Genomic DNA, 57671 nt, shown 5'->3' with positions numbered 1-57671 from the left:
GGGCAAGTCATGTTCAATGACATTGTGCCCAAGTACGAAGCTCGCTCCCTCGGACAGCGCATCCAACTGCTGCAAAGCAGAGAGAGGGTTTCCAGATACCTTTAGCTCCAACTCCGCCCCGGAATCTGGCCGCAAGGCACCGACCATCACGATAGAGGCAGGTTGCCGAGCCTTGGCCGGTACTACCTCCAGATCGAATACCAACCCCTTAGGTTGAGGAAGAGACGACATCAAACGAGCATTCCCTGCTTAAGATATTGCAGCAATCATCATTCAACGAATGAGCGTTGAAAAGTGACTGACATCATCATGCCATCAAATCTAGGTTAAGAGATCTACGCTACGACCACAAATAGGAGCTGCGATTACCCGCTGGCCGCTGGGCGGATATCAACATCGAGAAGAGGATTTGGGCAGATTCCTGCAGAACGCATGCAGCAACAGCGCGCGCATATCGTCTCCCTCGCGCTTCTGGAAGAGATCAAACCCTATAGTGGACATCGTGAATACGTGTTCCCAGCAGGCCGGAGCCCTCGCACCCACTGCAACAGCCAAACCGCCAACATAGCACTGAAGCAAATAGGTTTCGAAGGACACCTGGTCAGCCATGGCATGCGTCCAATGACCAGCACCATCCTCAACGAACACGACTGAGATCCTGAACTGATTGAGGTAGCGCTTGCCACGTCGACAAGGACGAGGTTCGCAGTACCTACAATCGGGCGGACTACATCGAACGCAGGCGCCCGATGATGGTAAGCGTCCGGCCAACACACCTCCCCGGTTCTTCCAGCTAGCGGCATGGTGTCCACCTGTTTTTGGTCAGTCGATCCACGGGAGCTGGGTGGGTTCATACGCATCGATTATGGGCCTCACCACTCTCCGGAGATTATCAACCGCCTTCTTCTGGCTGTAGATCTTTTCCCCTTCGTTACCTACCAGATCCGCTGCAGCTTGCCTGCAGGCTTGAGCGTCGGTCAGGCCTGTCGAGACAAGATCCCAGCTGTATAGCCCAAGGATGAAAGTAGCGGGGCTCGTGAGACCCACCATGAGTTTGTGCTCCTCAGGTGGCGTGGTGTGGAGACGAGCAAAGTCCTGGAGGTTTTTCTCCATGCTCTCTTTCGTGTGCTTCCGATTGTCGAGCCTGGCGAGCATTTCGTCAGTGATTATTCCTGACTCTAGGTTCTGCCAATATCGCCGGGACTCGACAGCAGCGTGCTCTCTCTTCAATGTACGTTCAATTTCCCGCATCGGTGGCAAAGGCCTGCTGAGGTCTATGGCAAGGAAAAGCTTGTCTTCGAGTTCCTGGCCATCAACCGTAACCTGGTGATCTTCAGTGGTGACCGCAATGACAGGTCTATTGGGAACCTTACGTGGAATGCGAACTGGAATGCCGTAGGAAGAAATGAGTCTGACTTTTCGAACTACAGGCGGTGTACCCTCTTCGCCCGCTGCCCACAGATCCTCCACCTCTACTTCCCGCTCCTCACCCATGCTTGAATACAAGCCTTGAGCGTTCAGAGCATCCCGCCCCTTCTTGGAGCTTATGAAGGTCCACCAACCATGCAATAACTGAAGGTCGGTTTCGACGGCCATGTCCGCCATCCGGAACCCACGTAGATACTTCATGTTCTCCTGGATGAGCCAGGCGCGATGCCCGAATAGATCCATTGCTTGGGCCAAGAAAGCTGAATGTTCCGGTGCTAGTGAGTTGGCAGCGAGCTCGTAGTCGAACTGCACGGCGTCAAACAGGACGTCAGCCTCGTAGTCGAGAGGCTCATCAAGATCTGCCCCCTCCTCCGCAAAGAACCGTTCAATCTCCCCGCGTAGGCTTACCAGTTCACGGTACACATCGCCTTCCACGTGTCGCAACTTCCGTTTGGCGAGCTCGATCCAGAAGAGCCGGTCGAGCTCGTCTTTTACCCAGAGCTCCGAGGAGGTGTAGGGAACTAATCGCATGCGTCAATCCGAATTTGGGGGGCACCCCTTTTGGAATAGCCCCATCAACCCAGCCCCAATAGGCTTGTGTGTGCCAGCCAGTCTAGCGAATGGGCCCCGGCATACCACAAACCTACATGGAGCAAGAAGCAATGCCTTTACTATCCCCCGCTTTCCGGGAAATTAACTACTCGCGAATCCGCGAGTTGATCAACGCCGAGTGCAGTTGCGAGACCATCGCCAGTGTTTTGACTGACGAGAATCCTGCTGGCGTGAAGTTCACAGCTAGCGACGTCCGCGGATATTTGAAGGTGCAAGGGGAAGCATCAGTCCGGATGCTGGTAAGCCAGAAGAAGATGAGGGCCCTCCGCAGGACGTCAACCGTGCCGGAACCTGTGTGATGGCCACTGGGGAGGTACCTGGGATCGGTCTCCAGGTACCTCCCACGTCCCTTCCTCGACCTTGAAATCCGAAAGGGGATTTCGGTTTGTAGCGTCGCCAAGGCTCCCTTCGCGTTTCCGGATCACTCTGGAGGCGCGCTCACATGCTGATTCAGATCACTCCCCAGTTGCTCTGCCAACCCATGGAGCGGTTCTCCGACTGCGTCCTGGTCGACGTGCAGGTTCCTGAGATCGGCCTTCACCTACAAAATGGCAAGGACCTGGTCACCCGAACGCCTTACCCGAACAAAACGCTCCTCGTTGGATCTCGAAACATTGGCCGCAAAGCAATAGCAGGCCTTCTGATCAGGTGCCCAGACGGATACAGGAGTACACCGCAGTTAGTCGCTGGGCCATCAATGCTGAAATTGTCGTGACCCATCGTGTTTCCTATACGGTGCTAGACGACGAATTCGACCTGGTCTCGGACAACATGCTGCTGTGGAGTAGCCAGCCGCAACGCCATGGCGGTTGGAAGGAAAACAACACGCTTTACATTGCTGCCGACCATCTGATGCTGGACGGTCGCATAGCCCCGCGCCCGGGCTTCGGCCTGTTCAAGACGGGCTTTCGACTGACCGAAAGTCATGCGCCGCGTCCGTCCATTTGGTCGGTACCTGACTGGTTGAATCCAACGCGCGGCGGAGTCGGCCTGACCTATCACCCATCGCAGCGCTGGTCGTCGTCCAGGACTCTGGAGGCCGCGGCACGTGGTCAGGAATTCGTCGCAGACATCACGAATCGTGCCGATGCGCTCGCGTGGCTCGATCAGCTCTTTGCGCAGGAGGCATGACTATGCGAGTCCACACGTATGTGATCGCCACGGACGCAGGCTCCGCGCCAAACTACGGTCCGCCGGCCGTTACGCTGGCTGTCTGTAAGCCGCGCATCCGCAAGAAGGCGAAGGTCGGCGAGCTCGTGCTCGCATTTGCAGGTTCGACAGTGAATCCCATCTCAGGCCACAGCGTCGTCTGGGCCGGCATCGTCTCTGAGGTACTGACCTTCACCGAATACTGGAACGACTGCCGTTTCGCCTCGAAGAAGCCTGACCGTACCGTCGTACCGGACAACTTCTATAAGCCTACCGACAACGGCGTCTTCGCCTGGCAACCCAATCCCGTTCACGGGCCTGAGGCCCAAGATCGCGACACCGGCGGGCTGAACGTCCTCGTATTCGATCACGCTTGGCGTTTCGGCGCCTTCGGTCCCCCTCTACCAGAGGACTTTGGTCTGCGCATGAACGTCGGTCGGCGCGGGGAAAGGGTTGCCGATCTCACCGATTCCGTGTGGCAGCGCCTCGAAACCTGGCTGAATGCCCAGCCGCAAGTCACCATTGAGGCTGCCAGTGACCACAAGTCGAGCCGCAATTGCACGCCCCGCACGCTGCCGGGATCATCGCAGCCAGCCTCCCCAACACGACGGCGATGCTGACAGTCGGGAGCATCTACAGGGCGTTCTCATTTGAGCTAAACCGAATCGCTCGATACCCCTGAACCATTTGGGGGCGGGATGAGGCTCTACTGGCTGCGCGAAGACCATTTGGATCGCACAAAGATCTGCTAAGCATCTGGCCTTGCCGCCGCAGTTTCCGCTACCTGCGGTGCACAGTTGCAGCCGTTGGTCGATGCTGGCGCAGCGAGCGAGATTGCCGAGCTGTTGCCGCATAACTGGAAGCCGTTACGCAACCTGTGATGCCCATTCGCTTACCGATGATGGCTTGGTGGAGTGAGCACATCCAAGAAGCAGCCACTGGCAACCTGTCTATGGCTGCTATCCAGGAAAATCGGGATAGGAAAGTCGTTTCAATACGGTAACCAACAAAGCGTCACCCGACCGCACACTACGACAGCCATAGATGCCAGATTGCAATTGAGCCAGGATGATGGGCGGGTGAGGCCTGATGACTGTAGACGAAGCTTCTCGCGTGTCGTGACCACGCAAGATCACTTGTACCGCTTGAGCAGGAGGTAGGCAGCGCTTCTACCGCATAACGGGGAGGCGCCTGAGTCATGGCGTCTGCCAGAAATGGGAGCAGCCTATCGCTGATCGACGATCCGTCGCGTACATAAGCGACCATAAAGGCTTCCTGGTTCGCCCAGGCATACTCTCCAGCAAGAAATCGATGCAGGCCTTTGTCGCAGTACAAGGCCTCTGTCTTGGATGCACCGGTGTCGATGATCTTCGCTTCGGCGATCAGAGGGAAGTTCCGTGCTCGACTAGACAGATAGATTGAGAGATCCGGCCGCTTCTCGATATGCGAACCGTCGAAGCTCACGCTTTCCTTGCCTCGCACGACACACGTCACCAACTGGCCCCAGAAGGGATCCTGGCCAATCAGTGCGTTCAGGCGCGCTTCCATTAGGCTGGTCACTTCTGCCTCGCTACCCGAGCTCACCGCCAGCGGGTGATGCGCGCGAATATCAGTGAATGCGCGGGATAGCCCTTCGGCGATGATCTCCAGATGCAAGGCGTCCACCGCCGGGAGCGGCAGGTGCAGGCCGCGCGTCAGTTCGCCGATCTGGTCAGGGCGGGGCCGGATAGCTGGAGCGCTCATGCCTCGATGCATCCTTTCAATATGTCCAGGTGTGACCAGATGATGCGTTGTGCAAGCAGCCGCGCCTGTGTCTCGCTCCAGTAACGCTGCTGGGCCAGCCGCCCGATCAGTAGTCCATTGCCATCGGTGCGGATCAGAATTTCCGAACTCATAACTTCATCGGCGGCGCGCAGCAGCCCTTCCCAGTCGCTTTCCGAGGTAGCTTGGGTGGCACCTACCCGCAATTCGATACCATGCCAGGGCGAGGCGGAAGGCTGAGACATCGGTCTTACTACGAGAGAGGAACCGAAACGCTCGCACCAAGGCAACAATTCTCTGGCAAGCACCTCACAGAATCTCGCCCTATCTTCCAACCTCGGAAGGGACTGGGCTCTGTGCTTGTTCTCGGAAAAAGGCAGGTTGTATGCAAGCGTGTCGGAAATGACCTGCAGATCGCGCGCTCCCAGACCATAAAGACGCGCCACCCATTCGTCGACGTCCTGCCAGGAGACCTCGTTCGTGCGCAACCTCTCGAACAACTGGAAGATTTCCTCGCGCGTGGTAGGTGCAAGGGCATCGAAGTCGGGGATGGGAATGCGATCAAGGGTAGATTTCTCGATGACCTCGCGCTCAAAACCGAACTTTCCACTGGTAACCAGCGCCAACCACACCGCCAGCTTGCTGCCGAGAATCAGCGCTAGGTAGCGAACCAGCGCTGCTGCATCGGGATGGGCTTTCGGGCTATAGCCGTAGAAGGTTTCGTTGAATACAACGTCCTTCTCTGATACTGCGATACCGATGCGCCCCGTCGCCGCAGGGGGGGATTGGTGGACAATGATCAGGGGCCCGGCGAACAGAGAGGGGGACCTGGGGTCATGGATGCGTGCTTGCGAAAAAGGCTCCAGGCCATCGCCATCGATGAATAGGTCGGTGAAGGTTTCGGCGTTGATTTCCAGACGGCCATGGAGATAGCTCGCATCCACCCCCGGTAGGCCATCACCTTGCCGGCGAACTCGGCTGCTTGGCCGGAGCCGCTGATAGCCGTTCCCGCTGCCCAGCAAGAGGCTCCGCTCTGTCACGCCAATGCGGCTACGCCAGTAAGCATCGAGCGTCGGATGCCCTTGGGCGCGAATGCGCTCCACTATGCCCAGATCCGCCTTTGTCCCACGGAACAGGATCTTCAGGATATCGGGTGTTTCGAAAAGTTGCGAGGACGGCACGAGCTCGGCGTTCAGCGCATCTATCCGCATGCTGCCTGCATCGTTCAATGCCTGCTCTAGCCTGGGGCTGATGAGGCGAAAACCAGCTCCTACTCCTGGCCGCCGATTGGTTGCGAGCAGGAGGCAAAATGGCGCCGAAATCTCGGGCCACACCTTGGTCTGCCGCAGTTCGACGCCATTGATGATCGAGGTGACGTCAAGCGCCTCGAACAATGCTTGGCGCGCCTCCGCCATGCCATCTCCCTGCTGGAAAAGCATACGTGCGTGCAATGCGAAAGCAATTTGGCCATTGGCTTTCGCCCACTCCATGGCGCGCCAAACGAACGGAAGGTCGAGCCCCTCGTTCGGCAATGGCGGGGTGGGATTGGAAATCTGCCTATTACTGGCAATACGGGCAACCGCTTTGCGCACCAGATGCCAATCGCGCAGTTTGGTGCCGCTCGACCAAGGTGGATTGCCGATCACCAGGTCATATCTGCCTATATGCCGCTCATCGATCAGTGGGCCAAGGCTGCCCAGTTCTGCTCCGTCCTCCGGAGCCTCCACTTCGAGTCGGTGCAGCACTTTGCCACGCAAATTCTCGAATCGGAGCTTGTCCACTGGTTTTGGGTTGGGATCCAGCTCGATCGATATGAGGTACAGGCCAAGCGCCGCAAAGCGCAACGCTGCCTCGTTGATGTCGAAACCGGTGATCTGCTGGTAGAGAATCGACCTGAGAGTTCGTGTGCTGGGGCGCTCTCCATCGGCGCGCCAGCGCCCAGCCACCAGTTCGCGGAATGCCGTCAGCAGAAATACGCCGGCTCCCGCCGATGGATCAAGCACCTTGGCATCCCTGCTGGTTCCATTGCGCTCCAGAGCGCGGAACGAGGCACGCACCATAAGATCCGCAATTGGGCGAGGTGTGTAAAAGCCGCCCTCGCGCTTTTGCCGATCAGGAGCATGATTTCGCAGATAAAGCTCATAGGCCTGGCTCAAGACGCCTACGGGGATATGGGCAAAGTCGAGATTGTCCCACTTCTCTTGCCAGCCGAGAAAAAGCTGGCTGTCTGGTGCTCGTCTGAGAACGTCTCCCAGCACCAAGAATGCCTGCTGGGCGAGCACATCGAAAATGCCGTCCGACAAGGGCAACAAATCGCCATTAAAGGTGGCGTCGAGCCATTTCGAGGTGTTTTTTGCTGCTGCTCGATTGTCGAACAGCATGGCGGCCGTGCCGGGTGTGGACATGCTGCCTGGCAATAGGTTGCGATCGGCAAGGAAACGCGTGAACAACGCTCGGCCGACAAGAGAGATGGCATCTTCGTCCGACACGCCGCCCAATTCGATAAGCCGTGTAATCGAGCCAGTAAGCAAATTCAGCACGACGTTCGAAATCCAACCGCGCTGGCTGATCGCGGCACGCGGGCGCAAATTGCCCAACCGTGCCAGCGTTACGTACTTTTCATCGTCGTTACCACCCACCTCGACATGCGCCTGCCGCAGGGAGCACTTGTCGAGTTCGATGCGATACACATTGAGCCGTCCCGGCGCAACCACCCCCATATAGGGTGCGTCTCCACGCATGGCAAGCAGGCGGCGTATGCGATGTAACTGGTCGTCGTCCGCGAGCGAGTCGGCATCCACTAGGAATATAAGCGGCGCGCCTTGCCATTCGTAGACAGCTCGCACGGCGCCAAGGACCCCATTATCCCCACGACGCGCAGCCAAGAGCGTCGCGTAAGGCAACAGATCGGGGGTATCGGTATCGAAGAGGCGAACCGCGCTCGGATCGGCGCCGAAGTCGACAAGCGAGGCGATGAGATCAGCCATCGGCTTGTCCTACCGTTATGGCTCGGGGCCGATGCGCCGCCTTGGCGAGCCAAGGCTGTAGGTTGGGACGATGATTCGTCATGATTCAGAAATCCATGTCCTGCTGTGGGTCGCCTCCGAAGCGCCCCTGTCGAGCACCGCCCCGCGGCCTCTTCGGCGTGAGGGCGACCCTTGACATGATTTGACGATAGTCACCTCCCATCTCGCTGATTCCGGCAACAAGAACCGCAATCAGTGCAATATGGGTAGGCAGTTCGCCGCACCGTGCATAATTGGAAAGTGAGTTCGGATTCATGCCGATCAGTTCGGCAAACGCACGAACACTCAGGCCTGCCTTCTGAAGCTCTGCAAGGAAATCCGAATACGGCATCTCAAAGCCAAAATCAGGTCATATGTTCTAATGTAGGATACTACATAAATTTATGTGGCAGAACCTAATGTCTCCCAAGTGATCGCTCTGGTCGGTTACTCGTGCTCAACCTCCATTTTTACGGTCTCTTCAGATCTGTAAATCTGGGCGCTGTAGACGTACGGAAGTGAGTCTTAATAAGACCTGGTGGATCTCATAAGCGTCCGCTTTTAGCCGGTTTTTGCCTGATGCGACTGACCAAGCGGGTCGACTGAAGCTCTTTGCCCCCAAATGAGCTGCTCAAAGCACAACCATTCGATTCAAAAAAATCTCAGCCCTACATCACAGCCATGACATACCCACCATGGAGGCTCTCCAGCCATGTCATTGCAGTGCCCTCGCTGTAACTCCCCCAAGATCGCATCCCTGCATCCCGCCATGAAGATCGGCGCCCTGGTCGGCACAGTCGGTGGCGCAGCGCGTGGTGCATCCGCCGCTCTTGCTGGCGGGCAAGCCGGTGCAGCAGTAGGCGCCATCGCCGGCCCGTTGGGCATTACCCTCGGCTCACTGTCCGGAGCCATTCTCGGCGGCCTGGCCGGCGGCGTCGGCGGTTGTGCGCTCGGCGCCCAGCTCGGCGACCAGTTGGATCGTCACGTGCTCGCCAACAACCTCTGCCTGATCTGCGGACATCGCTTCAACCTGCCGACCTGATCGGCTTCGTTCTTCGCTCCCCTTCCCTTTCATCCCTTCCGCCGGTGCTGCGCGTGGCGCAGCGCTTTATGCCGGCTATTGCTCACAGGAAACTCATCATGGCTCATCTCATCGAACGTATGGCCTATGTCGGCGAAGCGCCCTGGCATGGCCTGGGCAGCCGCCTCTCCCCGAAACAACCGCTGGAAGTCTGGCAACGCGAAGCCGGTATGGACTGGCAGATCCAGGAAAGTCCGGTGCACTTCAAAGCGGACGCGGTCGGCCACCTGGGCAGCATCCATTCCTTCCCCGAGCAGAAGGTGCTCTACCGCTCCGACACCAAGGCGCCGCTCTCGGTGGTCTCCCAGCGCTACCAAGTGGTGCAGCCGCGGGAGGTGCTGGAGTTCTACCGCGACCTCACCCAGGTCTCCGGTTACGAACTGGAAACCGCCGGCGTGCTCAAGGGCGGTCGCAAGTTCTGGGCACTGGCGCGCACAGGCCAAAACACCTCACTGAAGGGCAACGACCTGGTCAACGGTTACCTGCTGTTGGCCACCTCCTGCGACGGTACCTTGGCCACCACGGCAACACCGACCACGGTGCGGGTGGTGTGTAACAACACCCTGACCATCGCCGTCGATGGCGCTACCCGGGCAATCAAGGTGCCGCACAGCACCCGCTTCGATGCTCAGGCCGTGAAGAAGCAACTGGGTATCGCCGTCTCGCAATGGGACGAGTTCATGTACCGCATGCGCCACCTGGCCGAGCGCAAGGTGCAGTGGCATGAGGCGATGGGCTATTTCATGCAGGTACTCTGCGATGCCCAGCCCAATAATCCGTTACCGGATGCCCTGCCAAACGAACGTGCGCTGCGTCGGGTGCAAAGCCTGTACGAAGGCCGTGGTCGTGGTTCGCAACTGGAAGCCGCCAACGGCACCGCCTGGGGCCTGCTCAATGCCGTCACCGAGTACGTCGACCACGAGCGCCGCGCCCGCAGCAACGAGTACCGCATGGACTCGGCCTGGTTCGGCCAGGGGGCGGTGATCAAGCAACGTGCCCTGGATGCGGCCCTGCAGTTGGTGGCCTGACGGCAGTTCCCTCCTCTCGTTATCCCTATTCGCCCAAAAGATTCTGCGGCTGCTGCAGTAGTTCTTTAGCAGCCGCAGCTTTGGGCGTTCTCTTCCACCCGCCGGGGTTCCGCTCCTGTGGAGTGGGCTCCGGTGTTTCATTGGAGGCCTCTCTCATGGGCTGGCTGTTCTCATCCCGTACCCGGGCAGAGCTGATCCGGGACCTGACTCAACCTGAAGACCAAACTCGCGCCCGCATTCACGTCATCGCCCACACCTTGCGGGGCAATGTGTTGTGGTCGGTCACCGAAGTGACGGCGAAAACCGAAGGCGTTCACCCAGACCTCGCTCCCGGCGAGTCCATGCGTTACATCCGCTGTGATCTGTTGCAATGCAGTGGCGGCGAGTGGGGCTACAAAACCATGGATGAGTCCATGGCGCCGTACTACTACAGTTGCCCGCTGCGCTATCTCGGCATGGCCAAGGAACTCTCGCCCGGCTGGCGCGAGAAGGTTCGCGCCCATCACGCACGGCGATGTTAGTCGGCGCCCGCCATGGCCGGTGGTGCAGCCCGGTAAGTGGGAGGGATCGCAGCGCCGCCTGGATGCGCTCCTCCCATCGATGGCCTGACGGCCGCCCATTCCCCGATGCCCGACCGGCTCTGCCGGCCGGGCATTTTTATGTCCGGAGAAAAACCCTCATGACTCATGCCCATTCCACGTCCAACAGGGCACGGCAGCGCCCTGCCCTGCGCCTGGTCGGTACCAAGGACCTGTCCCGCGATGACTGGCTGGCCGTGCGCAAGCACGGTATCGGCAGCTCGGATGCCGCGGCTGCGGTCGGCCTCAACCCCTACAAGTCGCAGTTGGAGCTGTGGCTGGAGAAGACCGGCCGCGATGCCGGGCTGCCCAAGAGCGATCCCAACGACGAGGAAAGCCCGGCTTACTGGGGCAACATCCTCGAGCCCATCGTCGCCAACCACTACGCCCGGCGTACCAGCAACCGGGTGCGGCGGATCAATGCCGTGCTGCAGCATCCGGATCCGAAACTGGACTGGATGCTGGCCAACATCGACCGCGAGGTGATCGGCGCCAACGACGTCCAGATCCTCGAATGCAAGACCGCCGGTATCAACGGCGCCCGTCTCTGGAAGGAAGGCGTGCCGGTGTACGTGCAATTGCAGGTGATGCACCAGTTGGCAGTCACTGGCAAGCAGGCGGCCGACGTAGCCGTACTGCTCGGTGGCCAGCACCTGGAGATCCATCGCATCGAGCGCGACGAGGACCTCATTGGCCGATTGATCGAGCTGGAGCGCGACTTCTGGAGCTACGTGCAACGCGATACGCCCCCACCGGCAGATGGCTCCGAGTCGGCGGAGCAGGCCCTGCGCTGCCTATATCCAGAGGACCAGGGGCACACCCTGGACTTCACCCAGGATCCGCTGCTGTCGGCCGCCTTCGATGAACTGCAGGTCGTACGCGCCAGCCTGGAGGTCCAGGGCAAGCGCGAGGCCGAGCTGAAGCAGCAACTGCAGCAGGCCATGGGCGAGGCCAGCCGGGCGCTGTTCGCCAACGGCGCGGTGTCCTGGCGTAAGGCCAAGGACAGCGTGGTGCTCGATGTGCCCCTACTGCTCAAGGAAAAGCCCTACCTGCTGGCGCGCTACCCCACCACCAAGGTCGGCAGCCGGCGCTTCCTGATCACCTGATTTCGCTTCCCCCCTTGACCATTCCGGCGTCTCCCCTGCGCCGGGGTGGTCTTTTTTATTCATCCACTGGAGAACCACCATGCTCAAAGGCTTGGCCATTACCCCGCCGGTGCTCGGGCGGATTTCCATCGGCAAGGTCGTCGAGAAGAACGGCAAGCGTCTGCCGGAGAAGGACGATCAATTCACCCTCACCTCGCAGGTCCAACTGCGGGATGGCTGGTTGCCCCATCCCCTGGACGAGGAGTTGCGTAAGGCCCAGGGCGGCAAGATCCGCAGCATTCCGATCCGCCTGTTGTTCAACGCGCCGGAGCTGAACTTCCGTGCCGAGTACTGCCTGTTCGATCGGCAGTCCGGGCGACCGCTGTGTGTCGGCAACGGCGAAACCTGCAAGCGTCGTAGCCAGGACGGCATCGCCTCGCTGCCCTGCCCTTCGCCGGACGGCTGTCCGTTGGCCAAGGGCGGTGCGTGCAAGCCCTACGGGCGCCTCAACGTCGCCATCGGCGATGAGGATCCACTGGGCAGCTTCGTGTTTCGCACCACCGGCTTCAACAGCATTCGCACCCTAGCAGCGCGGCTGCAGTACCTGCAGGCGATCTCGGGCAACCGCCTGGCATGCTTGCCGCTGGAGCTACGTCTGCGCGGCAAGTCCACCCGGCAAAGCCATGGCTCGCCGATCTTCTACGTCGATATCACGGTGCGCAGTGGCCTTTCGATGGAGGAAGCCTTGCTGCAAGCCCGGGAACTCGATGAAGCGCGCCAGGCCTCCGGCTTCGACCAGGTGGCGCTGGATGCCACCGCGCGGCTGGGCTTTGCCAATGGCGCTTTCGAAGACAGTGACGAGGAAACGGGGGCCATCGCCGAGGAGTTCTTCCCGGAGCCGACTCCTGAATCGCCCCCTTCCACTACTCCTGCAGCAGAGCCACAAGCGGCACCGAAACCCACCTTGTCGACGCTGCTGAAAGCCCGCGCCGAAGCCCAGGCCCAATACGCCGCGGAGTGACATCCGCGGCATCCCCCACCACTCAACCTACGAGGAGGATCGCGCCATGAACCTGGTGCGCTTCATTGGTTTGCTGTTCGTGTTTATCGGCGTGCTGGCCGGTTGCGCAGTGGCCATTGCGCTGCTGGTGCTTATGCTGCGCTTCTGGCCGTTGACACTGGCCATCGTACTAGCGCTGATCTTGTTCCACCGACTCCTCCAGCGGGTCGGGCTCCACATTTCCCTCTAGTCCCCTGGCGGCATAAGCAGGAGCCATCAGGGCTCCTACTCGCCGATTCTTATCTCAACTTTCCACCTAACAGGAGCACTCACCATGATCACACGGTGTCTGATCTGTAACTCATCCGTGGTGCTGTCCAAGGATGCCGCCAAAGCACTGGCTCGGCTGATGGGCACGCTGGACGGTTTCTTGCGCGGCATCCAGCAGTCACCTGCCCAGCAGCAGCCGATTACCTCGGACCTGCATTGCGAAAGCCCGCTGGAGCGCGCGTTCAACCTGATGCTCGATGGCGTCTGCGGCGCGGCAGCAAACTGGAACAGCACCGGCGATTTCATTCGCGATGTGCGCCGCTTCCAGTTCATGGAATACGACTGCCTCTGTCTTCGCTGCGGAGCGAAGTACAACGAAGAACCCATACCACGCCGCTAACTCAATTCTGCTGGCTGATGTGGCACCCCTCACCCGCGACTAAGTCGCTCACTTAACCGTTCGACCATCTCTACGACCAACTGACGGTCGCTCTCCTCCAGGGCATTCAGCAATCCGCTGATCCGCGTGGCCTGGTCATCCGGGCGCAAGCTGGCCTCGCTCAGCAGCTCCATCGCGTTGCAATTGAAGATCGTCGCGAACTCGAACAGCCGAGCAATGTTGGGCATGACAATTCCTCGCTCAATGCGAGATACCGCCTCATTCCCCACACCCAGGACTTCCGCCACTTCATCCTGCGTCATCCCACAGCGCATGCGCTGCTTGGCAATCGCCCGCCCTACCGCTTCAGCCAGTGCTTTCTGATCCGTACCAGACATGATGCCTCTCCCATTCAACCTGAATGGTTGGGCACCACCTCATTGACATGAAGAACACCACAGGTCGAAAATCACCTCAAAAGGTTGATTTTCGACTTTATTGGTGATCTTTCTTCACTCGATACAGGGATCGTCCCCATGCACAAGCAACTGCTTATGGCTTCTCTCCTCAGCTGGCTGGCTACCAGCACCGCTTTTGCCGGCACCGCTGAATGGACCGCTAGCTACACCCAAGGCGTCGAGGAACACCTGGTCGACGACGGCAACGGCAACCAGTTGGACATCGCCTGCCCAGACGATGACGAGAGCTCCGTCTCCGCCTACGCCACCATCGCCGGTAAGCGCTACTCCTCCGAACATGACGGCTTCGACGTCATCGTCGACGGCACCACCTTCAGCAACCCCTTCTACACCGACTGCGAAGCCTGCAGCTCCAGCTTTCCAGGTTTCTGGGCGGCGCTGCGCAAGGCCAGCACCCTGCAGCTCAGCGCCGGCGGCCAGACGGTGAAACTCCCAACCCAGAACCTTCCCCAGGTTCTCCAACCCCTGACCAGCAAGAAGAACCTCTGCCGCTCCGGCTGGTAACCCTTCCCACACGACATAGAGACAACACCATGGAACAAGAACACGAAACGGCAGACGCGCCGAATGATCTGCCCGCCAGTCCGGAGGTGATCGGCTGGGGCGCCGCCTCGCTCGTCCTCACCATCATTTTCCTGACCGTCAACACCTCAGCAATGGTGTTGGGCGCCAGCTTCATGCTGAAGCTGCTGGCCGGCCTCGTTGGTTTGATAACAGGCTGGATCGGCGCCCTGGTGGGCAACGCCATCCGCAAGTTTGCTCAACCCGATGCGATCTACACCAACGGCGGCGCGCTTCACCTGATCTGGTTGAAAGTGTTCTGGCTGATCGGCCCGCAAGTCATTGGCCTGGTAGTTGGCATCGGCCTCGGCTGCTCCCTGGTATTGCGATAAGGAAGACCGATGAAGAGCAAGTTCTATCTGGTGCTGGGCCTGTTGGTCCTGGCGGGCTGTTCGGATGACAAGTCCAAGCTACGCGGAGAGTTTCTCTCAGGCTGCGTGCAAGGCGGCTCTCCCAAGCCAGTTTGCACATGCGTCTACGACAAGCTGGAAAAGACCTACTCGACCGAGCAGTTGAAGCAGATTCAGGCAGGGCGAAGCCCGCTGGTATCGAACTTCATGCAGGACAGCATCACGTATGCAAAGGCCTGTATAGCGGAGCAGTGACAGCAACCGTGCCGCTCCCGATCACCTCGGAACCGTGAGCACCAACTAACAAGCATCACGCCCCGAACATAACCAACCCCGCACACGGCCATAACTGGCCGTGTGCGGGGCAGGGGTTCTTTTGTTTTTTGAAAACCCAGGAGCTGCCCGTCGAGACACATCCCAGAAGAGCAAAGCACCACAGCCACACACACTCAAGGACCTGAACCCATGACTCCGACGTATCGCAAGACCCTGCTCGCCCTGGCGATTTCCGCCAGTGCCCTGCCCCTCGCCGCACACGCCCTGACGCTGACCAACAGCGGCTTGGATAGCGAAGGCAACACCTACACCGACAGCACCGAAGTCACCGGCACCTTCACTGGCAGCAACCAGCCCATTCGCTTCTACAGCGACACCTTCAATCACGACCTGGTGCTCAACGCCCAGGTGCAGGCCACGGGCGATGACCTCAATGGCGTCGACCTGTCCTACGCCGGCGACGAGGACACTCCCTCGCCCATTGGCGCGCCGACCGAGGTATTCGGCAACCTGCAGAACAAAGGCAGCATCACGGTGAACGGCGCTGGCGTCACCGGCCTGCTGATCGACCCGGCCATCATCCACGGCAACCTGGTCAACGAAGGTACCCTGCAGGTGGCCGGTGGCGTGCTCGAGGGCGACGGTATCCGTGGCCTCAAGTTCGCCGGCCAGTCGGTGTTGGAGGGCGACCTGGTCAACGCCGCCAGCGGCAAGATCCTCGCCGATGGCGAAGAGGCCACCGGCATCCAGCTCAAGGGCGGCACCATCGCTGGCAAGCTGATCAACGATGGTCTGATCCAGGTCAGCGGCGCCGGCTCGACGGGTGTTCTCGCCACCTATGATGATGACAACGGTGGTCCGGATCGGGTGGACCTCGGCGGGATCGAGAACCATGGCAGCATCGTGGCCCACGGCGACGATGCAACCGCGTTGCGTCTCGACGGCGTGAGCTTTACCAGTGCGCCGGTACAGGTGCTCAACACCGGCACCATCCAGGCTGACGATGCCGCCATCGAGGTGGGGGCCTTCGACATCGACGGTGCGAATGCCGGCAACACGTTGGTCATCCAGAACAGCGGCAACCTGATTTCCCAGGACGAAGCCATCGATGCCTCCCAGGCCAGTGGTGGCGTGCACCTGGTCTGGAACGCCGGCAGCATTACCGGCAACCTGATCGACCTATCCAATATCGAAGTGAACGGCGACGTGACCTTCAGCGGTACCGACGCCAGCACCGATGGCGCGAACATCCGCTTGAAGGACGCCGGTTGGCTGGATGTCGGCAGCGATACCGGCAACACGCCGGCACACTTGGAATTCGCTCAGCCGCACACCACGATTCAGGGCAACCTGGATGTGGCGGGCAACTCCTCGCTGGGGCTCAACCTGAGCACGGCCACGGATCCGAGCAAGGCCGTGGTCGCCGTCTCCGGCACGGCGGAATTCGCCAAGGGCTCGCAGATCCAGCTGGCAGCCCAGGGCAGCGACTTCAAGGCCCAGGGCACGACCTATACCCTGGTCCAAGCCGGCACCCTGCTGAATGACGGCGTCAGCGTAACCAGCCGCTCGGCCCTGCTGAACGTCGACACCGTCAGCAGTGGCGACAACCAGATCCTGGCCAAGGTCAGCACCAAGGGCCAGGACGAAGTCGGAGAGGTGATCGGTCAGATTGGCGGTTCAGCCAACGCCCAACGTGCAGGCGCGGCCTTCAGCCAGGTGATTACTGGACTGGCGCAGAGCAATCCCAACGATCCGGTGTTCCAGGCTTACGTGAATGCCTCGCAGGATCCGGCAGCGCTGAAGAAGCTGACGGAGCAGCTCGCTCCTGAGGTGAACGGTGGTGCGACCCAGGCGGCCACCAGTGGGCAGACGCTGATGAGCAACGTCACCGGCAATCGCACCAGTAGCCTGCGCGGTGAGTCCTCGGGCGATGTGCTGCAGAACACCGGCATCTGGGCCCAGGCGCTGTACAGCGACGCCAACCAGGATCTGCGTGATGGCGTCGCCGGCTTCAACGCCTACAGCCGTGGCATCGCCATCGGCGCCGACGGCAGGCTCACCGACCGGTTGACCCTGGGCGTGGCCTACAGCTTCCTGCACACCAGTGTGAACAGCGACAACGGCAACACCACCGACGTCGATGGCAATGCGCTGACCCTCTACAGCGGTTTCGAACAGGGCAACTACTTCGTCGATGCCAACCTGAGCTATGGCCTCAACGACAACGAGAGCAAGCGCCGTATCGCCGGCACCACAGCCAAGGGTGACTACGACAGCCAGGTCCTGGGGGCCAACGTCGTCGGTGGCTACACCTACCACCTGAACGAGCAGGTCCTGATCGAGCCGCGGCTGGCCGCTCGCTATGCGCGCGTCGACATCGACGGCTACCACGAGAAAGGGTCGGCGGCGGCGCTCAAGGTAGATAGCCAACGCTACGAAGTGGCGGAGCTGGGTGCTGGTGTTCGTGTGGCGGGCGACTTCCTGGTCGGCAATGGCAACCTGCAGCCGCAAGCCAAGCTGATGGCCTACCATGACTTCGCCGCGGACGAAGCCCAGAGCACCTCGACCTTCACACTGGGTGGCACGCCCTTCGTGAGCCAAGGTGCCAAGGCAGTCCGCAACAGCTACGAAGCCGGTGTCGGTGCGGATTACCATCTAGGCGCAATCACTGTTGGGGTCAGCTACGACTACACCGGCAAGACCGACTTCAATGCCGACACCTTCACCGCTAAGGTCCGTTACGACTTCTGATGAACCACTACCTTTCCGGCCCACATGCGTGGGCCGGTTTTCTTCGAGTTCTCCCAGCGCTGCTGCTCGGCGCCCTCCTCGCCGGCTGCCAGTCGCCACGCGAGGCGCTGCAGCAGTTGGCGGATGCGCATAGGCGGCAACTGGAAATACTACCGGGGCAGCCGTTCCCGTTGGTCATGCTGGCTCCGCAGAGCACAACGAAAGCCACTCGCCTACGCGTCTACCTGGAAGGCGATGGCCATGCCTGGGCCACGGCGACACAACCCAGTCTGGATCCGAGTCCGCACAACCTGCTGGTGGCGCACTTGGCCGTGGACGATCCGACACCGAATGCCTACTTGGCGCGGCCCTGCCAGTTCGTGATGGCACCGAGTTGCGAGCCTGCGCTCTGGACCAATCGGCGGTTTTCCCAGGAAGTCGTCACCAGCCTTAGCCAGGCCCTGGACCAGATGAAGCAGCGCTACGGCTGTCGGGAGTTCGAACTGGTGGGATATTCAGGAGGCGCGGCACTAGCCCTGCTGCTGGCGGCGCAGCGGGATGACGTCACCTTTGTCCAAACCCTGGCCGGCAATCTCAGCCCGCGGCTTTGGACACAAATGAAAGGGCTCTCGTCTCTCAGCGGCTCGCTGGATCCGCTGGACTATCAGGGTCGGCTGGCATCGATACCACAGCGACATCTGGTGGGTGACGCAGATAACGTTGTCCCTGCCTCTCTGGCCAAGGCCTGCCTGGAACAGCTAGGCCCATACGCCTGCAGTCAGGTTGTAGTATCCCCGGCTACCGATCACCAGCAAGGCTGGGAGACCTCTTGGAGAAAATGGCGGGGTCAACCGCTAAATTGCAAGAACAATTGAGTCCACAGCCGCAAGCCGCCAGTGACCAGGGTTCGTTCTTAGCAAACGAACCACGATCCGTTATCGGCCCAGGCTGTGTAAAAATATGGCCAGTGCTCTTGCTATTCTGCCGTCGGCGGTCATAGCGGGGGTAGTCCATGAAGCGTTTCATCCAAGGTGAGCATCGAAGTCAATGCACTCTGCTGCTCGAGAGCCTGGATAATTACGTCGCGGACACCAACCCTGTTCGAGTAGCCGATGTGTTCGTCGATGAACTCGATCTCGGCCGCTTGGGCTTTGACGGTGTGGTTCCCGCCGAAACAGGCCGCCCTGCGTACCACCCTGCCGTCCTGCTGAAGATATACATCTACGGCTATCTCAATCGCATCCAATCCAGTCGCCGGCTGGAGCGTGAGGCGCAACGCAGCATCGATCTGATGCAGCTGGCCGGACGCCTGACACCGGACTTCAAGACCATCGCCAACTTCCGCAAGAACAACGGCAAAGCCATTCGTGGTGTCTGCCGGCAATTCGTGGTGCTGTGCCAGCAGCTCGGTTTGTTCTCCGAAGCACTGGTGGCCATCGACGGTAGCAAGTTCAAGGCGGTCAACAATCACGACCGCAACTTCACCAGTACCAAGCTGCAACGGCGAATGGAGGAGATCGAATCCAGCATCAGCCGCTACCTCACTGCGCTGGACACTGCCAACCGGCAAAAGCCTGTCGTGGCGCGGGCCAAATCCGAGCGTTTGCACAGCAAGATTGCCGCCCTGAAAGCCAAGATGCAGGAGCTCAGGGATGTTGAGGCTCAGTTGGAGACCACCCCGGACAAACAGATTTCTCTTACTGATCCCGACGCACGTTCAATGATGAGTCGCGGCACTGGCATGGTCGGTTACAACGTCCAGGCAGCGGTTGAGACGAAGCCTCACCTGATCGTGACGCACGAGGTCACCAACAATGGCATCGACCGCGATCAGTTGAGTGCGATGGCCAAGCAAGCGCGGGCGGCAATGGGGACGCAATCGCTGTCGGTGGTTGCCGAGCGCGGCTACTTCAAAAGCGAGGAAATGCTCGCCTGCCACGAGGCTGGCAGCCCCATCAATCCTCGCCGGCAAGCTTCAGCCAATCCTTTCAACTCTCTGTAACGCGCACCGACCACGATGGTCCTCCCTCAACGAACCGTGACTAGGTACTTCCTCAAGATCCGGCCTTCAATGACGTAGCCGTCGCGCTAGTCCTACAGCGCCTTGCGGCGTGTCAGCGCAAAGCTGGCAACGATCCAACGGCGACCAGCATTTCATCAAATACCGCTCGAACCCTTCCAGGAATGGGGCCACGCTGGGGCCGATAGACGTACAAGCCCCATGCCGGAGGCTCTTCGTCCTGCAACACCTGCACGAGTTGCCCGCTGGCAATATAGGGAGCCGCCATGTAGTCCGCTAGTTGGGCGAATGCGATCCCGGCCAGTGCGGCTCCTATTTCCATTTCGGCATTGTCGGCGATGAGGGTGGGGGCCGCGGGTGTCCACTGCTGTCCCGATTTGAAGTGCCAAGGCCATGGACGGCCGGTATTGATGTCCAGGGCTACGGCGATCGGTAGCCCGGCCAACGCATCGATATCGTCAGGGGTGCCCACTTTCTCGATAAGACGTGGAGCGGCAACGATTGGCAGCCTCATGTCGGCTGCCTTGCGCGCGACGAAGCGGCTATCACGCATGAATCCGACCCTGATGCCAACGTCGATCCCATCGTCAACCGTATTACTGATGCGATCGGACAGACGCACATCCAGGGTGATCCCAGGATGACGCGCGGCAACGCGCTCCAATGCAGGTAGAACTGCTCTGGTACCCAGGCTGTACGGTGCGGTGATGCGGACCGTGCCCGAGAGTGCAGCCTGCTGGTCGGCAGCAGGCGTTCGCCACAGATCGTCGACCCGCTCCAGTACAGGGCGGACCTGTTCCAGCAGACCTTCGGCAAAGGCGGTGATGCGAACCTGGCGCGTGCTGCGATGAAACAACACCTCGCCGTAGTGTCTCTCCAGTTGCTGAATGGCACGCGTGACACCTTGAGGGGAAGTCCCCAAGCGGACAGCTGCGTCGCGAAAACTGCTGCTTTCAGCCGCCACCCGGAATATGCGCAGCAGTTCGATGTCCTTGTTCATTCTCCATGCTCCTAGGCCATCTTCGTTGTGCGCTGATTATTCCATATTTTGGAATTCCAAAATCGCAACAATTCCATATACAGCAACTTAGCCGTTTCCCAAACTGACAACTCAGCGGAATGCTCCGCTCCGAACCACCAGATTAGGAAACGACATCATGAAATCACGTGCAGCAGTTGCCTTCGGGCCTGGAAAGCCGCTGGAAATCGTCGAGATCGACGTCGAGCCGCCGCGCAAGGGCGAAGTACTCGTCAGGATCACCAATACCGGCGTTTGCCATACCGACGCCTTCACCCTGTCGGGCGACGACCCCGAAGGTCTCTTCCCGGTCGTGCTGGGTCACGAGGGGGCGGGTATCGTCGTGGAGGTGGGTGAAGGCGTGACCAGCGTGAAGCCCGGCGATCACGTCATTCCGCTCTACACCGCCGAATGCGGCGAGTGCCTGTTCTGCAAGTCCGGCAAGACCAACCTGTGTGTCGCGGTTCGCGCAACCCAGGGCAAGGGGCTGATGCCCGATGGTACGACTCGCTTCTCGTACAACGGTCAGCCGCTTTACCACTACATGGGCTGCTCGACCTTCAGCGAATACACAGTGGTCGCCGAAGTCTCGCTGGCCAAGATCAACCCGGACGCCAATCCCGAGCACGTCTGCCTGCTGGGTTGCGGTGTGACCACCGGCATCGGCGCCGTTCACAACACGGCCAAAGTGCAGCCGGGCGACTCGGTGGCCATCTTCGGCCTCGGCGGCATCGGTCTCGCTGCTATTCAGGGTGCACGCCAGGCCAAGGCGGGTCGCATCATCGCCATCGACACCAATCCGGCGAAGTTCGAGCTGGCTCGTACCTTCGGCGCGACCGAATGCCTCAACCCGAAGGACTTCGATAAGCCGATTCACGAGGTTCTCATCGAGATGACCGGCTGGGGTGTCGATCACACCTTCGAGTGCATCGGTAACGTCAACGTGATGCGGTCGGCCCTGGAAGCTGCCCACCGTGGTTGGGGCCAATCGATCATCATCGGCGTCGCCGGTGCCGGCAAGGAAATCTCGACCCGTCCGTTCCAGTTGGTCACCGGCCGGACCTGGAAGGGCTCTGCTTTCGGTGGGGTCAAGGGGCGTACCCAACTCCCGGGCATGGTGGAAGACGCAATGAAAGGCGAGATCGATCTCGCCCCGTTCGTCACCCATACCATGGGCCTCGACGACATCAACAAGGCCTTCGACCTGATGCACGAAGGCAAGTCGATTCGCACGGTGATCCACTACTGATCACCCACTCTCCATTCAACACCAACCACCAAGGAAATTAACCATGTCCAATCCTGTCATTTCCGGCGACGGCATCTTCTCGCACGTCTTTATCGGCGCCGCCGACGTTCAGAAGTCGGCCGCGTTCTATGACGCCGCTCTGGGTGCTCTCGGCATCAAGAACCTCGGGCCTTTCGGCAACGGGTGGGTGCTTTTCGGTCGCGAAAAGCCGGCTTTCATCATCGCCCGCCCGGGCAATGGTGAAGCGCCCTCCAGCAACGGCGTGACGATCGGCTTTGCGGCCGCCACTCCCGCCGAAGTGGATGCCTTCCATGCCGCCGGCCTTGCCGCGGGCGGCACCGACGAGGGCCAGCCTGGCCCGCGTGGTCACCTGCCGGGTGCCTATGCGGCCTATCTGCGTGATCCGGCGGGCAACAAGGTCTGCTCGTACACCTTCGTTTGAAAGCAAAGAAGCTGAGGATGCTCTGAAAGGGTCAGCACAAGCCCCTATCCGGCGAGCCTATTAGACAGACCGTGTAGGACGGTGCCTGCTTATGAAGGTCGGCCCGCAGCCATGTGCGAAACGCATGGCTGCGGGCATTTACCTTGAAGCGTGTTTTTCCAACCAATGAGAAATAAGGTCGTTATGAAAGAGCCGGCCAACATCAATACGACGACCGTACAACCCGCCTCGACCGCCACCGTGTACGGCATGCCGGCCTATGCCGATCGTGCTGCCGCAGCGGGTGAAGTGCACGCGCGCCCGCATCTGTTGATTCAAGCCCCACACGGCATATTGCAGATCGCTTGCATGACCGAAGGCGACCTTGCCAAGGACCAGATGGCGATGAGCGAGTTGTCTCATCGCTTCGGTGTTGCCGAGCCCGACCATGCCACGCCGCTTCACGGCGTGACATGGGATGAGGGAGACCTGCACTGTGAAAAGCACACCGAGTTCTCGACGTATCTCTGGTGCGCTTCGCTGGATTCCGAGACAGGAGAGCCGTGCGGCGAAAACCCGTTCAAGCATGGATTTGTCCCGCCGGGCCAAGTTGTATCCGGCATCCGTTTGAGACTTCTTCCATGGACGCCGGAAACAGAAAAGGAGGCCGATCGCTTCGATCCCGCCAGTCTGTGTTACTCGCTGGTGGAGAAAGGTTCTGCCGCCATCCTAACCGACTTCTAGCAGAATGAGGACGGCCTGACGCAGATCCTCGTCCTTGCCCGCGATTTGACCCCGGCACGGGGGGATGCCGTCGGATGTGTTCTGCTTCTATCGCGTCAGCAAAGCGGTCAGTCATCGAGAGGACGACTCTTCGCCAGTACTTCCAATAAAAGCACAATGATCTACATCAATAACACCAACATCAAAGCATGCAAAAGTTTGTTTCAAAAACCGCAACAAAAACACCTTGTCGATTCCAGGAATCACTTCTAGCTTCTTTTTGCCACCCATGAAATGGCGCCCCCTGATCTATTTGCAAAAAGGAATTAGCAGAACATGAAACTTGTACTGAACTTCGACGGCTCCGCCCTCACTGCCAACAACCTCCAGCAAGCAATGACTGCAGCAGGAGCAAATACCACAATCAACATCGACACGGCGCAGGCCGTCAATATTACCACGCTACTGCAAGTGATCGGCATCGCGGGGAATACCAAGCACCTGAACGCAACATTCAATGGGGCGCAGTTGACCTCGAACAACTTGCAACAGGCTGTAAATGCATCCGGCAGCAACACCAGCATCGCCGTCAACACTGCGCAGGCGGTCAACATAAACACCTTGCTGTCGATAATCGCCTCAGCAGGCACCATCAAACACTTTAACGCTGACTTCAATGGTTCTCAGCTCACTGCGAACAACCTCCAGCAGGCAGTAACCGCCGCTCAGTCGGGCACCAGTATCAGCGTAAACACCGCTCAAGCGGCGAACATCACCGCCCTCCTCGAAGCGATTAATGACGCGGGCAATAGCAAGGTCTTTAGCGCCAATTTCAACGGTGCACAACTCTCCGGGACAAACTTGCAACAGGCACTGACCGCTGCCGGCACCAACACGTCCATTGGCGTGAATACCGCCCAAGCTGTCAACATCACTACCTTACTGCAATTGCTGAGCATCGCAGGTAACACTAAGAAGTTCAGCGCTGATTTCAATGGCGCACAGCTGACCTCGAACAACCTTCAGCAGGCTATCAGCGCAGCAGGCACCAATGTCAGCATCAGCGTCAACACCGCCCAGGCAGCGAACATCTCGGCCCTGCTTCAGGCGATCCAAAACGCTGGCAACACGAAGAATTTCAGCGCCGATTTCAACGGTGCACAGTTGACAGCTGACAACTTGCAACAAGCGTTAACTGCCGCAGGAAGTAAAACCAAGATCAGTGTCAACACTGCCCAAGCGGTAAACATTAGCACCATGACACAACTGCTTTCTATTGCCGGAGCTAGCAAGCTCTTCAGCGCCACCTTTAACGGTGCACAACTAACGGCCAACAACTTGCAGCAAGCAGCTAGCAATGCGGGGGCGAATACCACGATCATTGTCGCAAGCGCACAAAGCGCTCCCATAGCGACCATACTGGATATCATCGGCACGGCCGGCTAACGGATATACGCAGGTACTCACTGAGCACCTGCGTTCATCGCTCAATTCATTCGAGTACGGATTTCTACCAATCTTCCATCGACAAATCGAAGATATTGATACGCACCATTACTAGGTCCATAAACCCAATTCTCAATAGTCGCGGCACCTTTTGCAACGTAACCATTGGCATCAACAGCCGGCCCAACAACTTGACGCTGCGACGGATCACCACACTTTCTAATAACATCGACTATCAGCTCGCCTTCACTTACCAGATTACTTCCGCAACGCATTGTGGCAGCCTGAGCAGACGATGCCGCAAGCGCGAGCACGCCAAAAATTGAAACGGCGCAAACTCCCCTAAACTTCATAATGGACTCCTTGAGACCAAATTCATCAGATATCCGGCCATAACACTATCATACCCCTGTGCCGGACAGTCATCTTAAGCCCGTCAAATTTAGCGCACATTCTCAGTTAGAGCAGCTTAGGAATCGCACTTAAAATGCGTGGCTGTGGATCCCCCACATGGAAGGTCTTCCTGGAGGGGTTTTTCTGGTCATGCGATACGCGGAAAGAGGCCGAGAAATGGGCTACACAAGCAGAGGCGCTGAGCTGGCTTATTCAGCTTATCACTTGCCGTCGCCGTACCCCTGGCCAGCCCCAGAAACAACGCGACCGTCGTCAACGGGTTGGCCAACGGCAGGATCATGAGCAGGCCCAGGCCGACCACCTGTGATGAGTTCAATCATTTATGGCCCTATTAGAAAGAGCTCCCGCCGCTCGATGCAGGTATACTGCGCGACGGTGACGTGACACGTTCATTGGTTCTTCTCCTGGTTGAAAGTTGCAACTTGCAGAGCTGAAAGAAGATCAGTGAAGTCCGTTGGCTGCGCGTGTTATGCAGAAATTTCCTAGACATGCTCTTTGATGTTTTCGTCACCATCCGCCGCAATACCTCGTTGCCTGACATACTCGCCGGGTGCATCATGGATCGCTCGTAACCCTTTAGCAGCGTTCCCCATTCGCGGTGGCTTGACGCGTTCGGACGAGCGCGTCCGCAGCCATTCGAACCAAGCGCTCCACCAGGAACCCTCTTGCTGTGGGGTCGTTGCTTGCCACTCGTCAGCGCTGATGTAGCTGTCGCTCGCGACGACTGTGCGCAGTTGGTAACGCCGTCGGGGTCGGCCAGGCTCACTTACAATCCCGGCATTGTGACCGCCATTAGTCAGCACGAAGGTGATCTCGGCCGACGAAAACAAGTGCAGCTTGAACACGGACCTCCAGGGCGCGACGTGGTCCGTCGTGGTGCCGACACAGAAGATGGGCAGCGTGAGATTTCCCAGCGAAATGGGTCGCCCTCCGACCGGATAGCGACCGGAACTCAGGTCGTTGTTCAGGTACAGCCGTCGCAAGTACTGCGAATGCATCGTCGCGGGCATCCGGGTGCCGTCTGCGTTCCATGCCATCAGGTCATTCATCGGCTGGCGGTCGCCTAGTAGATATTCGTTGAGCAGGCGCGCCCAGACCATGTCGTAGGAGCGGAGCATCTTGAAGGCGCCGCTCATCTGCTCGGATTCCAGGTATCCCTTCTCGGCCATATGTGCTTCGAGCAGCGATACCTGGCTCTCGTCGATGAACAGCCCCAGTTCGCCTGGTTCGCTGAAGTCTGTCTGCGCTGCCAGCAGCGTCAGCGAAGCCAGGCGGTCGTCGCCATCGCGCGCCATGGCCGAGGCACCAATCGCCAACAGCGTACCTCCCAGACAATATCCGGTCGCGTGAATCTTGCGCCCTGGAACGATCGCATTGACGGCATCGAGCGCGGCGTGCAGGCCCAGCTCCAGATACTCGTCCATGCCCAGATCGCGGTCCTCCGCGTCCGGGTTCTTCCACGATATGCAGAAGACGGTGTGGCCCTGATCGACCAGATGCCGGATCAGCGAGTTGTGTGGCGAAAGATCGAGGATGTAGTACTTCATGATCCAGGCGGGCACGATCAGTATCGGTTCGGGATGAACCTTTTCTGTCGTGGGAGCGTATTGGATCAGTTCGATCAGGTCGTTCTTGAGCACCACCTTGCCCGGTGTCGTGGCCAGATTACGCCCGACCTCGAAGGACTCGGCGCCCGCAGGGGGCAGGTTGTACAACTGGCGCCGTACGTCGTCGAGGAAATTCTCCAGGCCGCGTGCAAGGTTGGCACCGTCTTCGTCCCGCGTCCTCTGCAGCACCACGGGGTTGAGCAAGGGCAGATTCGCCGGCGACAGCATCTCCAGCCATTGTCGGGTGCCGAATGCCACCAGACGTTGGTGCTGCGGGGAAACGCCCCACACGCCTTGGGTGGCTTGTTCCCACCAGCGCGACTGCAATTGATAGCCATGGCGCAGTAAGCTGTAGGGCCAATCATTCCAGGACGGATCATCAAAACGTCGATCGTCAGTGGGTGGCAAGGCAGGCGGCTCTCGGCCTTCTTTCATTGCCTCCAGTCCTTCGCGAAGATAGGCCATGCACTGTTCGAACTGTACGAGGGCCTGATCGGACAGGGCTTCTTGCTTGCCGGGGCTGGTGGCGAGGTGGATGGCCCAGTCCAGCCAGGCCAGCATCGGCGATTCGGGCGAAAGCGACGACCATGCTCGCGCCCATGCGGCGTGCATTCTGATGTCGAGTGCTTCGTTCGAAGCGTCGGACGTTTTCTCTTTTTCTGTGTTCATAGGGTAAAGCAACTCCTGTCTCCAGCAATGCTGTGCTCATTACGTCTTTGGGGTACCACACGTGTGGCGATGCCAACTTGGTCCGGGTGCCGACCTTGTCCTCCCCCGGACGGATCATGTAGCGATGGCCGTCTGGTAGAGGGTCAATGCGTCACGCGCCACGATCCACTCCTCGTTGGTAGGCTCGACGCCGACCATCACTGCGCAGCTCCCGGCCGAGACGATCGGTGCGTTGGCCTCGTTTGCCTGCGGATCCAGATGCAGCAACAGAAAACCCAGTGCGTCACATACGCGGTGTCGGATTTCGGGACTGTGCTCGCCGACGCCAGCCGTGAACACCAGCAGATCCAGACCGCCCAGGACAGCAACCAATGCACCGATCTCGCGCACGATGCGGCGCACGTACAGCGACAGCGCATCACGTGTACGGGCCGCGGGCTCGCCCTCACCGCCTTCCAGCTGTAGCAGCACCCGAGGTTCGGACGAGATGCCGGATACGCCGAGCAGACCCGACTCGTGATAGAGGATGTGCCCCACCTGCTCCAGGCTCAGTTTCTCGATCTCCATCAGATAGATCACAGCGCCGGGATCGAGCGCGCCGGTGCGGGTGCCCATCATCAGTCCATCCAGGGCGGAGAACCCCATCGTTGTCGCCACGCTTTGCAGGCCGCGCATCGCGCACAGGCTGGCGCCGCTGCCGAGGTGGGCGACAATGACCCGGCCATGGGCGAGTTCTCCATGGCGCTCGGGCAGCGCCGTCGCCATGTAGGCGTAGGACAATCAGTGGAAGCCGTAGCGGCGCAGTCCGCGCTCCCAGGCTGCGTGGGGCAGTGGCAGTTGCTGCTCGACCTTGGGCAGCGTGTGGTGAAATGCCGTATCGAAGCAGGCGACCTGGACAATGTCCGGACGTTCGCGCAGCAGGATGTCTATCGCCTCCAGGGCGAACGGCTGGTGCAGTGGAGCCAGGGGGATGTAACTGCGCAGGTCGGCCAGCACCTGTGAATCGGCGCGGATCGGCGCGGCATACTTGCTGCCGCCGTGTACCACGCGGTGGGCAACGGCAACCACCCGTCGACTCCCAAGGCGGGCGCCAATGCGCTCGCGGATCAGTTCCAGTGCGGCATGGTGTGGCTGCCCGGGGTCAAGCGTGACCGCGTGAGCGGGTGTGCCGGTCTCGCCGAAGTCCGGCGTCGGTCCGCCGATGCCCTGTACCTTGCCATTCCAAAGCGGTTGCCGCGCCAGTGGCGATAGGGTGGCGTCGAACACGGCGAACTTGATGCTGGATGAACCACAGTTCAGCACCAGCAGCAGGTCGCCGGAGGTCGGTGTGATGTCGTTTGTCATGGTCATCATCGCGCCGTGTATCCGCCATCGACGACGAACTGTGAGCCGGTCACGAAGCCGGCACCGTCGGAAAAAAGGAAGGCGACGACATGGGCAACCTCCTCGGCGGTGCCGAGCCGGCCTACTGGATGAGCGGACACGAGCTCTGCGCGGGTGGATGCGTCCATGTGCTTGAGCAGCGGCGTGTCGATATAGCCGGGGTGGATCGAGTTGATGCGCAGGCCCTGCTGGGCATCAGCAAGCGCGGCGACAAGAACCTACGGCGGCTGCTGGTGCAGTGCGCCAGGTCCTACCTGCAGCGAGTGGATCGACATCAGGGGGCCTTGGCTGACTGGGTTCGCTCGTTACGCGAACGCCGCCACTCGAATGTGGTGGCTTGCGCCTTGGCGAACAAGCTGGCCCGTATTGTCTGGGCCATAGCGGCCAATCACTCGGAGTTTGAGGCGAGGCCAAGCGTCTGCAGCGCCTGACCTTGCATTTACCGCCGTACCAAGGAGCACCTTTTCAGGTTTTGCGATCACTGGACAACCGATGACGTGAACGGCACACCGGCCTGGTGGACACCCTGAAGCAAAGACTGGCCTTCGAGGCCGCGCTTTTTCTTAGGACCACTGGGCGCGACTCTCATCGTGGCGCGGGGCATGCCCCATGCAGACGCCGGATAGATTCAAGCGAGCCCAACACTCGTCGTTGAACAGTATTGCAGAAACGGGGGTGACCATAGAGTCTTTGCTGGTAGTCATAAACACAGTCGTTTGCCTATCCCTTATGGTAAGGGGGAAACGGTGTCCTGTGTTTCAAGGGGCTCGTTCACAGGTTAGCTGTACCTTTTTTGGATACGACGGCCTTGTACCTATAAAAGGTACAGGTGACCAAAAGCATAAATACCCCGGGAATGTTGGCCTTAACCTGCTGGCTGCGCGATATGCGCAAGAAGCAGGGCTTGACGATGCGCGACCTCGGAAAACGGTTGGGCGTCACACACTCTTACATTCAGAAAGTCGAGACTGGAGAACGTAGGTTGGACGTTGTTGAGTATATCTGGTACTGCAAGGCTCTTGATGTGCAGCCGCATGAAGGATTGAACATTGTGATGGCATTTGGACAAGGCGAGCACACGCAGCAAAAGAAATCATGACCAGAGGACACGTCGATGAACCATGATGTTGAGAATCAACCTCATTGCTCATCACCTCAAACAGCACCTGCCCCTATCGCCTCTCTATAGCCCCCACCAAGCGTTAGCCGGCCTGCGCTCCAACCTGTCGGCATCTGGCTTTCAGGAAATAAGCCATTTCTGAAGGCCAAGATGCCGATTCAGAGGAGCCTGCCTAATGAGCTCGGCAGGAGGCTGGGATTCTGTCCATGACTCCCCACTCCGGCGATTCCTCGCACCACCTTTTCCTGCGCACGCCTGTCTGCACACCAAGAAACATGGCATGCATCTGCCCTCGGCCAGCTCCAAGGCTAGCCCCCACCCACTGCACTATGCCACCGCATGGCAATGAGCCATTGGTCTTCCTGCTGCTTGTGGTACGCTGTACCTGAATTAGGTACATTGCAGATGTATCTTGGACGAATATGGCGATCTAGTTAATGGATACTATGGACTGGGCGATCGAAGAAGCATGATTTAATGCTTCTTGGCATCTCAGAGTAGGAGCACCCAGTTGGTTCAACTAGCTATCCATAATAGAGAGAATATCCATAAGCCTAGCCAAGCATGTCGGGATGACGAGGGGGAAACCCATGGCGTTTTCGAAGGAATCACTCCTTTGTTCCTTACGGGATACGGTACTTGATGCACTACCTTTTGCTGTCTCATGGGCTACCCTGCCAGAAGCACACATTCAGCACTGTAACTCATATTTTCATAATCTTTTCAGGTACCCACCAGGTCACTTCAAGACAGTGAGTCAGCTAATAGAGGAAACCCATATCCATGAATGGCAGCGCGAGCAAGCCTGCAAGCACTGGAATAAATCAAAATCGCGACCTGGATCTACAAAGGTATCCGTCACCCCCGATATCGAGCTTGAAATTCTAGATGGCGACGGAAATATCCACAACGTCCTATACTGCTGTCTAATCCTACATGAGCAGCAGTTGGCGATAAATCTTTACAAGGATATTTCCAATCTCAAGCAGGATGTAAAATTATTAAAGGAGTATGCTTATCTTGACCCTTTGACTGGCATTGCCAACCGTAGAGGACTGCGAGAGCATTGGCATAAAGAGACCTCTGGGAGGAACCAAACACGCCTAGCTCTACTGATGGTGGATCTAGACAACTTCAAACCGGTGAATGACACCTATGGTCATTTGATTGGGGACAAAGTACTACGCACTCTTGCACACCGATTTAAAAGCGCCATAAGAGATTCAGACTTCATATGCCGCTTTGGTGGCGATGAGTTTTGCATACTACTCACCGTGCCCGAGAGGTTTGAGTTACTGGAAGATATCTGCCAGCGAATTATCACTACGGCAAGCGAGCCTATAGCCATCCTCAATAGGAAGATAAAAATATCTGTAAGCATTGGCGGCTGTATCTATCCTGATCACGCAGCAGACAAGCGCAAACTGTTGGAACACGCAGACTCGGCACTATACCAAGTCAAGAAATCAGGAAAAGCGCGATGGAAATGGTTTTCACCCAACACTATTTGATTGGCCAGACACCTTATAAACAGAGCACGCATAAACAACTTAAAAATTATTCCACCTTAGATAGCCCACTAAAATCCAGCACGTTACGGAAAGATTAGAGAAGGCTAGAGCAGACGCTAGAAACTCTAGCATGTAGATTTCTCGCTACGGCAGTAGCGTATTGCGAATAGAAAAATCAGGAGCACGCTTTCTCGCTGGCGACAAAACTCTCTATAGCGCTCAGCGGGTCACTGACTGACAAGGTACTTAGGAAGCTCTATTGATAAAATATGCGGCTAGCAATATAATTGCTAAACACATAAAGGCATGGCCAAAGGAAATCCATGAGCACTCCCCATTCGAAAGTCTTCGCGTTTGGCGGTGGCGACAATAGTGCACTCCGTAAGGAGCCCCTTACCAACGTCATTCAGACACGGGACAAAGCTGTCGTGGCAGAAGCATCCATGGCCAGCCCCCCCAGCAGCACCAACGCCATAGCCCTCTTGATCAAGGAGGGCTGAAGCTACTATGGCCATTCCGGAAGACGATCCATTGCTGCTTGACCGACAGCTTTGCTTTCCCCTCTATGCAGCCTCCAACCTACTGACGCGAGCCTATCGGCCGGTACTGGCGCCACTCGGGCTCACCTATTCGCAATACCTCGTGATGTTGGTGCTCTGGGAACATGATGTGGTCAGCGTTGGTGATCTGGGAGAACGCTTGCATCTAGACAGCGGCACGTTAACACCACTGCTCAAACGTATGGAGCGTGACGGTTTCGTGACTCGCCGCCGCGACCCTGAAGATGAACGACGCGTATTGATCATGTTGACACCCCATGGACACGAACTCCGCGCTGCGGCACTGAACGTGCCACAAACCCTGGCGGGCCAGCTTGGAGTCGATCCGGCTTCCGTCGAGGACCTACGCGACGCGGTGCAGGCCATGGTTCGCATACTCGCTCGTCGCTACACCTAACCGTTATCTCCCTCGACAGGAGGCTAGTCATGGCTACCGCTACTTGTACTGGCTACGCAGTCCAAGATGCCAATTCCCCATTGATTCCATTTTCGTTCTCACGCCGGTCACCTCGCCCTTTGGATGTTGTGATCGACATTCTTTATTGCGGCGTCTGCCATTCAGACTTGCATACAGCTCGCAACGAATGGGGCAACACCCTATATCCCTGCGTACCTGGCCATGAGATTGTCGGGCGGGTGACAGGGGTTGGCTCCGGCGTCACCCGCCACCAAATCGGGGACTTGGTGGCTGTGGGCTGTATGGTCGATGCCTGCCGTGAGTGCCCGAGCTGCCGCGAAGGGCTCGAGCAGTATTGCCAAAAGGGCATGGTTGGTACCTACAACGGAGATGACAACGTTCTCGGCGGTCATACCTTCGGAGGTTATTCTAGCCACATCGTCGTGCCCGAGGACTTCGTACTGCAGGTTCCAGACAGCCTCGATCCAGCTGGTGCAGCACCGCTGCTGTGCGCTGGAATCACCACGTGGTCGCCCCTGCGCCGCTGGGGGGCAGGTCCGGGCAAGAAAGTCGGGGTCGTCGGGCTAGGGGGGCTGGGGCACATGGCAGTCAAGCTGGCCCATGCACTGGGCGCCCATGTAGTGCTGTTTACTACCTCCGTATCCAAGGTTGCCGATGGTAGGCGGCTCGGTGCAGATGCGGTTGTGCTATCGAGCGACTCGCAGGCAATGCTCACCTACCAATCCAGCCTGGACCTGATCATTGATGCGGTATCCGCACCACATGACATTGACCTTTATTTGGACTTGCTTGGCCGCGACGGCACATTGGTGCAGATTGGCGCACCAGACGAACCGCTACCAGTCAGTGCCTTCAGCCTCATCACGGGACGACGCTCTATCGCCGGCTCGGCGATCGGAGGCATTGCCGAGACCCAGGAAATGCTCGATTTCTGTGGTGAGTACGGCATCACTGCCGACATCGAGATTATTCCCATCCAGCAGATCGAACAGGCCTATGCGCGAATGTTGCGCAGTGACATCAAATACCGCTTCGTCATCGACATGGCTTCGTTGAAGACCGCCTAGGAGATAGAGCCATGTATGAACTGTTGAGCCAGACCCACAAAGGGTTAGCCATGCTCTCAGTGCTACTGACGCTGGGTTGGGTCAGCATAGTACTGACAGCGCCGCGGATCGCTGGCGAGCTGGGAAGACCACGAAAGCTTGTTTATACGGGAGCGATGGCCATGACCGGCTTAACTGGCCTGTCCGGCCTGGTATTGGTCGTCGTCGCACAAGGCACCTGGCTAAAGCTGATATTTCCCTGGCTTGGTCTGATCGCGGTCGCAGGCCATGGTTTTTCCGGGACATCCAGCCGGCGCGCCCTGGTAGCGGGCAGCAAAATGCCAGCGTTGGTGGCAGCCTCGCTCCAACTCCTGTTTCTCATTACAGCTTACGGCCTGATGACGCTTAAACCATTCTAACATGTAGCGATCGAGATCTATCCCCTGGAGCCCGAAAGTAACGGAGTCGAGGATTTTTAAAGTCTGAAGGTTTTTTCGATGCAACGTATGCGCCCGGCGAACACACACCTTCAGAGTCCCGACATGAAGAGCAATGGTGTCAACCTAAAATACGTGGACACCATCGTCCATAATGCAAGGATCACCATGCACCAGTGCAACTCTTATCCCAAGCCCTTCAAGGCAAAAGCCGTTCAGGAATGCCTGCAACCTGACGTGAGCGTTAGGGCAGAAACACCAGTCTGATTCGCAAGTAGATAGCCCTCTTCCGTGACCGCCTCTCCGGGCTGCTGGGTTTCCCCTTTTCCCAGGCGACCACTTTGGGCACCTTTCAGCAAAACCATAACCTACAGTCAAAAAGATACCTACGGATAGGTATCATCCGCTAAATTCCAACCAACGACAGAGAAGTCTTTAAGGCCGCACCAAAATGAGGGTTTCTCGTTACTGAAAGCGGCTTAAAGTTACCTTCAGACTAGCCAGCAACCAGAGCACGCCAACGCTTCGCCGCCAACCATTGGCTATAGGAAAAGAAGAGCCCTCATTGCCAAGGGCTCTTAAAGTGATACTCAGCGCTCGATCAACTGCTTAACGCTGCTCTGTGGAATTTGCTGTTTCTTGCCTTGGCTATCTTCGAACTCAAGCATACCCGTCTTACTATCCAGCCGAGGTTTATCTGTGGTAGTAAGCACCTGACCATCCCTTGTCATGATCAGGTACTCAGAAGAACAACCGACCAATACAAATGCACAAATCGCAGCGACAAAAATGCTTTTCATCTTACTCCCCATAGAGATTCTGGTCTGAAGGAGGCCTATCCTTAAGAGGGCCCGTACGGATTTTAACTCGTATAGTCTCTCTCTATAACCCCAGGATAGAGGCTTTTCTCTACAAAATCGTGATAGCCTAAGCCAGTCAACAGAATCCCCGCGAAGGAATCTCTTGACTGGCCGCCCAACTGGGCGGCCTTCTTATTACAATCAAACACTTAGCAACTGCTTGGGCTTGCCCCATCCCGCTAGACAGATTGGTTGACCTAACAAGCCACCGCCTCACACTGCATGGAATTTAGATATTTCAGTGCCAAGTGCCGGCGCCGTGCGTTTTAGAACCGCTCGATGTAGTCGAACACCTCGGCCCGGCGCTCATCAAGGGACCGGTAAATCCGCTGGCTCAGTCGTTCGGTTTTCAGCGTGGAGAAGAAACTTTAAGGCACCTATGCCAACTGAAACTCGAGGTGTTCGCCAGATCAACCAGGACCTGGGCATATAGCACCCTGACGAGATAGCGCTGCAGGCGGCTATGGATCTTCTTGATGATAACGCCCCTTTCCCGTGCGCGTGCTCCACGTAGGCCCTAGTACGCAGATCGCTGCGCATCCGTACTAGGGCGATCTCTCACAAGGCGTTGCTGGCAGCGCAATCAACACCTCGATTCAGTCGGTGGTTGAATCATTTACCAGATGAGGCTGGCAACAAACTTGTCCCGCACAGGATCGCCAGTACGGCCTCACCTCGCAACCGCTCGGGATTATCGCCGGACACTACCGGGAGGGTTGCGGTAGTTTGCGGACCAATCAATACCTAATCCGCTCAACAGGCACTTGGCATGCTACTATGTCAGACGCTCAAATATGGCATCGAGTACACAACCTACGATTTAGTAACAGCCAACGCCTGACCAATAGGCGCAGCGTTGCCACCGGATTCTGCAGTGAGAAAATCACCGTTCTCGTACGCCGGGCAGCAGTAGTAGCACCTGTTTTTTTGCTCATAGGAAGAAAACAGAAGCATCGCCATACTTGCTCTCCTTTCCCTTGGGCGACGAGAACCAGGGTAAGCATTCAGGCCTGACACAGCTCAACTCCATCAGAGTGCTATGGTTTAAGTGCTTGCCGCTCATATGCCGCCCATAGATAGATCGCACCTACCAATACAGACATGCAACTCGTACAGTAGGTGCGAAGTAGCTCTCAGCGAGTTGTAATTGAGAGGGAAACGTCGATATTGCCACGAGTTGCATTAGAATACGGACAGACTCTGTGAGCTTCTGCCACAACCTCTTCGGCCAGTGCCTGATCGACGCCGGCAAGTATCACTTCGAGCGCGACGCTCAGAGCGAAACCACCACTGCCGTTGGGAACGAGGCTTACTCTAGCACTGACCTCCACATCATCATCCTTGATTTTTTGTTCCTTATTGCGCGTCACATGGATGACCGCATTACCGAAGCAAGCTGCATAGCCCGCGGCAAACAGTTGTTCGGGGTTGGTCGCGTTACCCTTGCCGCCCAAGGCGTTGGGCAGCGCCAGTTGCAGGTCAAGCAAGCCATCATCGCTATGGATCGTGCCGTTGCGACCGCCAACAGCAGTGACTTTCGTGGAATACAGGGTGGTGCTCATGGTGCCTTCTCCTTAGATGGTTTTTAAAAACTATATTTCTAGGGAATAAATTGCTATCAATCTATTTACGCCTCCGTGTCCTGCACTATTCAAATTTTCCAGCTCTTACTGTAGTTATACCTCCTCAATGGTTTTGTCAGGACCGCACTCCCTTGCTGCAGATAAAACCCTACGGTAGTTTCTGCTATTCATGCCTGCACTCCCGTACTGGAAACGGATGTCTTGTACCGGTCGAACAACGAAACGATCAGTACGAAGAACAGCGGCACGAAGAACACGACAAGAATGGTTGCGCTGATCATGCCACCAACCAGACCGGTCGCAATTGAGTGCTGACTTCCAGAGCCCGCCCCAGATGCAATAGCCATTGGCAATACGCCGAAAGTGAATGCGAGGGATGTCATCAAGATAGGACGTAGACGTAATTTCGATGCCTCGACGGCTGCCTGAACGACAGACCTCCCCTCCTGCTCATACAAGCTCTTGGCGAACTCGATGATCAGGATCGCATTCTTTGCAGTCAATCCGACAGTAGTCATCAGACCAACCTGAAAGTAAACGTCTGCCGTCAAATCTCTCCAAAGGGTCGCCACGACAGCCCCCAAGATACCTAGAGGTACTACAAGAACAACGGCAATAGGCACCGACCAACTTTCATACAATGCCGCTAGGCAAAGAAACACTATCAGCACTGTCAAGGTATAGAGCATAGGTGCTTGGTTGCCTGTCTTGATTTCCTCATAGGACAATCCGCTATAACTCAGCGAAATTCCATTTGGCAGTGCTTTCATGATCTCGGAAATGGCGACCATTGCTTCCCCAGTGCTGTATCCAGATGCGGGCTGCCCTAGTATCTGTACAGCCGATATCCCGCTAAAGCGCTCTAGCTTTGGAGAGCCGGAAACCCATTCTCCCGAGGCAAATGCCGAGAAGGGGACCATCTGCCCCAGGGCATTGCGCACATACCACTTATCGAAGTCTTCAGGGCCGATACGCGAACTGTCATTTCCTTGCAGATAGACACGCTTCACGCGTCCCCGATCAATGAAATCATTGACGTACAACGAGCCCCAGGCAGCGGACATGGTGTCATTGATCGACTGAATGCTGACCTGCAATGTCCGCGCCTTTTCATCGTCGATGTCCACCCGATACTGCGGCTCATCATCCTTGCCATTAGGGCGAACCGCTTGTAATACAGGGCTCTCTTGAGCGAGTTCCAGGAATCTATCACGGGCAGCCATCAAGGCTTCGTGGCCGAGGCCCGCCCTGTCCTGAAGGTAAAGATCGAACCCCATTGCATTGCCCATTTCAAGAATCGCAGGCGGAACGATAGCCAATACGGTTGCATCCTTGATTTTTGAAAAATGAACATTGGCTCTTTCCACCAAACTGAAAATGTCCTGTCCTTTTCTTGTTCTTTCCTTCCAGTCCTTCAGCATTACGAACCCTATCCCTGCGTTCTGCCCCCGGCCAGCAAAATTGAAACCATTGACCGTCAGGATGGAACTGGCGACGTCACCTTCCTCCTCCAGCAAATAGCGTCTTATTTCATCGAGCACTGCCGAAGTTCTCTCCGCGGAAGAGTTGGCTGGCATACGCACCTCCACGAAAACTACCTTCTGGTCTTCTCCCGGCAAGAAAGCACTGGGAATTCCGCTGAACAGATACCCGGTGCCAATAGTGATCAACAGAAATATCAACAAATAGCGACCGCGATGTATAAGCATCCCAGCGACGCCGCGCTCAAAGCGTTGGGTATTACGGTCGAAACAGCGGTTGAACCAGCCGAAGACCCCTTTCTTCTCAACGTGCCCCCCCACTTTCGGTGATTTGAGAATAGTGGCACAGAGAGCCGGCGTGAAAATCAGCGCAACCAGTACGGAAAGCCCCATGCACACGACGATGGTCACGGCGAACTGCTTGTAGATGATCCCAGCTGAACCACCGAAGAAAGCCATGGGAACGAACACTGCCGACAGAACCATGCCGATGCCAACCAGCGCCCCTGAAATTTGGCCCATGGACTTTCGGGTAGCTTCCAGTGGCGAGAGCCCTTCTTCATGCATCAGGCGCTCGACGTTTTCCACTACTACGATGGCATCGTCCACCAGCAACCCGATCGCCAGAACCATGGCATACATGGCCAGGGTGTTGATGCCAACCCCGAACAGCGGCAGAACCGCGAATGCCGCCAGTAGCACGACTGGTATCGCCAGGGTGGGAATCAGTGTTGCACGCAAGCTCTGCAAGAACAGATACATCACAATGAACACCAACACGACGGCTTCGAAGATGGTGTGTATCACCGACTCGATCGACGCCTCGACAACAGGCGTAGTGTCATACGGGTAGATAACTTCTACACCGTCCGGCAGGCTTGCCTTTTGCTGCTCTATCACCCCCCTGATGGCATTGGCCGTCTCCAGCAGGTTTCCACCTGGAGCCAGTCGTAACGCCAAGCCGGCCGAAGCCTTGCCATTGTATTGGGTACTGAAAGAAAAATTGTCCGCCCCCAGTTCCACGGTAGCAACATTTTTGAGCCGCACCTGTGAGCCATCGGCATTCACCTTGACCAGTATTTCCTCGAACTCTTCTGGAGTGGTCATACGTGTCTTGCCAATTACCGTCGCATTCAACTGGACACCGCTGCGGGTGGGTAGCCCACCCAATTGGCCAGACGACACCTGGACATTCTGCTCGCGAATCGCGGTAGCTACATCAGAGGGCATCAGTTGGTAGCTATTCAGTTTGTTCGGATCAAGCCATATGCGCATCGCATAGGGGGAGCCGAAGAGCAGGACATCACCAACCCCATCGACACGCGAGATTGGGTCTTGCAGGTCGGAGGCGATGACGTTGCTCAAGTCAGAACTGTTCATCTTGCCGGTGGTATCCACCAGTCCAACGAACAGAAAGAAGTTCTGCTGGTATTTGACAACACGCAAGCCCTGACGCTGGACCTCTTCCGGTAGGCGAGGAGTGGCCAGTTGCAGTTTGTTCTGCACCTGCACCTGAGCGATGTCAGGGTCGGTGCCCTGCTCGAAGGTGACGATAATGCTCATGCTACCGTCGGAGTTGCTTTCCGCCGACATGTAGCGATAGCCATTCAGACCGCTAAGTTGCTGCTCAATGACCTGCACGACCGTATCCTGAACCGTTTTGGCCGAGGCGCCAGGGTAGGTCACCTGGATAGATACCGCAGGCGCTGCGATGTTCGGATACTGGCTGATCGGAATGTTCAGCAACGACAGCGTCCCGGCAAGCATCGCGACAATGGCCAACACCCAGGCGAAAATAGGCCGTTCGATGAAAAAACGTGACATGCCCGGAGTTCCTCAGTGCACGGTAACTGTTTGCTGACCGAAGCTGAGGGCCAACTTGACATTCGATGCGTCTACAGGCTGGACCCGGATACCTTTACGGGCACGCTGCACCCCCTCTACTACGATCCGGTCACCCTCCTGCAATCCCTGTTCGATCAACCAGGCATTACCAACGGTGCGAAGAGTCTGTACTTCGCGTCGCTCTACGGTGTTGTCCTTCCTGACCAGCCAAACGTAGGGCGCTCCTCTGGCATCCCTGAGCAAAGCCTGCTGAGGCACCAACAATGCTGAGTTGCGAGTCCCCTCTTCCAGTTGAGCGCGCACAAACATGCCAGGTAGCAGCTTGCGCTGGGGATTGGGAAACTCGGCGCGAAGAGTGACTGCACCAGTACTTGGGTCCACATGCACTTCGGAAAACTTCAGCGTACCGGGCAGCGGATAACGACTACCATCGTCAAGGATCAGGCCAACCCGAGCCAGAGCCTCACTATCGCTGCCCTGCAATTGTCCTGACTCCAGTGCTTGTTGCAGGCCGAGCAGTTTGGTAACAGGTTGAGTAACGTCGACATAGATAGGGTCCAGTTGAGTCACAGTGGCGAGCGCCTGCGTCTGGCTATCGGTGACCAACGCACCTTCGGTCACGGTAGACCGACCTATACGCCCAGAGATCGGAGCAAGCACCTTGGTGTATTGGACATTAATACGAGCCACCCGCGCTTCAGCCTGTGCCTGTTTCCAGTTCGCCACAGCATCATCATGCTGCTGCAGGCTCACGGCATTAGCTTGCAATAGCCGCCCATAACGGCGAGCCAGGTTCTCCGTCGTGATCAAATTGGCTTCGGCCCTGGCCAATTGCGCCTCATAGGTCCGCGGATCGACCTGATACAACTGCTGTCCCTGTCTAACTTCGTTGCCCTCGATGAACAGACGCTTCTCGACAATTCCCGAGACTTGGGGGCGTACCTCTGCAACCCGGTAGGCCACTGTTCTACCTGGTAGATCACGCGTGAGGGTCAGAGTCTGGGCTTGCACCTTGTATACCCCTACCTCTAGGTCTGAACCGGCCGTTGCCTGCCCCTCCCCTCCACAACCAGCAATGCTTGTAGCGACAGCCAGAGAGAGCAGCCCTTGCAGGATGCGTCGTGAATTTCTCATAGCCACAGGTCTCACCTCCCAATGCTCCTCTTGCTGTGGACCCAGGGAAAACACTTGCCTACGATCCGCCTGCCCCGCTGACTCAAGTGCGGAGCCCATCGAGAATCGGTAGACAGAACAGGCCCAACGGTTGGAGGGCGTCCATCCATGTGCCGCCCCTCTTTTCGGAAACCGCTGCCGACGATGCCTGAGGACTGCTGGCAGTCCCTTCGGGATGGCCTCGGAGAGGTTACGGTTCTTGAGCAGCGAATCAGTTTTTAGCAATTATATTGCTAACAATTGAATTTGAGAACCTGAATTTTCCTTACCCCCACCAAGTGCAAGTTATTCCCTTGCCACCCTCCCAGGTGAACTCACTACCACCGGAGCACTCTGGACTGCCCTTGGCAGTACTGACTGTGTCTGACCTCTACTAGATCCTGAAACGCCGAGCCAATGCCTGCAAGTCACGCCCCAGGCACACGAGTCTCCGGGTAGCACCATTGATCTGGCGAGTGTTTTCCACTGTCGACGGTGCCATTTCCTGTACCCGTACGGCACTATCGTTTACCTGCGCAGCAACCACAGCTCTGCTGTCCCGTTGCCGTAGCTATCTGACTGACGCGCACCTCGATGGCAGCATTGAGCGCCAGCAGGTTGGTCTGCTCGGCCAGAGTTTTCACCTCGACAGCAACCGTGGATTCCTGAGCGCGAGATTGGCGTGGGTCAGCACAAGCAAACTGGTACAGACCGTGCCAAAATCGCGTTCACCAGCACGGATGGCTCTCGCCAGGCTGTGCTCGTCCAGCACAGCCGCGGCAGGTGTGCAAGCACCTGCCAGAACACCAGATCGGTGGCGCCGATGGCCCCTCGCAGCGTGGTGCAGTGAGGCGCCAGCAGCACGCACTGAACCAGCCCAGGTCCTCGCGCAGGTCGCCGACACTGGTGCACTCCCTGTCGAAGGTACCGCTCAGCCGGCCCTGGTGGACGAGGTGGTTGCCTGTATGGAAATAACGACGCATCCCCGAATGCGGGCGCGCCCCTACACGTCGACCTGTCCGGCCAACTCACCCTGGTCACCGGCGCCGACGCCGACGCCGGCAGCGGCCTCAGCCAAGGCTTCGCCCTGGTGCTGGCTGCGGCCGGCGTCGCGAACGCCCGTCGGACAACGATCACCACCGCCGGCAGTCAGCCCCGATCAAGATCCTCGACCTACGTGATGCCGCCTCTCTACCGGTACGCATTCCGCGAGCTGCCCCAGCCCCACGGGACCATCGGCTTCTTGGTCAACAATGCAAGAGCGGTAGCGCCCTGGACTGAAACCGGAGGCCATGGACGAGCTGCTCACCACCGATGATCCGGCACACAACTTCTCCGTCACTTCTTCAGCCAAACCTTTCCGTCCCAAAAGCGCAGAGGGAATACACTGTGCCGACACCACCTAGTGATCCAAAAGAAACGGCATCACGAAGTGCTACGCATAGCAGCGACTGAAAGAGCTGCACCATACGCCCCAGGAAACTCTCGGAGCTTACTCCACCCCGTTGTATGTTGAGCTAGACAAGATCAAAAAGGAGAAATCGATGAGGCAAGTCAGCCTGCTCACACTCTTCTGCCAGACCATACTGGCCTGGAGCTTGGTCTTGTCCCTAGGCAGCGGGGCCAGGGCCACAGAATCGGACGTGCAGGCGCCCGTCGAGCTAAGTCAACTCAGCGCACAACTTGATCTGATCCGCCAGAGCGTCACCGCCGACACCAGTGACGACCTCCTCGCCGAGTTACGCCAGAGCGCGCTGCAGGTCCAGCGCCAGGCCGACGCCCTGCTCGCGCTGCGGGTCGACGACATCGAGCGGGTCGACGACCAGTTGAAAGTGATCGGCCCACAGCAGCCCGACGAGGCGGAAAGCCTCGCCGCCCAGCGCCAGACCCTGACCCGGCAGAAGAACACCCTGCTCGACGACGAACGCCAGGCCACCCAGCTCGGCCAGTCGTCCCGCGACCTGGCGGCACAGATCGTCAACCTGCGCCGCAGCCTGTTCAACTCGCAGATCAGCAGTCGCGCGGCGACACCGTTTAGCCCGAGCTTCTGGTCGACCTTGATCCGTCCCAGCGACGACGACCTGCGTCGGCTGGACAAGCTGAAGGCGGAGGCCCTGGTCGCCTTCGACAGCGCCATCGCGCCCGGACACCGCTGGGCCTTCGCCGGAACCCTGCTGGCCACCGTGCTGGTCTGGAGCTTCGGCCGCCGCCTGCTGGAGCGCATGCTTACCTGGGCGATGATCCGCTGGCTACCGGAGGGCCGCCTGCGGCGCAGCGCCCTGGCCCTGGCAGTCGGGCTGGCGACCATCCTGACCATCGTCGGCGCGGTGTCGCTAATGCGCTGGGGCCTGGAAAGCAACGCCAGCCTGAGCCCCGACATGGCCAGCCTGACCGATCAACTGGTGAGCCTGGCGAGCTTCTGCGCCTTTATTGCAGGCCTCGGTCGTGCCCTGCTGATGCTGCCGAGGCCATCCTGGCGGCTGCCGGGGATTCCTGACCGGATCGCCAGCGCCCTCGGCCCGTTCCCGGCGACCCTCGCGATGGCACTAATGCTGATGGCTACCGAGGAACGGATCAACAGCGTCATTGGCGCCAGCCTGGCCCCGACCGTCGCCCTCAACGGCCTGACCGCGCTGGTCACCGCGCTGATCTTCGCCGCCGCTTTGCTGCGCTATCACCGGGTGCGGCGCAAGTTCGAACTGGAACGGCCAAGCGGAATCTCCGGACTGATTCCCTTCCTCGCCTCGGTCTGGGTCGCGGCAATCCTCCTCACCCTGTTCACTGGCTACCTATCGCTGGCTTACTTCCTCACCGTCAAGCTGCTCTGGATCAGCGTGGTCGCGACCACCAGCTACTTGCTGATCGCCTTCTTCGGCGACATCTGCGAGACACTACTCTCACCCAAGCACCCCAGCGGCCTGGCCCTGGCCAACGCGCTCGGCCTGTCGCCGCGCCATCAGGCTCAGGCCAGTACCGTTCTGGCCGGCATCGGTCGCACCCTGCTGCTGCTCGCCGCGTTGCTGCTGGCCTTCCTACCCGCCGGCTCGAACCCCAGCGAACTGCTGCAGGGCTTCACCCAACTAGGCGAAAGCAGCAAGAGCCTAGGCAACCTGAACATCGTCCCACAGGACATCTTGGTCGCCCTACTGCTTTTCGTCGGCGGCCTATTTGCCCTGCGCATCGTTAAGCACTGGCTGAGCGAGCGGCTGCTACCGGAAACGAACATGGATGCCGGCATGCGCGCCTCACTGGTGACTCTGGTCGGCTACCTCGGCTTTGTGTTCCTGGCGATGCTGGTGATGTCTGCTCTGCGGATCAACCTGACCAACCTGACCTGGGTGGTCAGCGCCCTCTCAGTGGGTATCGGCTTCGGCTTACAGGCCATCGTGCAAAACTTCATCTCCGGACTGATCCTGCTCACCGAGCGGCCAGTAAAGGTCGGAGACTGGGTCAGCCTGGGTGGGGTCGAGGGCGACATCCGGAGGATCAATGTGCGCGCAACCGAAATCCAGATGTCCGACCGCTCGACGGTGATCGTACCCAACTCGCAGTTCATCTCGCAGAACGTGCGCAACGTGACCATGGGCAACGCCCTCGGAGTGGTCGGAGTCAACCTGACACTGCCGTTGGACACCGACGTGATGAAGGTCCGTGAGCTGCTCTTGCAGGCGTTCGCCGAGCACCAGGCGATCCTCGACGCGCCGGTGCCCTCGGTGACCTTCAAGGACCTCGCCAGCAACGGCCTGGTCCTCACCGCCACCGGCTACGTCAACAGCCCACGCTCAGTGTCCGGGGCGCGCAGCGACTTGCTCTTCATCGTCCTTGATCGGCTCAGAAACGAGGGCATCGCGCTGTCCTCACCACAGAGCCTGGTGATGATCCAAGATGTTGAAACGGCCGAAACGGCCCTACCGTCACAGGGCCAAGCCTATAATTGAGGCCCTGACAGAAGGTTCCGGAAAGTAGCGCGTTCGCTGAGATGCTTGACTACAACCTCAAGAACTGGATGGCTCTGATGCGTTACGTGGATGACGGCAACCTATCCATCAACAACGGATCGAGACCAGACCCAGGCCCTGGTGCAATCTAACTGGCTACTTGCTGGCTCACGGCACAGTGGCCAGCAAAGTGTGGCGTTGATGGCACTGGTCCAGTCAGCTCGCCTGAAAGGACGCGTCCATATGCCTACTTAAAGGACGCGCTTACACGCCACCGAATCAGATGGCCTATACACCGGCCGAATTGCCTTCCGTTCAACTGGACACTTGTCGACACGGTGGGTGCTGCTTATTCGCCGACACCAACTAAATCTAAAAAAGCGTTTTATTTCTCCGACACCATATTCAATACTCGCTTCGTCAACGGAGTCCCCGCGAAGGAAACCGAAGACGGGCCTCGTTTCGACGAGGCCTTTTGTTCTCACCCCGAACCTGCAGGTCTTTACCTAAAACTCCGCTACCAGCCCTAAGAATCTAGCCCTGAGGGTGATCCCATGAACGAATCGCGCACGCTCCATGAACTACTCTCTGGCGATGCTGGCGCTTGGCTTGCCCTGGCGATATGGGCTGTCAGCATATGTACTGCAGCCGCCATTTGGCACATATGTGATCTAGGCTAGTTTCAAATGGGTGTAACCATAAGCGCCAGTACGAACAGCAAGGTGACGATGCCTTTCCGGGTGACGGTAAGCCGAGTGGTGAGAGCCCGGAACCGTGTCGCCTACACCAGCAGCCGGCCCAGGATGGAACGAGGCATTTTAAAAGTGCTCACCATCTTCTTGCAGCCCACGAAGTGCTGTTGAGGCTTCACGCTGGTGACGCGCAGGCCGGCCGCTACAGATATCACGCAGCGGTTTCTATATTTGGCAACCGCCGCCTCCCTCGGCGAGGGGGATGACGAATCGGTGCCTGAGCAAAGAGACCCGCACCATTCACCATGAGGTGAATGGGATCTATGGCCATCGCCGCATTAAGCCTGATCTGGCAGCCATTGAGCATGTGCATGACAGCAGCGGGCCCTCGCCTGCTCCACAGAGCCGGACTGCACGTTCAGCGGCTGATTTCCAGCAGTCGCCACGCACAGCCGATTGCCCCGAATCACCAGGCTCGCCAGCTCGCCTTGGATCGTACCGATCAGCACTGGGTCTTGAACACGACCTATGCGTGAACGACCTAACGTTAGTTGTATCTGGCTGTCGCGCTTGGTCTCTAATCACGCGCCTAGGGGATCATGGAGACTAAAACTCTCAAGGGAACGATAAAGATCGCCCGCCCATGGAAATGAACTGCCCCCTTGGCCGCCAGAGAGAACTAGCAAGGCTGGTGGTTAGTGAAAATCCCAATGTAGTGACTCGCAATTGGCCGCTTGAACGCCCCGTCGACACCGGACGCCCAGCGATGTAGTACTGATCGAGTAAATCCGTCGGGCGGTCAGCGCGCCGTCCAGCTACAGCTATCACCAGGCTGGGGCCCTGCTGCGTCGACTGCATGAGCAATAGGTCAGCCCTAAAATGCAAAGCGGGCTCACCGCGTCATGCGTGACCACTATCTGTTGCTGGAACGGCAGCCCAAACAATTAGTGTGGCGACGATGCTAGCGACGTGAGGCTGGAAGCTGTCGAGCAACGCTTCAGCGGCGAACGACCTGCATCGCCGGCAATGGCTGAGCGATAACAGCTCGGTCTATGCGACTGAACAGACTTGGGCCCTTTGCCCGGCAGATCAGCCTCCCCCTTAACAACGCCGGCGTGCAGCCCTCAGAGCAATGGAATGGCAGAGTGTTTCGTGAAGATCATGAACTACCACTACATCCGCCATCTGCCCAAGCCCCCCAAACTCAATCGATCGCCCCCTGTGCAATCCGACCAACGCCTTCAAGCATTACAGTGAGGAGCATCCTCACAGAGCACTACTGCCCACCTCGAGGAGTTCAGGTCAAGCAGCCTAACAACGTTCGGGGATTCCTGAGCTACAGGGGCAACTGCACCAAATGATACTCCCGTGTCGTCAGCAGTCCCTGTTTAGCTCGTTCAACTGTTCGGGCTTAGGTCAGAGGGAAGACGGGAGGCAGCTTGGGCTCCTACTAGTGCTCGCGACACCGCGCGACCTGCAGCTTGCCTCTCGTCGCTCTCACCTTCGATCCTATCGAAAGTCGCAGACACAAGCGGGCCACGCCCACGAAGCGCAGGGCAACAGAGCCCGCTGCGCGCCCCCTCTCGCGCCGATCACGGCGGCGCACGCCCACGCCAATCAGCGTTCTTGCCGTGCTGGATGCCCGCTGGGTATGCTCCGCGCACCATACGGAGATAGCTGTACGCCATCACAGGCTGCCATTCAGGGAAGAGGCCATGAAGCATCTGTTTCGCTGGGCGATCTGGCTCGCTGTCGTCGTTGCGCTGGTACAGACGGCGCGCCATACGCTGGACATGCGCAGTTGGCCGAAACCCCAGGCCCGGGTCGTGCGCACGGAAGTGTAAGAGTCCATCGACGACACCCGCCCCAGGTCGCAGAGCGAGCGCGAACGCCAGCGGCAACGCCTGTACCCTCCGATGAAGTATCTGGCCATCGTCTACTACGCCTTCGATGCCAACGGCATGCGCTGGACCGGTCATTCGCGCGGCAGCCGGTACAGCACCCGGGACAGGGCCATGGGCCAGGCCGCTGAGTTCCCGGCCGGGCGTACGGTTTCGGTGATCTACAACCCGAAGGACCCCAGCGACACCGACATGAAATTCTGGTGAGCGGCCACCCGCCACCCCGTCCGGACGTCTGATATCTCCTACAAGGTCAAAGGGCATATACTCCTGCGCTTTCATCCAGGCGAGCCACGAGCGGCCATTCCGTGCCTGGCGACCATGCCCGCCCCCGCAGGCCCAGGACACCTCGTTCAGCCCATGACCGATACCGGCGTTGTCCCTACCATCCTCGTTGTCGACGACGAGTTGCGCTCCCGCGAAGCCCTTTCACGGGTGCTCGCCGACGAGTTCCAGGTGCTCCTTGCCGAATCGGCGGAGCAGGCGCGCGAGCAGCTCGAACAGCACCCGGTGGCGGTGATCCTCTGCGACCAGCGCATGCCCGGCGTGCAGGGCATCGACTTCCTCAGGGAAGCCCGCGAGCGCTGGCCCGAAGTCGTGCGCATCGTGCTCTCTGGCTATACCGACTCCGAAGACATCATCGCCGGGGTCAACCAGGCCGGTATCTACCAGTATCTGCTCAAGCCCTGGCTGCCCGAGCACCTGCTCAGCACCGTGCGCAACGCTGTGGAGAGCCGCGCGCTGAACAACCATCTGCAGCGCCTGGACCTGGACCTGCGCGCCGCCACCCCGGTGCTGCGGCGGCGCAACCAGCAGGCGCTGGACAAGGTCCGCGAGGCCTTCGACTTCGCGCGCATCGTCCGCGCCCCGGGCAGCCCGCTGGATGCCCTGTGCGAACTGGCCGCACGGGTGGCGCGCTTCGACCTGGCGGTCCTGCTGCTGGGTGAATCGGGGACCGGCAAGGAGCTGCTGGCGCGCGCCATCCACTACGCCAGCCCGCGCGCCGGCAATGCCTTCATCATGGAAAACTGCGCCGCCCTGCCCGACTCGCTGCTCGAATCCGAGCTGTTCGGGCACAAGCGCGGTGCCTTTACCGGTGCGCACCAGGACCATATCGGCCTGATCCAGCGGGCCCATGGCGGCACGCTGTTCCTCGACGAGATCGGCGACACCTCGCCGGCCTTCCAGGTCAAGCTGCTGCGCGTGCTGCAAGAAGGCGAGCTGCGCCCGGTCGGCGCCACCACCCCGGTGCGCGTCGACGTGCGCGTGGTCGCCGCGACCCACCGCGACCTGGAAGCCGACGTCCAGGCCGGGCGTTTCCGCAGCGACCTCTATTACCGCCTGGCCGGCGTCTCGCTGGCCCTGCCACCCTTGCGCGAACGCAGTGGCGACCTGCTGCCGATCGCCAGCAAACTGCTCGCCGATGCCAGCCAGGAACTCGACCTGCCCGGCCTGCGCTTCGCCAGCGATGCACTGGGCAGCCTGCTCGGCTACCCCTGGCCGGGCAACATCCGCGAACTGCGCAACGAAATCTACCGCGCGGCGGCCCTCTGTGATGGCCAGGAAGTCGGCGCCCGAGCGTTTTCCTGGAAAGTCCTGCAGGGCCAGGCACGCAGTGCACTGCCCAGCGCGGCACCTGGCGAGCGCCCGGCCGGCACCCTGCAGGAGCAGCTCGATGCCATCGAGGCCACGCTGCTGCGCGAGGCCCTGCTGCGCCATCGCTGGAACAAGACCCACACCGCGCGCGAGCTGGGCCTGTCGCGCGTCGGCCTGCGCCAGAAGCTGCGCCGCTTCGGCCTGGAGGAAACCCCATGAGCGCAATGTTCCGCGTGCTCTGGCTGCAGTCCGGTGGCTGCGGCGGCTGCAACATGTCACTGCTGTGCGCCGACACCCAGGACTTCGCCGGGCTCTGGCGCAGCGCCGGAATCGAACTGCTCTGGCACCCCTCGCTGTCGCTGGAAAGCGGCAATGAGGTGCTCACGATCCTCGACGACTGCCTGAGCGGGCGCACCCACCTGGATGCGCTGTGCATCGAAGGCGCGCTGCTGCGCGGGCCCAATGGCACCGGGCGCTTCCACGTCCTGGCCGGCACCGGCATCCCGATGATCGACTGGGTGCGGCGCCTGGCAGCCGTCGCCGACTACACGCTGGGCATCGGCACCTGCGCGGCCTACGGCGGGATCACTGCAGCCGGCACCAACCCCACCGACGCCTGCGGCCTGCAATACGACGGCGAGCGCCCCGGTGGCCTGCTCGGTGCCGACTACCGCTCGGCCCGTGGCCTGCCGGTGATCAACGTCGCCGGCTGCCCGACCCACCCCGGCTGGGTCACCGATACGCTGATGGCCCTGGCCGCCGGGCTGTTCGCCAACCAGGACCTGGACGCCCTCGGCCGCCCGCGCTTCTACGCCGATCAACTGGTCCACCACGGCTGTACGCGCAACGAGTTCTACGAGTACAAGGCCAGCGCAGTGAAGCCCTCGGACCTGGGCTGCATGATGGAAAACCTCGGCTGCAAGGGCACCCAGGCCCACGGCGACTGCAACAACCGCCTGTGGAACGGCGAAGGCTCGTGCACCCGCGGCGGCTACGCCTGCATCAACTGCACGGCGCCAGGCTTCGAGGAGCCGGGGCATGCCTTCCACCTCACGCCCAAGCGTGCCGGCATCCCCATCGGCCTGCCCACCGACATGCCCAAGGCCTGGTTCGTGGCCCTGGCCGCGCTGTCCAAGTCGGCCACCCCGGAGCGCGTGCGGCAGAACGCCACCGCCGACCATGCGCTGATCGCTCCGGCCATCCGCCCCACCTCGCGACGCTAGGGAGCCCCGCGCATGACCCGTCTACTGGTCGGCCCGTTCAACCGCGTCGAAGGCGACCTCGAAGTCCAGCTGGACATCGAGGACGGCCAGGTGCGCTCGGCCCAGGTCAACGCCACGATGTACCGCGGCTTCGAACAGATACTCCGCGAGCACGCCCCGCTCGATGCGCTGGTCTACGCGCCGCGCGTGTGCGGCATCTGTTCGGTGTCGCAGTCGGTCGCCGCGGCGCGGGCCCTGGCCGGGCTGGCCGGTATCCAGCCGCCGGCCAACGGGCTGCTGGCCATCAACCTGATGGCGGCGACGGAAAACCTCGCCGACCACCTGAGCCACTTCTACCTGTTCTTCATGCCCGACTTCGTTCGCCCGCTGTACGCCGAGCGCCCCTGGTACGCCGATGCCGTGGCCCGCTTCACCCCGCACAGCGGCAGCCAGCAACGTCTGGCCCTGGCCGCGCGCAAGCGCTGGCTGGACCTGATCGGCACCCTGGGCGGCAAGTGGCCGCATACCGGCTCGGTGCAGCCGGGCGGCTCCACCCGTGCCATCGACCCGGCCGAGCGCCTGCGCCTGCTGACGCGGGTGCGCGAGTTCCGCCAGTTCCTCGAAAGCGAACTGTTCGCCGCACCGCTGGCGCGCATCACCGGGCTGGCCAGCGAAGCGCAGCTCTGGGAGTGGTACGCCGAAGCACCGGAGCACGGCGACCTGCGCCGCTTCCTGCGCATCGTCCTGGATGCCGGGCTGGAACACCTGGGCCAGGGGCCGGGGCTGTACCTGTCCTATGGCGCCTACCCGCAACCCGATGGCCACAGCAGCTTCGCCCAGGGGCTGTGGGATGCGGCGCGAGCCGAGGTGCGCCCACTGGCCCTGGAGGGTATCCGCGAGGACGCCAGCCACGCCTGGCTGGACGACCATGGCGGGCCGCTGCACCCGGCCCACGGGCAGACCGAGCCGAACCTGGACAAGCCCGCCGCCTACACCTGGAACAAGGCCCCGCGGCTGGCCGGCGAGGTGCTCGAAACCGGCGCCCTGGCGCGCCAGCTGGTCAGCGCCCAACCGCTGCTGCGTGACGCCGTGGCGCGCTGTGGCGGCAGCGTCTATACCCGTCTGCTGGCCCGCCTGGTGGAACTGGCACGGGTTGTGCCACTGATGGAAGACTGGTTGCTGGCGCTGCGCCCCGGCGAGCCCTATTACCTGGATGCGCCATTGCCCGACGACGGCAGCGCGGTGGGCCTCACCGAGGCTGCGCGCGGTGCGCTCGGCCACTGGCTGCGCATCGAGCGCGGGCGCATCGCCAGCTACCAGATCATCGCGCCGACCACCTGGAACTTCTCGCCGCGCGACGCCCAGGGCCGCCCAGGTGCCCTCGAACGGGCCCTGGAAGGCGCCCCGGTGCGCCCCGGTGAGCAGACCCCGGTTGCGGTGCAACACATCGTGCGTTCGTTCGACCCCTGCATGGTCTGCACCGTGCACTGACCCGGAGTGATGCCATGCAACGCCTGACCATCTCCCTCGACGAGCGCCTGGCCGAGGCCCTCGACCAGCTCATCCGCGCCCAGGGCTATGGCAACCGCTCCGAGGCCCTGCGCGACATCCTGCGTCGGCACATCGAGCAGGAGCGCCTGCGCCAGGACGCCGACGCGCTGCACTGCGTGGCCAACCTGAGTTTCGTCTACGACCACCACGCGCGCACCCTGGCCGAGCGGGTCATGACCCTGCAGCACGAACACCATGACCTGACCATCGCCAGCCAGCACGTGCACCTGGACCACGACCACTGCCTGGAAAGCCTGATGCTCAAGGGCCCGGTGCAGCACGTGCAGGCCTTCGCCGAACGCCTGAGCGCCGAGCGCGGCGTGCGCCACGCCCGCCTCAACCTGATCCCGGTGGCGGCCGCCGAGGGCCAGCACAGCCACGCCCACCCGCACCTGCATCCCACGAGCTGACGCGATGGCCCGCAAACCGCCCGCACCGCCGCTGGACGAAGACGCCTGGCTGGAAGTCATCGGCAAGATGGACGAGGTCTACTCGCAACTGGTCCAGGACGAGATCGCCCTGGAACAGAAGAACACCGAGCTGGAGCAGTCGCAGCAGTTCATTGCCGGGCTGCTGGCGTCGATGTCCGACATTCTCCTGGCCTGCGATCCGCAAGGGCTGATCGAGGAAACCAACCACGCCCTGCGCGAGAGGGTCGGCGGCGACGAGCAGAGCCTGCGCGGCCGTCCGGTACACGCCCTGCTCGCCGACGCCAGCAGTGGCGAGCGCCTGCGCAGCCTGCTCGCCAGCCTGCGCCAGCCCGGCGCCAGCGCCAGCCTGGAGGTCGATTTCCGCGGTGCCGATGGCGAGCCGCTGCCGGTGGACCTCAGTTGCACCGTGCGCAGCGGCGCCCACGGGCGCTGCCTCGGCCACGTGCTGGTCGGCCGCCCGCTGGGCGAGCTGCAGCACGCCTACCGGCAACTGCACGAGGCCCACGAAGCGCTCAAGCGCACCCAGCAGCAGTTGCTGCACGCCGAAAAGATGGCCTCCCTCGGCCGTCTGGTGGCCGGCGTGGCGCATGAACTGAACAACCCGATCAGCTTCGTGCTAGCCAATGCCCATGTGCTGGGCGGCTATGGCCAGCGTCTGCAAGGCTACCTGCGCGCAGTACACGAAGAGCTGCCCGCCGAGCAGCGCGCGGCGCTGCGTCAGCAACTGCGCATCGACCCGTTGCTGGCCGACCTGCCGTCGCTGATCGACGGCACCCTGGAAGGCGCCCAGCGCACCGCCGATATCGTCAGCGCGCTCAAGCGCTTCTCCGCGATGGACCGTGGCCAGCCGGGCGAGGTATCGCTCAATGAGGTGATCGAGCGCGCCATCCACTGGATCACCCGGGGCACCGCCCCGGACCTGCGCGTGCACTGGCAGCCCGGCGCGGATGTGCGTGTGCACGCCAATGCCGGGCAGTTGCTGCAGGTACTCATGAACCTGATGCAGAACGCCTACGACGCCGCTCGCGCGGGCGGCAACGCCGCGCAACTGTGGATCGCCCTGAGCCACGCCTCGGGCTGGGCCGAGCTGGCCCTGCGCGACAACGGCCCGGGGATCGCCGAGGAACACCTGAGCCAGGTCTTCGAACCCTTCTTCAGCACCAAGCCGGTGGGCCAGGGTACCGGGCTCGGCCTGTCGATCAGCTACGGCATCGTCGAAGGCTGTGGCGGCACCCTGCAGGCCGGCAACCACCCCGACGGCGGTGCGCTGTTCCACCTGCGCCTGCCCGCCCTGGGCTGACGCGCGCAACGCAAAGCGCCTGACCAGTACGTCCAGCGTGCTGGCAAGCGCTTGACCAGCTGCAGCGCGTCCAGGCCCGCCGAGGCTGGCGGCAGCGGGTTGGCACAGGGCTTGTATGAAGTTTTTCGGTTTTTTCATACACCCCGCTGGAGTTTCCATGCCTCGCCCGGCTGCCCCCCGCCCACCGACACCCGCCCCCTATGGCCTGTTCATCGGCCTGATCGCCTGCAATGCCCTGGCCTGGCTCTGGGCCCTGCTGGCCTTCCACGACTACCCACTGCTGCTCGGCAGCGCCGTGCTCGCCTACAGCTTCGGCCTGCGCCACGCGCTGGACGCCGACCATATCGCGGCCATCGACAACGCCACCCGCAAGCTGCTCCAGGAGGGCCAGCGCACCACCCATGTCGGCCTGTACTTCTCGCTCGGGCACAGCAGCGTGGTGATCATCGCCTCGGCGCTGATCGCGCTCAGCGCCCGCCGCCTGCAAGGCGCGCTGGAGGCCTTCCACGGCATCGGCGCACTGATCGGCACCTCGGTGTCGGCCGCCTTCCTGCTGCTGGTGGCGCTGATCAACCTGGTGATCCTGCGCTCGGTGTACCAGGCCTTCCGCCGGGTGCGCCGTGGCGAGCGGATCGGCGAGGCCGAGCTGCACGGCCTGCTGGCCGGCAGCGGACCGCTCGCGCGCCTGGCCCGGCCGCTGTTCGGGCTGATCCGCCGTGGCTGGCACCTCTACCCGCTGGGTCTGCTGTTCGGCCTGGGCTTCGACACCGCCACGGAAATCGGCCTGCTCGGCATCGCCGCCAGCCAGGCCGCCCAGCAGTTGCCGATGCTCTCGATCCTGGTGTTCCCGGCGCTCTTCACTGCCGGCATGGCGCTGGTCGACAGCGCCGACAGCGTGCTGATGACCGGCGCCTACCGCTGGGCCCAGGTGCGCCCGGCGCGCAAGCTCTACTACAACCTGACCATCACGTCGGCCTCGGTGCTGGTCGCGCTGCTGGTCGGCGGCCTGGAAGCGCTGAACCTGCTCGCCGGGCAACTCGGCCTGGAAGGCGGCCTGTGGGACGTGGTCGCCCGGCTCAACGAGCAGTTCGGTCTGATCGGCTACCTGATCGTCGCGCTGTTCGTCAGCACCTGGGCCCTGGCCTGGGTCGTCTACCGCTACAAAGGCTACGACCGCCTCGACCCGACGCCAGCCTGAACCGGCACCGGTCAGCAGCTTTCCAGCGCGCCCCTCACACTGGAAACCCGCTGACCAGTTACCGCCGAGCCAGCTGCCCCGGCCGCCTGTGCAGCCGGCGCAAAAGCCCCCGTGCCGGGGCCTGGCGGGCCTAGACCAAGGCCGAACACCGGCATGCGACGCAATGGCACAGGTCTTGTAATGACCCGGTATGCCCTTCGAACGCCCCACCGCATTGCTCCGCCCCGTCCGCCCGCCATCGCTTGCGCGGGCCGGCCCCCCTTCCCGTGAGTCCACGACTGCGCCGGCCTACCCGTCCGCCGTGGTCGCCCCGTACGCCGCGCCAGAAGCGCAGGCGCACGCCATTCGAAAGAGAAAGACAAGCCTGGCCGAGGAGAAATCAGGTGACCGAAACATTCTATGAGGTGATGCGCCGGCAAGGCATATCACGGCGCAACTTCGTCAAGTTCTGCTCGCTGACCGCCACGTCGCTGGGCCTGGGCCCGGCCTTCATGCCGAAGATCGCGTGGGCCATGGAGAACAAGCCGCGCACCCCGGTGCTCTGGCTGCATGGCCTGGAGTGCACCTGTTGCTCGGAGTCGTTCATCCGCTCCGCGCACCCGCTGGCCAAGGACGTGGTGCTGTCGATGATCTCGCTGGATTACGACGACACCCTGATGGCCTCCGCCGGGCACCAGGCCGAGGCGATCCTCGACGAGGTGATGACCAAGTACAAAGGCAATTACATCCTCGCGGTGGAAGGCAACCCGCCGCTGAACCAGGACGGCATGAGCTGCATCATCGGCGGCAAACCGTTCATCGAGCAGCTCAAGCGCGTCTCGCGCGATGCCAAGGCGATCATCTCCTGGGGCTCGTGCGCCAGCTGGGGCTGCGTGCAGGCGGCCAAGCCCAACCCCACCCAGGCGGTGCCGATCCACAAGGTGATCACCGACAAGCCGATCATCAAGGTGCCCGGCTGCCCGCCGATCGCCGAGGTGATGACCGGGGTCATCACCTACATGCTGACCTTCGACCGCATCCCCGAACTGGACCGCCAGGGCCGGCCGAAGATGTTCTACAGCCAGCGCATCCACGACAAGTGCTACCGCCGGCCGAACTTCGACGCCGGCCAGTTCGTCGAGGCCTGGGACGACGATTCGGCGCGCAAGGGCTACTGCCTGTACAAGGTCGGCTGCAAGGGCCCGACCACCTACAACGCCTGCTCCACCGTGCGCTGGAACGGCGGCACCAGCTTCCCGATCCAGTCTGGCCACGGCTGTATCGGCTGCTCCGAGGAAGGCTTCTGGGACAAGGGTTCGTTCTACCAGCACCTGACCGACATCAACGCCTTCGGCGTGGAAGCCAATGCCGACCAGATCGGCCTGGCCGCCGCCGGCACCGTGGGCGCGGCCATTGCCGCACACGCTGCGGTGACCGCCATCAAGCGTGCCGGCAGCAGCTCGGCACGCACCTCCACGCACGACGCCTGAACGCAGTACAGGAAGCCTGAAGCATGAGCAATTATTCGACCCAGGGGTTCGACCTGGACAACAGCGGCCGGCGCATCGTCGTCGACCCGGTGACCCGCATCGAGGGCCACATGCGCGTGGAGGTCAACCTCGACGCCAACAACGTGATCCGCAATGCGGTGTCCACCGGCACCATGTGGCGCGGCCTCGAAGTCATCCTCAAGGGCCGCGACCCGCGCGACGCCTGGGCCTTCGTCGAGCGCATCTGCGGTGTCTGCACCGGCTGCCATGCCCTGGCCTCGGTGCGCGCGGTGGAGGATGCGCTGGATATCCGCATTCCGCCCAACGCCCACCTGATCCGCGAAATGATGGCCAAGACCCTGCAGGTGCATGACCACGCGGTGCACTTCTACCATCTGCACGCGCTGGACTGGGTCGACGTGGTGTCAGCCCTCAAGGCCGACCCCAAGGCCACCTCGGCCTTGCAGCAACTGGTTTCGCCGGCGCATCCGAAGTCTTCGCCGGGCTACTTCCGCGATGTGCAGAACCGCCTGAAGAAGTTCGTCGAGAGCGGCCAGCTCGGGCCGTTCATGAACGGCTACTGGGGCAACCCGGCCTACCAGTTGCCGCCGGAGGCCAACCTGATGGCCGTCACCCACTACCTCGAAGCCCTCGACCTGCAGAAGGAGTGGGTGAAGATCCACACCATCTTCGGCGGCAAGAACCCCCACCCCAACTACCTGGTCGGCGGGGTGCCGTGCGCCATCAACCTCGATGGCGACCTCGCCGCCGGTGCACCACTGAACATGGAGCGCCTGAACTTCGTGCGGGCGCGCATCGACGAGGCGCTGGAGTTCTGCCGCAACGTCTACGTGCCCGACGTGCTGGCCATCGGCACCCTCTACAAGGACAAGGGCTGGCTGCACGGCGGCGGGCTGTCGGCGAGCAACGTGATGGACTACGGCACCTACGCCAAGGTCAACTACGACGAGCGCACCCACCAGTTGCCCGGTGGCGCCATCCTCAATGGCAACTGGGACGAAATCCACCCGGTGGACGTGCGCGACCCGGAACAGGTGCAGGAGTTCGTCACCCACTCCTGGTACCAGTACCCGGACAACGACAAGGGCCTGCACCCGTGGGACGGCATCACCGAGCCGCACTACGAGCTGGGCGCGCGGACCAAGGGCACGCGCACCGCCATCGAGGAAGTCGACGAAAGCGCCAAGTACTCCTGGGTCAAGTCACCACGCTGGCGCGGGCATGCCATGGAGGTCGGCCCGCTGGCCCGCTACATCCTCGGCTATGCCCATGCGCGTCAGGGCAACCCGCACTGCCAGCGCGTCCGGCAGCAGCTGGAAAGCTCGCTGCAGGCGGTCAACCTCGACCTGCCCAGGGCCCTGGGCCTGAACACCACCGACTACAGCGCCAGGCAACTGCTGCCCAGCACCATCGGCCGCACCCTGGCCCGCGCACTGGAAGCCGAGTACTGCGCCGAGATGATGGTCGACGACTGGAACGAGCTGATGGGCAACATCCGCAACGGTGACCGCGCCACCGCCAACGTCGACAAGTGGGACCCGAAGACCTGGCCCGTCGAGGCCAAGGGAGTGGGCAGCGTGGCCGCGCCGCGTGGCGCGCTGGGCCACTGGATACGCATCAAGGACGGGCGTATCGAG

At 60.2% G+C, this 57671-nt stretch carries 50 protein-coding genes and 7 pseudogenes (2 of these 57 cut by a window edge); 40 read left to right on the top strand and 17 right to left on the bottom strand.

What is annotated here, in order from left to right; genetic code table 11:
* Window positions 1-231, bottom strand: the beginning of a protein-coding gene (locus LDJ84_RS10875) for a RecQ family ATP-dependent DNA helicase (protein WP_034077519.1). 4896 nt of this gene lie to the left of the window's left edge; only the first 231 of its 5127 coding nucleotides appear in the window; the start codon lies at window positions 229-231; its stop codon lies beyond the left edge, outside the window.
* A 146-nt stretch (window positions 232-377) separates the two neighbouring features.
* Here LDJ84_RS10875 and LDJ84_RS10870 point away from each other — a divergent pair.
* Window positions 378-755, top strand: a pseudogene (locus LDJ84_RS10870) (tyrosine-type recombinase/integrase); the annotation flags it as partial.
* Between the two features lie 67 nt (window positions 756-822).
* Here the strand turns inward: LDJ84_RS10870 and LDJ84_RS10865 are convergent.
* Window positions 823-1959 (bottom strand): hypothetical protein, encoded by a 1137-nt coding sequence (locus tag LDJ84_RS10865; protein WP_226046303.1) that lies wholly within the window; start codon window positions 1957-1959, stop codon window positions 823-825.
* 523 nt (window positions 1960-2482) lie between these two features.
* Here LDJ84_RS10865 and LDJ84_RS30905 point away from each other — a divergent pair.
* The 4 genes and pseudogenes from LDJ84_RS30905 to LDJ84_RS30900 all read left to right on the top strand — a co-directional run.
* Window positions 2483-2755: a DUF6012 family protein gene (locus tag LDJ84_RS30905; protein WP_052165132.1), complete on the top strand. Its 273-nt coding sequence runs from the start codon at window positions 2483-2485 to the stop codon at window positions 2753-2755.
* A complete protein-coding gene (locus tag LDJ84_RS30695) occupies window positions 2752-3171 on the top strand; it encodes a DUF6012 family protein (protein ID WP_052165133.1) in 420 nt (139 codons plus the stop codon). Before LDJ84_RS30905 ends, LDJ84_RS30695 begins: the two co-directional genes overlap by 4 nt.
* Before the next feature lie 2 nt (window positions 3172-3173).
* A complete protein-coding gene (locus LDJ84_RS10855; protein WP_052165134.1) occupies window positions 3174-3809 on the top strand; it encodes a hypothetical protein in 636 nt (211 codons plus the stop codon).
* Window positions 3810-4078: 269 nt separating this feature from the next.
* Window positions 4079-4192, top strand: a pseudogene (locus LDJ84_RS30900) (integrase); the annotation flags it as partial.
* Between the two features lie 26 nt (window positions 4193-4218).
* Here LDJ84_RS30900 and LDJ84_RS10850 read toward each other — a convergent pair.
* The 3 genes from LDJ84_RS10850 to LDJ84_RS10840 all read right to left on the bottom strand — a co-directional run bounded on the left by LDJ84_RS10850 (window position 4219) and on the right by LDJ84_RS10840 (window position 8307).
* Window positions 4219-4932, bottom strand: a complete 714-nt coding sequence (locus LDJ84_RS10850; protein WP_201022400.1) for a hypothetical protein — start codon at window positions 4930-4932, stop codon at window positions 4219-4221.
* Window positions 4929-7937 (bottom strand): class I SAM-dependent DNA methyltransferase, encoded by a 3009-nt coding sequence (locus LDJ84_RS10845; RefSeq protein ID WP_034077527.1) that lies wholly within the window; start codon window positions 7935-7937, stop codon window positions 4929-4931. Before LDJ84_RS10845 ends, LDJ84_RS10850 begins: the two co-directional genes overlap by 4 nt.
* A gap of 85 nt (window positions 7938-8022) precedes the next feature.
* Window positions 8023-8307: a DNA-binding protein gene (locus tag LDJ84_RS10840; protein WP_071557645.1), complete on the bottom strand. Its 285-nt coding sequence runs from the start codon at window positions 8305-8307 to the stop codon at window positions 8023-8025.
* A gap of 417 nt (window positions 8308-8724) precedes the next feature.
* Between LDJ84_RS10840 and LDJ84_RS10835 the strand changes: the two genes are divergently transcribed.
* The 7 genes from LDJ84_RS10835 (at window position 8725) to LDJ84_RS10805 (ending at window position 13397) form a co-directional block, all read left to right on the top strand.
* A complete protein-coding gene (locus LDJ84_RS10835) occupies window positions 8725-8997 on the top strand; it encodes a hypothetical protein (protein WP_003150493.1) in 273 nt (90 codons plus the stop codon).
* A 98-nt stretch (window positions 8998-9095) separates the two neighbouring features.
* On the top strand, window positions 9096-10064 hold the full coding sequence (locus LDJ84_RS10830) for a DUF932 domain-containing protein (RefSeq protein ID WP_014833970.1): 969 nt from the start codon (window positions 9096-9098) through the stop codon (window positions 10062-10064).
* Window positions 10065-10219: 155 nt separating this feature from the next.
* Window positions 10220-10585 (top strand): hypothetical protein, encoded by a 366-nt coding sequence (locus tag LDJ84_RS10825; RefSeq protein ID WP_034077529.1) that lies wholly within the window; start codon window positions 10220-10222, stop codon window positions 10583-10585.
* A 158-nt stretch (window positions 10586-10743) separates the two neighbouring features.
* Window positions 10744-11748, top strand: a complete 1005-nt coding sequence (locus LDJ84_RS10820) for a YqaJ viral recombinase family protein (protein WP_034077530.1) — start codon at window positions 10744-10746, stop codon at window positions 11746-11748.
* Between the two features lie 79 nt (window positions 11749-11827).
* A complete protein-coding gene (locus tag LDJ84_RS10815; RefSeq protein ID WP_034077533.1) occupies window positions 11828-12748 on the top strand; it encodes a hypothetical protein in 921 nt (306 codons plus the stop codon).
* A gap of 46 nt (window positions 12749-12794) precedes the next feature.
* A complete protein-coding gene (locus LDJ84_RS10810; protein ID WP_034077534.1) occupies window positions 12795-12977 on the top strand; it encodes a hypothetical protein in 183 nt (60 codons plus the stop codon).
* Between the two features lie 84 nt (window positions 12978-13061).
* The gene (locus tag LDJ84_RS10805) at window positions 13062-13397 is read left to right on the top strand and encodes a hypothetical protein (protein WP_034077538.1); all 336 of its coding nucleotides are present in this window, start codon (window positions 13062-13064) and stop codon (window positions 13395-13397) included.
* A 29-nt stretch (window positions 13398-13426) separates the two neighbouring features.
* Here the strand turns inward: LDJ84_RS10805 and LDJ84_RS10800 are convergent, their stop codons facing one another.
* Window positions 13427-13774: a helix-turn-helix domain-containing protein gene (locus LDJ84_RS10800; protein WP_024128457.1), complete on the bottom strand. Its 348-nt coding sequence runs from the start codon at window positions 13772-13774 to the stop codon at window positions 13427-13429.
* 138 nt (window positions 13775-13912) lie between these two features.
* On the opposite strand from LDJ84_RS10800, the gene LDJ84_RS10795 reads away from it, so the two are divergent.
* The 6 genes and pseudogenes from LDJ84_RS10795 to LDJ84_RS10770 form a co-directional block, all read left to right on the top strand.
* Window positions 13913-14359 (top strand): hypothetical protein, encoded by a 447-nt coding sequence (locus LDJ84_RS10795; protein ID WP_034077541.1) that lies wholly within the window; start codon window positions 13913-13915, stop codon window positions 14357-14359.
* A 29-nt stretch (window positions 14360-14388) separates the two neighbouring features.
* Entirely contained in the window at window positions 14389-14748 is a 360-nt protein-coding gene (locus tag LDJ84_RS10790; protein WP_034077542.1) for a hypothetical protein, read from the top strand.
* A 9-nt stretch (window positions 14749-14757) separates the two neighbouring features.
* Window positions 14758-15021, top strand: coding sequence for a hypothetical protein (locus LDJ84_RS10785; protein ID WP_052165135.1), 264 nt, complete (start codon window positions 14758-14760; stop codon window positions 15019-15021).
* Window positions 15022-15231: 210 nt separating this feature from the next.
* Window positions 15232-17793 carry an autotransporter outer membrane beta-barrel domain-containing protein gene (locus LDJ84_RS10780; RefSeq protein ID WP_226046302.1) on the top strand — a complete coding sequence of 854 codons (2562 nt, stop codon included), beginning with the start codon at window positions 15232-15234 and terminating at the stop codon, window positions 17791-17793.
* Complete coding sequence (locus tag LDJ84_RS10775; RefSeq protein WP_034077545.1) at window positions 17793-18647, top strand: alpha/beta hydrolase; 855 nt, start codon at window positions 17793-17795, stop codon at window positions 18645-18647. Before LDJ84_RS10780 ends, LDJ84_RS10775 begins: the two co-directional genes overlap by 1 nt.
* 137 nt (window positions 18648-18784) lie before the next feature.
* Window positions 18785-19720 (top strand): annotated as a pseudogene (locus LDJ84_RS10770) (IS1182 family transposase); the annotation flags it as partial.
* Between the two features lie 166 nt (window positions 19721-19886).
* On the opposite strand, the gene LDJ84_RS10765 reads toward LDJ84_RS10770, so the two are convergent.
* Window positions 19887-20792: a LysR family transcriptional regulator gene (locus tag LDJ84_RS10765; protein ID WP_034077547.1), complete on the bottom strand. Its 906-nt coding sequence runs from the start codon at window positions 20790-20792 to the stop codon at window positions 19887-19889.
* 157 nt (window positions 20793-20949) lie between these two features.
* Here LDJ84_RS10765 and LDJ84_RS10760 point away from each other — a divergent pair, with 157 nt between their 5' ends.
* From LDJ84_RS10760 to LDJ84_RS10750, 3 genes and pseudogenes are all read left to right on the top strand, one after another.
* Window positions 20950-22059: an S-(hydroxymethyl)glutathione dehydrogenase/class III alcohol dehydrogenase gene (locus tag LDJ84_RS10760; protein WP_034077549.1), complete on the top strand. Its 1110-nt coding sequence runs from the start codon at window positions 20950-20952 to the stop codon at window positions 22057-22059.
* 43 nt (window positions 22060-22102) lie between these two features.
* On the top strand, window positions 22103-22501 hold the full coding sequence (locus tag LDJ84_RS10755) for a VOC family protein (protein ID WP_034007259.1): 399 nt from the start codon (window positions 22103-22105) through the stop codon (window positions 22499-22501).
* Window positions 22502-22684: 183 nt separating this feature from the next.
* Window positions 22685-23311, top strand: a pseudogene (locus LDJ84_RS10750) (DUF3422 family protein); the annotation flags it as partial.
* A 24-nt stretch (window positions 23312-23335) separates the two neighbouring features.
* On the opposite strand, the gene LDJ84_RS10745 reads toward LDJ84_RS10750, so the two are convergent.
* Window positions 23336-23494, bottom strand: a complete 159-nt coding sequence (locus LDJ84_RS10745) for a hypothetical protein (protein WP_162492499.1) — start codon at window positions 23492-23494, stop codon at window positions 23336-23338.
* Window positions 23495-23539: 45 nt separating this feature from the next.
* Here LDJ84_RS10745 and LDJ84_RS10740 point away from each other — a divergent pair, with 45 nt between their 5' ends.
* The gene (locus LDJ84_RS10740) at window positions 23540-24649 is read left to right on the top strand and encodes a hypothetical protein (RefSeq protein ID WP_034077552.1); all 1110 of its coding nucleotides are present in this window, start codon (window positions 23540-23542) and stop codon (window positions 24647-24649) included.
* A gap of 41 nt (window positions 24650-24690) precedes the next feature.
* Here LDJ84_RS10740 and LDJ84_RS10735 read toward each other — a convergent pair whose 3' ends face one another.
* The 4 genes and pseudogenes from LDJ84_RS10735 to LDJ84_RS10720 form a co-directional block, all read right to left on the bottom strand.
* Window positions 24691-25002: a DUF2845 domain-containing protein gene (locus tag LDJ84_RS10735; RefSeq protein ID WP_071537366.1), complete on the bottom strand. Its 312-nt coding sequence runs from the start codon at window positions 25000-25002 to the stop codon at window positions 24691-24693.
* 543 nt (window positions 25003-25545) lie between these two features.
* Window positions 25546-27339: a PHA/PHB synthase family protein gene (locus LDJ84_RS10730; protein ID WP_052165136.1), complete on the bottom strand. Its 1794-nt coding sequence runs from the start codon at window positions 27337-27339 to the stop codon at window positions 25546-25548.
* Window positions 27340-27453: 114 nt separating this feature from the next.
* A pseudogene (locus LDJ84_RS10725) lies at window positions 27454-28683 on the bottom strand (acetate/propionate family kinase).
* Window positions 28684-28688: 5 nt separating this feature from the next.
* Complete coding sequence (locus LDJ84_RS10720) at window positions 28689-28874, bottom strand: SDR family oxidoreductase (protein ID WP_235583546.1); 186 nt, start codon at window positions 28872-28874, stop codon at window positions 28689-28691.
* Between the two features lie 33 nt (window positions 28875-28907).
* Here LDJ84_RS10720 and LDJ84_RS10715 point away from each other — a divergent pair.
* The 6 genes and pseudogenes from LDJ84_RS10715 to LDJ84_RS10690 all read left to right on the top strand — a co-directional run.
* Window positions 28908-29153, top strand: a pseudogene (locus LDJ84_RS10715) (IS110 family transposase); the annotation flags it as partial.
* 398 nt (window positions 29154-29551) lie between these two features.
* Window positions 29552-29821, top strand: a complete 270-nt coding sequence (locus LDJ84_RS10710) for a helix-turn-helix domain-containing protein (protein WP_031630819.1) — start codon at window positions 29552-29554, stop codon at window positions 29819-29821.
* A 611-nt stretch (window positions 29822-30432) separates the two neighbouring features.
* Window positions 30433-31353: a GGDEF domain-containing protein gene (locus LDJ84_RS10705; RefSeq protein ID WP_071557646.1), complete on the top strand. Its 921-nt coding sequence runs from the start codon at window positions 30433-30435 to the stop codon at window positions 31351-31353.
* 507 nt (window positions 31354-31860) lie between these two features.
* The gene (locus LDJ84_RS10700) at window positions 31861-32310 is read left to right on the top strand and encodes a MarR family winged helix-turn-helix transcriptional regulator (protein WP_023105868.1); all 450 of its coding nucleotides are present in this window, start codon (window positions 31861-31863) and stop codon (window positions 32308-32310) included.
* Window positions 32311-32339: 29 nt separating this feature from the next.
* Window positions 32340-33398 (top strand): NAD(P)-dependent alcohol dehydrogenase, encoded by a 1059-nt coding sequence (locus LDJ84_RS10695; RefSeq protein ID WP_058168046.1) that lies wholly within the window; start codon window positions 32340-32342, stop codon window positions 33396-33398.
* Between the two features lie 11 nt (window positions 33399-33409).
* On the top strand, window positions 33410-33796 hold the full coding sequence (locus LDJ84_RS10690; protein ID WP_052165145.1) for a hypothetical protein: 387 nt from the start codon (window positions 33410-33412) through the stop codon (window positions 33794-33796).
* A 608-nt stretch (window positions 33797-34404) separates the two neighbouring features.
* On the opposite strand, the gene LDJ84_RS10685 is transcribed toward LDJ84_RS10690, so the two are convergent.
* From LDJ84_RS10685 to LDJ84_RS10660, 5 genes and pseudogenes are all read right to left on the bottom strand, one after another.
* Window positions 34405-34614, bottom strand: a complete 210-nt coding sequence (locus tag LDJ84_RS10685; protein ID WP_031630816.1) for a YgdI/YgdR family lipoprotein — start codon at window positions 34612-34614, stop codon at window positions 34405-34407.
* Between the two features lie 326 nt (window positions 34615-34940).
* A pseudogene (locus LDJ84_RS10680) lies at window positions 34941-35042 on the bottom strand (IS3 family transposase); the annotation flags it as partial.
* 765 nt (window positions 35043-35807) lie between these two features.
* Complete coding sequence (locus LDJ84_RS10670; RefSeq protein WP_023105864.1) at window positions 35808-36236, bottom strand: organic hydroperoxide resistance protein; 429 nt, start codon at window positions 36234-36236, stop codon at window positions 35808-35810.
* A 188-nt stretch (window positions 36237-36424) separates the two neighbouring features.
* Window positions 36425-39562, bottom strand: a complete 3138-nt coding sequence (locus tag LDJ84_RS10665) for an efflux RND transporter permease subunit (protein WP_034077985.1) — start codon at window positions 39560-39562, stop codon at window positions 36425-36427.
* Window positions 39563-39574: 12 nt separating this feature from the next.
* On the bottom strand, window positions 39575-40717 hold the full coding sequence (locus LDJ84_RS10660) for an efflux RND transporter periplasmic adaptor subunit (RefSeq protein WP_031630811.1): 1143 nt from the start codon (window positions 40715-40717) through the stop codon (window positions 39575-39577).
* 1562 nt (window positions 40718-42279) lie between these two features.
* Here LDJ84_RS10660 and LDJ84_RS10655 point away from each other — a divergent pair.
* From LDJ84_RS10655 to LDJ84_RS10610, 12 genes are all read left to right on the top strand, one after another.
* Window positions 42280-44673, top strand: a complete 2394-nt coding sequence (locus LDJ84_RS10655) for a DUF3772 domain-containing protein (protein WP_058168048.1) — start codon at window positions 42280-42282, stop codon at window positions 44671-44673.
* A 41-nt stretch (window positions 44674-44714) separates the two neighbouring features.
* A complete protein-coding gene (locus LDJ84_RS30795) occupies window positions 44715-44825 on the top strand; it encodes a hypothetical protein (protein WP_110159268.1) in 111 nt (36 codons plus the stop codon).
* Between the two features lie 2255 nt (window positions 44826-47080).
* A complete protein-coding gene (locus LDJ84_RS30690; protein ID WP_257784550.1) occupies window positions 47081-47209 on the top strand; it encodes a hypothetical protein in 129 nt (42 codons plus the stop codon).
* A 72-nt stretch (window positions 47210-47281) separates the two neighbouring features.
* Window positions 47282-47473 (top strand): hypothetical protein, encoded by a 192-nt coding sequence (locus LDJ84_RS10650; protein ID WP_034077743.1) that lies wholly within the window; start codon window positions 47282-47284, stop codon window positions 47471-47473.
* A 153-nt stretch (window positions 47474-47626) separates the two neighbouring features.
* Window positions 47627-49081 carry a sigma-54-dependent transcriptional regulator gene (locus tag LDJ84_RS10645; protein ID WP_034077744.1) on the top strand — a complete coding sequence of 485 codons (1455 nt, stop codon included), beginning with the start codon at window positions 47627-47629 and terminating at the stop codon, window positions 49079-49081.
* The gene (locus LDJ84_RS10640) at window positions 49078-50085 is read left to right on the top strand and encodes a HupU protein (RefSeq protein WP_034077745.1); all 1008 of its coding nucleotides are present in this window, start codon (window positions 49078-49080) and stop codon (window positions 50083-50085) included. The genes LDJ84_RS10645 and LDJ84_RS10640 overlap by 4 nt, the downstream gene beginning before the upstream one ends.
* Window positions 50086-50097: 12 nt before the next feature.
* Entirely contained in the window at window positions 50098-51555 is a 1458-nt protein-coding gene (locus LDJ84_RS10635; RefSeq protein ID WP_043268951.1) for a nickel-dependent hydrogenase large subunit, read from the top strand.
* A 14-nt stretch (window positions 51556-51569) separates the two neighbouring features.
* Window positions 51570-52025 carry a nickel-responsive transcriptional regulator NikR gene (nikR, locus tag LDJ84_RS10630; RefSeq protein ID WP_023105856.1) on the top strand — a complete coding sequence of 152 codons (456 nt, stop codon included), beginning with the start codon at window positions 51570-51572 and terminating at the stop codon, window positions 52023-52025.
* A 4-nt stretch (window positions 52026-52029) separates the two neighbouring features.
* A complete protein-coding gene (locus LDJ84_RS10625) occupies window positions 52030-53346 on the top strand; it encodes a sensor histidine kinase (RefSeq protein ID WP_034077747.1) in 1317 nt (438 codons plus the stop codon).
* 157 nt (window positions 53347-53503) lie between these two features.
* Window positions 53504-54544, top strand: a complete 1041-nt coding sequence (locus tag LDJ84_RS10620) for a HoxN/HupN/NixA family nickel/cobalt transporter (RefSeq protein ID WP_023105854.1) — start codon at window positions 53504-53506, stop codon at window positions 54542-54544.
* Between the two features lie 407 nt (window positions 54545-54951).
* Window positions 54952-56013, top strand: a complete 1062-nt coding sequence (locus LDJ84_RS10615; RefSeq protein WP_034076049.1) for a hydrogenase small subunit — start codon at window positions 54952-54954, stop codon at window positions 56011-56013.
* A 23-nt stretch (window positions 56014-56036) separates the two neighbouring features.
* On the top strand, window positions 56037-57671 hold the 5' portion of the coding sequence (locus LDJ84_RS10610) for a nickel-dependent hydrogenase large subunit (protein ID WP_034076038.1). It continues 222 nt past the right edge of the window; the window shows 1635 of its 1857 coding nt (coding positions 1-1635); the start codon lies at window positions 56037-56039; its stop codon lies off the right edge, out of view.

This window comes from Pseudomonas sp. HS-18 (assembly GCF_020401845.1).
Classification (GTDB): domain Bacteria; phylum Pseudomonadota; class Gammaproteobacteria; order Pseudomonadales; family Pseudomonadaceae; genus Pseudomonas; species Pseudomonas nitroreducens.
This window is presented reverse-complemented; position numbering and strand designations above follow the sequence as displayed.

Coding starts and splice junctions, on each gene's coding strand:
- LDJ84_RS10865 (WP_226046303.1), bottom strand. CDS start 1,959: ATGCGATTAGTTCCCTACACCTCCTCGGAGCTCTGGGTAAAAGACGAG.
- LDJ84_RS30905 (WP_052165132.1), top strand. CDS start 2,483: ATGCTGATTCAGATCACTCCCCAGTTGCTCTGCCAACCCATGGAGCGG.
- LDJ84_RS10855 (WP_052165134.1), top strand. CDS start 3,174: ATGCGAGTCCACACGTATGTGATCGCCACGGACGCAGGCTCCGCGCCA.
- LDJ84_RS10850 (WP_201022400.1), bottom strand. CDS start 4,932: ATGAGCGCTCCAGCTATCCGGCCCCGCCCTGACCAGATCGGCGAACTG.
- LDJ84_RS10845 (WP_034077527.1), bottom strand. CDS start 7,937: ATGGCTGATCTCATCGCCTCGCTTGTCGACTTCGGCGCCGATCCGAGC.
- LDJ84_RS10840 (WP_071557645.1), bottom strand. CDS start 8,307: ATGCCGTATTCGGATTTCCTTGCAGAGCTTCAGAAGGCAGGCCTGAGT.
- LDJ84_RS10835 (WP_003150493.1), top strand. CDS start 8,725: ATGAAGATCGGCGCCCTGGTCGGCACAGTCGGTGGCGCAGCGCGTGGT.
- LDJ84_RS10830 (WP_014833970.1), top strand. CDS start 9,096: ATGGCTCATCTCATCGAACGTATGGCCTATGTCGGCGAAGCGCCCTGG.
- LDJ84_RS10825 (WP_034077529.1), top strand. CDS start 10,220: ATGGGCTGGCTGTTCTCATCCCGTACCCGGGCAGAGCTGATCCGGGAC.
- LDJ84_RS10820 (WP_034077530.1), top strand. CDS start 10,744: ATGACTCATGCCCATTCCACGTCCAACAGGGCACGGCAGCGCCCTGCC.
- LDJ84_RS10815 (WP_034077533.1), top strand. CDS start 11,828: ATGCTCAAAGGCTTGGCCATTACCCCGCCGGTGCTCGGGCGGATTTCC.
- LDJ84_RS10810 (WP_034077534.1), top strand. CDS start 12,795: ATGAACCTGGTGCGCTTCATTGGTTTGCTGTTCGTGTTTATCGGCGTG.
- LDJ84_RS10805 (WP_034077538.1), top strand. CDS start 13,062: ATGATCACACGGTGTCTGATCTGTAACTCATCCGTGGTGCTGTCCAAG.
- LDJ84_RS10800 (WP_024128457.1), bottom strand. CDS start 13,774: ATGTCTGGTACGGATCAGAAAGCACTGGCTGAAGCGGTAGGGCGGGCG.
- LDJ84_RS10795 (WP_034077541.1), top strand. CDS start 13,913: ATGCACAAGCAACTGCTTATGGCTTCTCTCCTCAGCTGGCTGGCTACC.
- LDJ84_RS10790 (WP_034077542.1), top strand. CDS start 14,389: ATGGAACAAGAACACGAAACGGCAGACGCGCCGAATGATCTGCCCGCC.
- LDJ84_RS10785 (WP_052165135.1), top strand. CDS start 14,758: ATGAAGAGCAAGTTCTATCTGGTGCTGGGCCTGTTGGTCCTGGCGGGC.
- LDJ84_RS10780 (WP_226046302.1), top strand. CDS start 15,232: ATGACTCCGACGTATCGCAAGACCCTGCTCGCCCTGGCGATTTCCGCC.
- LDJ84_RS10775 (WP_034077545.1), top strand. CDS start 17,793: ATGAACCACTACCTTTCCGGCCCACATGCGTGGGCCGGTTTTCTTCGA.
- LDJ84_RS10765 (WP_034077547.1), bottom strand. CDS start 20,792: ATGAACAAGGACATCGAACTGCTGCGCATATTCCGGGTGGCGGCTGAA.
- LDJ84_RS10760 (WP_034077549.1), top strand. CDS start 20,950: ATGAAATCACGTGCAGCAGTTGCCTTCGGGCCTGGAAAGCCGCTGGAA.
- LDJ84_RS10755 (WP_034007259.1), top strand. CDS start 22,103: ATGTCCAATCCTGTCATTTCCGGCGACGGCATCTTCTCGCACGTCTTT.
- LDJ84_RS10745 (WP_162492499.1), bottom strand. CDS start 23,494: ATGGGTGGCAAAAAGAAGCTAGAAGTGATTCCTGGAATCGACAAGGTG.
- LDJ84_RS10740 (WP_034077552.1), top strand. CDS start 23,540: ATGAAACTTGTACTGAACTTCGACGGCTCCGCCCTCACTGCCAACAAC.
- LDJ84_RS10735 (WP_071537366.1), bottom strand. CDS start 25,002: ATGAAGTTTAGGGGAGTTTGCGCCGTTTCAATTTTTGGCGTGCTCGCG.
- LDJ84_RS10730 (WP_052165136.1), bottom strand. CDS start 27,339: ATGAACACAGAAAAAGAGAAAACGTCCGACGCTTCGAACGAAGCACTC.
- LDJ84_RS10705 (WP_071557646.1), top strand. CDS start 30,433: ATGGCGTTTTCGAAGGAATCACTCCTTTGTTCCTTACGGGATACGGTA.
- LDJ84_RS10700 (WP_023105868.1), top strand. CDS start 31,861: ATGGCCATTCCGGAAGACGATCCATTGCTGCTTGACCGACAGCTTTGC.
- LDJ84_RS10695 (WP_058168046.1), top strand. CDS start 32,340: ATGGCTACCGCTACTTGTACTGGCTACGCAGTCCAAGATGCCAATTCC.
- LDJ84_RS10690 (WP_052165145.1), top strand. CDS start 33,410: ATGTATGAACTGTTGAGCCAGACCCACAAAGGGTTAGCCATGCTCTCA.
- LDJ84_RS10685 (WP_031630816.1), bottom strand. CDS start 34,614: ATGAAAAGCATTTTTGTCGCTGCGATTTGTGCATTTGTATTGGTCGGT.
- LDJ84_RS10670 (WP_023105864.1), bottom strand. CDS start 36,236: ATGAGCACCACCCTGTATTCCACGAAAGTCACTGCTGTTGGCGGTCGC.
- LDJ84_RS10665 (WP_034077985.1), bottom strand. CDS start 39,562: ATGTCACGTTTTTTCATCGAACGGCCTATTTTCGCCTGGGTGTTGGCC.
- LDJ84_RS10660 (WP_031630811.1), bottom strand. CDS start 40,717: ATGAGAAATTCACGACGCATCCTGCAAGGGCTGCTCTCTCTGGCTGTC.
- LDJ84_RS10655 (WP_058168048.1), top strand. CDS start 42,280: ATGAGGCAAGTCAGCCTGCTCACACTCTTCTGCCAGACCATACTGGCC.
- LDJ84_RS30795 (WP_110159268.1), top strand. CDS start 44,715: ATGCTTGACTACAACCTCAAGAACTGGATGGCTCTGATGCGTTACGTG.
- LDJ84_RS30690 (WP_257784550.1), top strand. CDS start 47,081: ATGAAGCATCTGTTTCGCTGGGCGATCTGGCTCGCTGTCGTCGTTGCG.
- LDJ84_RS10650 (WP_034077743.1), top strand. CDS start 47,282: ATGAAGTATCTGGCCATCGTCTACTACGCCTTCGATGCCAACGGCATG.
- LDJ84_RS10645 (WP_034077744.1), top strand. CDS start 47,627: ATGACCGATACCGGCGTTGTCCCTACCATCCTCGTTGTCGACGACGAG.
- LDJ84_RS10640 (WP_034077745.1), top strand. CDS start 49,078: ATGAGCGCAATGTTCCGCGTGCTCTGGCTGCAGTCCGGTGGCTGCGGC.
- LDJ84_RS10635 (WP_043268951.1), top strand. CDS start 50,098: ATGACCCGTCTACTGGTCGGCCCGTTCAACCGCGTCGAAGGCGACCTC.
- nikR (WP_023105856.1), top strand. CDS start 51,570: ATGCAACGCCTGACCATCTCCCTCGACGAGCGCCTGGCCGAGGCCCTC.
- LDJ84_RS10625 (WP_034077747.1), top strand. CDS start 52,030: ATGGCCCGCAAACCGCCCGCACCGCCGCTGGACGAAGACGCCTGGCTG.
- LDJ84_RS10620 (WP_023105854.1), top strand. CDS start 53,504: ATGCCTCGCCCGGCTGCCCCCCGCCCACCGACACCCGCCCCCTATGGC.
- LDJ84_RS10615 (WP_034076049.1), top strand. CDS start 54,952: ATGCGCCGGCAAGGCATATCACGGCGCAACTTCGTCAAGTTCTGCTCG.